The organism is Campylobacter concisus (assembly GCF_015230015.1).
Classification (GTDB): domain Bacteria; phylum Campylobacterota; class Campylobacteria; order Campylobacterales; family Campylobacteraceae; genus Campylobacter_A; species Campylobacter_A concisus_AF.
On the sequence record NZ_JAAKZC010000001.1, the window covers coordinates 171,888 to 228,473 of the forward strand.

A 56,586-nucleotide genomic window follows, 5' to 3' on the forward strand; every position below is an offset into this window, starting at 1 on the left:
AATTTACCTTTGAGTAGGCAGTTTGCTTTTTGCCTTTGCCAAGTATGCCAAATAGCTGGTGATCGCCTGTTGTCTTACGTCCAAATTCGGTCACATCGCCAGTTATGACGTATCTTGAGCCTTTTAAATTTTGAGCCTCTTTGCTTAGCTCGCTCTCTTGTTTGAGGACTGACATATTTGATCTCTCAAGCACCAAAAATCTACCGCTTTGCTGTAAATTTGTGATTAGGATGCTTTGAGCTTGGTTGCCAAGTCTATCCTCGCCGTCACTAAAAACACCATTACCGTAGTTTGATTGATTATTAAAGCGGCCAATAGAAACTGAGACCTTTTTGCCGTTATAGACTGAGCCGTAGCTTGCTACTTTTGGAGTTTCAACCACTCTTGAGCTCTCGCTTGCACATCCAGCAAAAAGCGCTGCGATCACTAGAGCTGCACTAAATTTTAAAACATTTTTCATCTTTATCCTTTGTGACAAAATCGTGTGTATATTACTACTTTTTTTTAAATGGCTCGGAATTTCATCCACGTGCCATTTGCGTATCTGCGCACAAAGAGCACCGCCTTTACCGCCCAGTCGGCAAACATCGCAAACCAAGTGCCTATCATGCCAAGATCAAACGTAAGCGCAAAGATATAAGCTAGCACGATCCTGCAGGCAAACATGCAGGCTAAATTTACTATCATCGGGTATTTTGCGTCCCCAGCAGCACGAAAAACGGTCGGATAGGTGTAGGCAAGTGGCCAGATGAGGCACATCGCGATGCCGTGATACCAGACGATCTGCCTTGTTAAATTTATGGCCTCGCTAGAGAGATTATAAACGCGAAGTAGCGGCTCAAGAAGCAGTAACACGGCAGCCGTGCTAAAAAGCTGCACGATGTAGATGCTTAGCATTGATTTTCTTACGTAAAATTTAGCCTGATTGAAGTCATTTGCGCCGATGCATCTAGCTACGACGACGCTTAGGCCTGTGCCTATCGCCATGCCGGGGAGCACCTGAAACATCACGATAGTCCCGCCCACGGCATTTGCAGCGATGCTTGCCGTGCCAAAGAGCGAAACAAGGCTCAAAACGATGATGCGACCCACGTAAAACATCGAATTTTCAAAGCCATAAGGCACGCCGATATTTAAAATTTTCTTGATGATCTCGTAGTCAAATTTATAGATAAAGCTCTTTCTTATGTGAAGTTTTAGCTTTATATCAAGTAGCAGATAGACTATGACAAAGCAAGCGATCGCTCTTGCTATGAGCGTGCTAATGGCGATGCCAAGCACCCCTGTGTGAAATGTGTAGATGCTAATGGCAGTTAGTAGCACGTTTAATAAATTTGCAGCCGCCATGATATACATAGGTAGCTTTGCGTTTGACATCGTGCGAAAGATCGCCGCAGCTGCTGCATAGAGGGCTAAAAATGGCGCTGAAATGGCGGAGAAAACGAGGTAGTGGCTAGCATCATGCCTTACTTGCTCGCCGATATCGCCAAAGACTTTGTCTAAGATGAGATCTTTTAAAATGATGATGGCAAGGGCTATAAAGATGGCAAAAATTAGGCTAAACCAAACTAGCTGATCGGCGGTATTTCTAGCGTTACCACTTTGTTTGCTGCCTAGATAATGGCTAGCGACCACCGAGCCACCAGTGGCTATGGCAGTAAATATGCTAATAAATAGCGCCATGACAAACTCCACAAGGCTCACCGCACTCACCGCACTTTCGCTAACGCTTGCTGCCATTAGTGAGTTTGCAAGGCCTAGGCTATACTCTAAAAACTGCTCTACGGCGATAGGGAAAAAGAGCCTTGCGAGGTCGGCATTTGAGAAAAATCTCTGCTCGTTTGTCAAATTTTTCAAATTTTATCCCCTTTGTAAAGTGTGGGTAAATTATAAATTTTAAAAGGTGAAAAGGCTATAAATTCTGGGTCTTATTTATTGACAAATTTGTCTTAAAGTGAGTAAAATCACGCCAGTTCTAAGTTTTAGAAAGACCTTTTTTGGATACAAAATGCACTCAATCGGTATTGATATAGGCTCAACTTCTGCAAAAGTTGCCGTCATAGAGGCAAGTAGCGGCGAGATAAAGGAGCTATTTTTACTCCCAACTGGCTGGAGCAGCGCAGATACAGCCATGCTTATAAAAGAGCGAGTTTTAGCTTTAGGTCTTGGCGAGCTATATTTTACTGCGACAGGCTATGGCAGAGTTTCGGTGCCATACGCTGACAAAACGCTTACAGAGATCACCTGTCACGCGCTTGGTGCGCACTACTTTTGTAAAAGCGACTGCACAGTTATAGACGTGGGCGGACAAGATACAAAGGCTATCAAGCTTGAAAATGGCTCAGTGGCTGACTTTACGATGAATGATAAATGTTCAGCCGGCACTGGTAAATTTCTTGAAGTGATGTCAAACCGCCTTGGAGTTAGGTTTGATGAGCTTACACGCCTTGCTAAAAATAGCGACAAAGATATATCCATAAGCTCGATGTGCACGGTCTTTGCGGAGTCTGAGATCATAAGTCTCATCGCTCAAAATATCTCACGAGAAAATATCGCAAAAGCAGTGATCGTCTCAGCTATAAATAAAATTTCAAATTTGGTCAAAAAACAGGCAAATACGAGCTACTTTTTAAGCGGCGGCTTTAGTAAGAGCGAGTATGTGAGAGAAAATTTAGAAGTGTGCTTGCAAGCTAAAGTCACCACGCACAAAGATGCGATCTACTGCGGTGCGATAGGCGCTAGCCTTGCAGGGATAAGAAATTTAAGGAGAGAAGATGGCAATAAATGAGAACATGAATCTAAGCGAAATTTTCGCTACTTATGACGGCGCTAAGAAAAATTTATCCCAAAATGTCGAGGCGGTCAAAAATAGCGGTCAAAAGATCGCAGCGATATTTTGCACCTACACGCCAAGAGAGCTCATCCACGCCGCAAATGCCTATAGCGTGAGTGTCTGCGCAACTGGCGATAACGCCGTGGTCGAGGGCGAAAAGTACCTGCCTAAAAACCTCTGCCCGCTCATCAAAGCAAGCTATGGCTTTGCTAAGGCGAACAAGTGCCCATTTGTGCGAAACTCTGATATCGTTATCGGTGAGACGACGTGTGATGGCAAGAAGAAGATGTATGAGCTAATGGGTGAGTTTAAAGACGTCCACGTCATGCACCTGCCACATTTCAAGAGCCAAAAAAGTTTAGAAATTTGGCAAGATGAGGTTAGGCAGCTAAAAGAGCGTCTGGAGGCTAAATTTGGCGTGAAAGTGAGCGATGAGGAGCTTAGAAACTCTATTAGGCTATTTAACAAAGAGCGCGAGCTGATGGGCGAAATTCAAAATTTCATGAAGCTAACGCCACCACCGATGAACGGCAAGGAGCTGCACGCACTGTTATATGGAAATGGCTTTATATTTGATAAAGCTGAGCAGATAAGCGACCTTGAGATCATCGTAAATAAGCTAAAAGAGTGCGTGAGGGACAAAATTTCACCCGTGCATAAGGACGCCAAACGCATCATCATCACAGGCTGTCCAAGTGGCGGGGTCTATGATAAGATCGTGCCAGCCATAGAAGAGGCAGGCGGCGTCGTGGTAGCTTACGAAAACTGCACTGGGACTAAAAATTTTAGCAACCTAATCGATGAAAATGATGATCCAATTAGCGCTATAGCAAAGCGCTACATGGCGATACCTTGCTCGATCATGTCGCCAAATAAGGAGAGAGAAAAGGCGCTACAAGAGATGATAAAAGAGTATAAGGCGGACGGCGTGATCGACGTTGTGCTGCAAGCCTGTCACACCTACAATGTAGAAACTGCCAATATAAAAAGGGCGTGCAACGATGTGGATACGCCTTATATGGCGCTTGAGACGGACTTTTCTACAAGCGACGCTGGACAGATCAAGACAAGGCTCGAGGCGTTTATAGAGATGCTTTAGGATAAATTTGGCGTCTGGCTTTTTGAGGCGAGCGATAAATTTAAAAGAGCAGGGGGGAGCTAAGTCTAGCTTTAAATTTAAAGTGGCTGACTTGAAAATGGAGAAATTTACAAGTCAGCTAAAGTGAAATTACAACTTAAAAATAGATATTTTTAAAAAATATGCAGGAGTTCTTCCTGCATATTTAAATAATCAATCGTCCAAAAGCCACCATCCAGAAGGGCTTCCATAAGCAAATCGCATGTGACGATAATCATAAGTGACTGAATTCCATTTTTTATCACCGTTTTTCATTTTTTCGTTATATTCTTTTGTTTTATCTCTATCGCCTAAGTTTTTATACATGTCGCGTAGATCTCTACATATATAAGCACTTTTTAATTCATTGCAGCCGTATTCAAGCATTTTTACATCTGCTTTTGACTCAGAAAGGGCTTTTGCGTAATCAGAATTTATGGCATCAGTTTTAGCTTGATCGTCACTATTTCTTGCAAAATAAACTATTTTTTCTCTAATCAAATCAAGAGCTGGTATATTGCACGCTGGAGCAAATTTTTTATCGTAGCAGTATTCTGGAATAGTCTTTTCATAAAAATTCACTACTTTTTTAAGGTCTTTATTGGCCAAAGCCTCTCGTTTTTCTAGTGCTAGGCAGCCTAGATCATTACCTTGATCTAAACACCAATATTTTGCCCTATCTGTGTCTATTTTTTTCGTGTTAGTTTCTATAAACTGTTTCTCCCCACTATAATCATAATTTGGTTTCTCTTTACTACTTCCTCCAAAGCCCCAAGCATATACGCTACTTGTGGCCAACACGCTGGCTAAGACTGAAGCTAAAATTTGCTTTTTCATCTTGATGGATCTCCTTTATGGTTTAAAAAGGCATTCTACCCCCCCCGTACTTAAAATAAATTTTAAAAGGGTGCAGGCTTGTGAAAAAGTTTAAATTTAGTGTGTAAGTGCCTACTAAAATGTGCAGAGTATGTCAAGCAGTCTGCCAAGCTTTTGCATATCGTTTAAGAAAAGCTGGTTTGATTTTTGTGTAAATTCTTTGGCTTCTTCTAGGATTTTGGGCTCTAAGATGCTATAAGCAAACTCCTTTTTTAGGATCTTTGCGCCCTTTTTATAGACAAATTTTGCATCAATTAAACTTGCAAAAAAGCTATCATCTCTTAAGTAGTAGTTGGTGGCCGCATTTACAAAAACTGGATTTTGAGCCAAAAACTCAGCGCAAACGCCGTTTGGTGATCTAAATTTAACACTCTCAACCACATCAGGCCTTATCTCGTAAAACCTTATCTCGCTAGATTTTTTAAGAGCTAAAACGTCACTAGTTTTGTTTAAATTTATAGAGGCGCTATCTGCTTCAATGACGTTTATAACGCCACTTACGAGAGAATAAGCACTTGTAGTTTTATTTTGATCAAGAAAATTTACCATGCCAAAAAATGGCACGCTGGCATTTTTATCAGCCAAATTTGGCATGCTTTTTATGAGTAGTTGCTGCTTTTTGCCATTTAGCTCAAAGTAGCTCACCATGATAGAAATTTCATCCTTTTTGCTAGGTGTCTTTTGCGAGCAGCCAGCAAAAAAGAGTGCTGCAAGCAGCAAAACTACTAAATTTCTCATTTTATGAAGTAGTCACCATCAAAGCTTACAAGCGAGTACTTTCTCTCATTGCCGATACTCTCTTTAAGCTCATCGATGCTCAAAAACTCCAAGCTATCAGCTCCGATGTACTCTCTGACCTCTTCGACGCTTTTTTTGGCGCTTATTAGCTCCTCAAAGCTTGGTGTATCTATGCCGTATCGCTCAGGATACTTTAGCTCAGGGCACGCAACTCTGAAGTGAATTTCTTTCGCCCCTGCGTGTCTTAAGAGATCGACCACCTTTTTAGAAGTAGTGCCACGAACGATGCTGTCATCGATAACGACGATGCTTTTACCAGCTAGCACGCTTGACATTGGGTTAAGTTTTAGCTTAACCTTTAAATTTCTCATCTCTTGGCTTGGCTCGATAAATGTCCTGCCAACATAGTGGTTTCTGGTGATGGCTAGCTCAAATGGAATTTTGCTCTCATTTGCATATCCAAGCGCCGCTGGCACGCCACTATCTGGCACAGGCACTACAAAATCAGCCTTTATCTTGCTCTTTTTTGCTAGCACTTCGCCCATCTTTTTTCTCACTTCATAGACGCTTTTGCCCTCTATGACGCTATCTGGGCGCGCAAAGTAGATGTATTCAAAGGCGCAAATTCTAGGCTCTGGCTCGAAGATTTGCAAGCTTTGAAACTCACTCTTGCCATGCTCAAAAACTATCATCTCGCCAGGTCTAACATCTCTTATAAATGTCGCTCCCACAAGATCAAACGCACAAGTCTCGCTAGCTACGATATATCCGCCATCTTTTAACCTGCCAAGGCTTAGTGGCCTAACGCCCCAGCGGTCTCTTATGGCAAAGGTTTTGTGGCGTGACTGCACGAGTAAGCAGTAAGCACCTTTTATCTTGTCAAGTGCTGCGATGATGCGATCTTGCAGGTGTTCGTCGTGGTTTCTTGCGATGAGGTGGATGATGTTTTCGGTGTCCATATTTGTCTGAAATATCGCGCCATCTTTGATAAGCTCGTCTCTAACCTCGTCTTTATTGACCAAATTTCCGTTGTGAACGATTGAGATTTGACCTAGGGCGTAGTTGGCGGCTATTGGCTGGGCGTCACGGCCTGAGTTTTTGCCAGCTGTTGCATAGCGGTTGTGACCGATCGCCATGTCGCCTTTTAGTGAGCTTAAGATCTCTTCGTTAAAGACCTCGGTGACTAGGCCGTTGCCCTTGTGGGTAGAGATCTCGCCGTCGTTACAGACGCTGATGCCACTTGCCTCTTGACCGCGGTGTTGCATAGAAAATAGCGCATAATACGCTGTTTTCGCCGCGTCCTTAGAATTTATGATACCAACTATCGCACACATCTTTTATCCTCTTTTCATCTTTTTAAATTTCATCTTTGCAGTTAAATTTGCTCTCACTTTTAACGCCTAAGCACTATTTTGTAAGTGGCTTGTTGCCCAAAGTGCTGGCACATTTGCCGTTATTTGCACCATTTATAATAATCCACATGCACTAAAACTAAATTCCATAATCTCAAATCAACTCACCAGCTCCTAAATTTTGACGCTTTTTGCGCTCTGGTAGGTAGAATTTATCGCCAAATTCTAACTCGTATCTCTTTATATCATCAAGCTTAAATTTAATCATCAAGCCCCAAACTATCATCTATCGAGTATAGACCACTGCTTTGATCTTTTAGCCAGATGGCAGCCTTAATGGCACCTTTTGAGAAGGTCGCTCTGCTAGTTGCCGTGTGGTTTAGCTCGATAAATTCGCCGTCATTGTAAAAGCCAACCGTGTGACGACCGACCACGTCGCCGCCACGAAGCGCCATAACTGCGATCTCGTCTTTACTTCTTGCACCCACCATGCCAGCTCTGCCTGTTACTAAAACATCTTTTAAATTTAGATCTCTGGCTTCTGCCACGCAGCCTGCTAAAGTCATCGCAGTGCCGCTTGGAGCGTCCTTTTTGTGTCTGTGGTGCTGCTCGACGATCTCGATATCAAATTCTCTTAAAACTTTCGAAGCGATCCTTGCTATGCGGTTTAACACTGCTACGCCAAGACTCATATTTGTTGCGTAGAGTATTGGCATAGCACCTGATGCTAGGTAAAGCAAGTTTTTCTCATCGTCATTTAGTCCAGTCGTGCCGATGACTAGTGGTTTTGGGTTAGTTCTAGCATAGTTTAGTAGCGCCACCGTCGCCTCTTTTTGGCTAAAGTCGATGATGACGTCGCACGCTTCAAAAAATTTAGCAAAGTCGTTTGTCAAAAGTTCGCTGCTTAAATTTTCAACCTCATTTTTTTGGCTAAAAGCGACGCTTAAAAGCGCGTTTTTCTCATCTTTTAAACAAGATATGATACTTTGAGCCATCTTGCCGCTAGCGCCGTAAAGTCCTATTTTTACCAAAATTTATCCTTTGAATTTTGGTTGAAATTTAACATAAAATTTATTATAGAGAGATTACGAAACGGCTTTTGAAAAGAGCTACTTGTGGTTAGAATTTAATTAAAAATTAGCGTCGTGGCAATTACTGCGATCAAAAAAATAGCTATTAATAGTTTATATGCCATCTCTTTATCATTTTGTGCCAAAATGTGGCTACATTATTTCTTAGAGTTATTTATTAATGCAATTTTTGAAAAATTCTGATTAGCCTAAAAATCAAGCATTTTAAAAATATAAATTTTGCTAAAAATGGTTTATTTTAAAAGAGAAATTTAGCCAAAAATTTGGCTAAATTTAAGTATTAATGTAAGCTTTCTATATAGCTCATAGCGCTAAGTGCAGCCACTGCGCCATCACCTGCTGCTACGATGACTTGCTTTGGAGCGTCCTCTCTGATGTCACCTGCTACAAAGAGCCCTTTTAGGCTAGTTTGCATCTTAAGGTTAGTCTTTACCTGTCCGCCATCAGCCATTTCGCAAATAAATTTGCCGTTTTCGTCTTTTAAAATTTCGTTATTTACATTTAGTCCGACAAATGTGAAAATGCCCGGCACATCAAGCACGCGCTCACCATTTTTAGTATCAAGCACGATCTTTGTTAGGCCCATATTATCGCCAAGCGCCTCTTTTACAGTCGCACTTGTTATAAACTCGATCTTCTCATTTTTTCTAGCTTTTTCAACGGTTGTTGGTGCCGCTCTAAACTCGTCACGTCTATGCACTAGATAAACTTTTGAGCAGATATTTGCTAGGTAAAGTGCCTCTTCAACAGCTGTGTCGCCACCGCCAAGAACGGCTACCTCTTTGTTTTTGTAAAAGAAGCCATCGCATGTTGCGCATGTGCTAACGCCTTTGCCAAAGAACTCGTCCTCGCCTTTAAAGCCAGCATGTCTCGGGGTTGAGCCAGTCGCTACGATGACAGCCTTTGCCTGCTCGCTCTTGCCGCCTTCAAGTAAAATTTCAAAGCTACCGTCACTATTTTTTCTAACGCCAACGACATTTGCCCACTTATGAACTAGTCCAAATGCACTGCACTGCTTCCACCAAGTGCTCATAAAGTCAAAGCCGCTCTCGCCAGGGGCTTTTTGACCTGGGTAGTTTTCTATCTCTGAGCTAGAGGTGATCTGACCGCCAGGCTCGCCTTTTTCAAACATTACAACATTTTTTAATCCGCCTCTAGTGGCGTAAAGTCCGGCGCTTAGTCCTGCTGGACCGCCTCCGATGATCGCTAAATCAAGCATAAATTTCCTTTATTCTAAAACTTTTATGGACGAATTTTGTTTGTAAATTTCGCCCCTTTGATGAACTATCTCAACACTGCTTGGTAGCTTTGTGATGCTCAAATTTCGCATCAGTTCTAAAACTGTATTTATATCCGAGCTTATGTATTTTAGTGTTGAGTTTGACTCATATCTTTTTTGAAAGATATCGATCGCCACAACTGTTTCATTTTTGGTTGGTAAAATTTCGTCTAATTTTGATTGATTTGAGCTGAAGATTAAAAGCGTGTATTTTGGCTCTTTTGGAGTGAAAATCTCGCTTTTTTCGTAAAAAACTAGCTTCGCAAAATCAACAAATTTATATTGTGAAAAACGATAGTTGCTATACGCAAATGCAGCTGCTATCATAGCTGCACCAAAAAATGAACCAAATATATAGGTAAGAGGAAGCAGACTTCCTCTTCTTTTTTCGCTCATTAAAGAAGCGAATTTAGTTTGTCAGTTAGGGCTTGTTTTGACTGCGCACCGACCATTTGCTCAACTAGCTCGCCATTTTTAAAAAATAGCAATGTTGGGATCGATCTGATGCCAAACTCAACTGCAAGATCTTGCACTTCATCAGTATTTACCTTGCAAATTTTTGCTTTGCCGTCAAAGTCTTCAGCAAGCTCTTCGATCACTGGAGCTAGCATACGGCAAGGTCCGCACCATGGAGCCCAGAAATCTACTAGAGCAACGCCTTCTTTTGTTACATCAAAATTTTCTTTTGTGAGTTCGATGTATTTTCCCATTTGTTCTCCTTATTTTCAAGATGTGGCAATTATACAAAATCAAATTTAAATTTTAGCTAAATAATAAATTTTATTATAAACTAATATTTTCTATCAACTGAAAATTTTCATTTTTTACAACAAGCAGATCGAGCTGAAAGTCTCTATTTGGCTCATTTTTCATCATATAAAAATTTATAGTTTTTAAAATTTTCATATATTTCGCCTTGTTTAGGCGGTACTGGGCCTCGTATTCTCCGCTAGTTGCTTTTACTTCTATAAAGTGCAAAATTTTATCATTACTTAGCGCTATGATGTCGATCTCGCCAAATTTAGAGTGGAAATTTCTCTCTAAAATGATAAAATCAAGCTTACGCAAAAATTCGCAAGCCCTATCTTCCGAGTTCTTGCCAAAGAGATACTCTTTTAGCCCCAAACTACTCCTCGATCCTCATCATAAATGGCTCTTCTTTTATATACTCTTGCTCTTTTAAAAGCTCCATCGTTCGCTTCGCATCAGCCTCTAAGCTCGTGTGCGTCGTGAAAAATAGCACGGCATACTCGCTCTCGTCTTTTGGCTTTTGTAGCAAGCTATCTATCGAGAGATTATTCTCACTCATTAAATTTGTTATCTTTGCTAGTACGCCCATTTTGTCTTCGACTTTTAGTCTAAAGTAGTACTTCGTCTTTATCCTGTCACGGTCAAGCAGCTCTAAGGTGTTTAGCTCAAATGGCGCTTTGTATCCAAGCATAGGCGACTTGCTATCTCTTGCAATGTCGATAAGATCGCTAATTACTGCGCTTGCTGTTGCGTCGCCGCCAGCTCCTGGGCCATAGTACATCGTCTCGCCAACGACTTCGCCAACAACGCTGATCGCATTTGTTACGCCACTTGCCTTCGCTATCATTTTGTTTTGTGGCACAAGCGCAGGATGCACGCGTAGTTCGACCTTGCCTTCGCTTTTTTTGGCGATAGCTAGAAGCTTGATCGAGTATTCAAAGTCCTTTGCGAAAAATATATCTTCTGGCGTGATGCATTGAATCCCTTCTATCAAGATATCCTCTGGATCGCCGTGCACGCCATAAGCGATGCTTGCTAGGATGAGAAGCTTGTGAGCTGTATCAAAGCCACCCACGTCAAAAGTAGGATCAGCCTCAGCGTATCCAAGCTCTTGCGCCTTTTTAAGTGCGTCTTTAAAATTTGAGCCCTCATTCATCATCGAGGTTAAGATGTAGTTACTTGTGCCATTTAGTATGCCATTTATGCTTAAGATGTGGTTGGCGCTAAGCCCCTCTCTTAAGGCTCTAATGATCGGTATGCCACCAGCCACGCTTGCTTCAAAGCCAAATGGCGTGTTTTTGGCTAAATTTTGTAAAGCATATCTATGATAGGCAAGAAGCGCTTTGTTTGCAGTGACGATTGCTTTTTTGCGTTTTAAAATTTCACTCACCACTCTAAAAGGCTCTTCAACACCGCCCATAAGCTCGACAAAAACGTCGATATCATCGCGGTTTATGACGCTATTTATATCGTCAGTCAAAGGGATACCAGCGTCTCTTTTTTTATTTAAATTTCTAACCACTCCGATGACTGGCACTATCTCCTCGCCACATCTTGCTGCGATTAGTTTTTTATTTTTTAGTAAAATTTTTGCGACCGACTCGCCAACGGTTCCAACGCCCAATATCGCTACATTCATTCAAATTCTTTCAAATATTTTTTTATATTTCTGGCCGCTTGTCTTATCCTATTTTCATTTTCGATAAGAGCTAGACGCACGTAGTCGTTTCCACCCTCGCCAAAACCGATACCAGGGCTAACAGCGACTGATGCCTTTGTAAGAAGCTGCTTTGAAAACTCAAGGCTGCCTAAGTGGCTAACCTTTGGCGGAAGTTTTGCCCAGATAAACATACTAGCATTTGGCTTTTTAAGCTCCCAGCCAGCCTGAGTAAAGGCCTCTATCATCACATCTCTTCTTTTTTCATAAATTTGACGTATCTCTTCAACGCAGCTTTGATCTCCGTCAAGTGCGACTGTGGCAGAGACCTGAATAGGCGTAAACATACCGTAATCAACCCATGATTTTATCTTTTTAAGTGCGGCGCAAAGCCTTTTGTTTCCGCACATAAAGCCAACTCTCCAGCCAGCCATGTTGTAGCTTTTTGAAAGTGTATAGCACTCGACTGCGACGTCTTTTGCGCCATCTACTTCAAAAATGCTTGGCGTTTTGTAGCCATCAAAGGTAAGATCAGCGTAGGCGATATCTGAGATGATGTAAAATCTCTCTTGCTTTGCGATGCTTACAAGGCGCTCGTAAAAGCTCTTTTGCACGGTCACGGTCGTTGGATTGTGAGGGAAATTTACGACTACATATTTTGGTTTTGGTGAGCTTGCATGTATCGTCTGGATCAAATTTTCAAAAAATTTATTCTCGTCTAGTTCAAATTTATCATTGTAGTGAAGTGGCATCTTTGCGACACTTCCACCAGCAAATAAAAACGCTTGCGTGTGTATCGGATATGCAGGATCAGGCACGATAGCCACGTCGCCTGGGTTTATTATGGCTTGAGCAAGATGCACAAAGCCCTCTTTGCTACCCATGGTGGCAACTGCTTCGGTCTCTGGGTCTAAATTTACGCCGTATTTGCGCTTATACCAGTTGCAAATGGCAAGGCGGAGCTTGTAAATTCCAGCGCTGGCTGAGTAGCCGTGAGTCTTGTCTTTTTGCGCGCTTTCGCATAGTTTATCGACGATGTGTTGCGGTGTTCTGCCCTCTGGGTTGCCCATAGAGAAGTCTATGATGTCCTCGCCAGCTCTGCGTGCTGCCATTTTGATCGCATTTACTTCGGCAAAAACGTAGTTTGGCAAACGCTCAATTGTATTAAATCTTATCTCATCAAACACTGTTTGCTCCTATTTTATAAGCTTGATAATTATCTCGTTTTTAATATTAGTTATGTCGTTATTGTCGCTAATTAACGCATATTTTGCGTCGTTAGCTAAATTTATGGTGTAGTTAGTTTTTATCTCGTTTTCTCTTTTTAGATCGATTTGGTTTAAGTTTTTATCATAAATTCTAACAAGCGGCACCCATTTGTTTGGCTCGTTTGAGATGATATTTAGGCTGCTTGCACCTGCTACATCTACGATATAGACACCGCCACTTTTTACAAGCGGAGTCTCTTCGTTAAAATTTACTTTTGAGGCATTTAGGCTCATATTTTTAGCGTCCAAATAAAGCGCTAAATTTCCATCAACTCTATCAAATCCCATGATCTTAAAGCCGCTTTTACTAAGAGTGAAATTTAGTAAATTTGGATCTATGCCGCCACTTTTTAGGGCTAAAATCCCATAAGAAATTTCATTGCTATTTTTTAGAGAATTTACCCTTGCCACGCTTATATTTGCATCTTCAAGAGCTAAATTTATCGATTTGACAAATAGTGCTGAGGGGACTTTTTGCGTGCTTATAAATTTTAAATTTAAGCTATTTGAGCTAAAAGAGAGAGCATCGTAGTTTGAGCTTTGCTTTAGCCTTGAGACTAGCTCGCCAACGTTTAGTGAGCCGTTAGTGTCTAAATTTTCTAAAGAAATTTGTAGATCTTTTCCGCTACTTAGTGCGTTTGCGCTGCTATTTAGATCAAAAGCGTATGAAAAAACGCTAAAAATAAGAAATATGGCTAGTTTTTTTACCAAGATTTGCCCTTATTCATCTCGACAAACTCGTCATAAGTTAAAAATTTCATATCGCCATTTTCTACTAAAAATCTAGCTGGACGGCTTGGATTATATTTTGTCACTTTATCGCCAATCTTAAGCTCGATGTTGCCATTTCCACAAACTACTAGCTGTCTTTGGTCTAAATTTATATTTACACTCTTGCTTGTGTCGCTTGACGTCTTTTGACCATTTTCAAGGTTAATGATGCCTATCCAAACGCGCTGTTTTGGTGTGATAACCGCCTCATTTAGTGGCTTTGTCACATTTTGCTCTACTTTTGGAGCTGGCTGGGCTGCCATGCTAGGTTTTGCAGCATTTTGCTCTATGTTGGCAGGACTTACAGTCACATTTTGCTCAGCTGGAGCTGAAATTTTCACGCTTGAAGCGTTTGTGTCGATCTTTGGAGTGTTTTGAGAGATTGTTACATTTGTGTCGATTATATTTTTCTTCACTTCATTTACAATGCTTGATTGCGAGTAGCTCACGCTTGTATTGTCTTCGTTTAGGCTTGCAATGAAATTTTGGACGTATTTGTAAGCGTCAAAGTAGTAAGCACCGCCGCCGATGATAGCTAAAATGATGATCCAAAAGAAAAATCCAGCCCCACCACCGCTATTTTGTCTTTGGATCGAGACATCTTCAGGTGTGTAAGAAGAAATTTTTGGACTAACTTTTGTTTTTTTGCTCTCATCAGGCATGTTTTCTTGCATAAATGCGTCGTATTCAGCGAGAAGTTCGCTAAGATCGACGCCATACTCACGCTGTAAAATTTTGGCGTAACCTTTGATATTTAAGCGTGATAATTTTTCAAAATTTTTGTCAAAAATGTATTGTAAAAATGTGGGTTCAATGTGCGTTTTACGCGAAATTTCCTTTATGCCTATCTCTTTTAAATTTTCTAGTTCATTCATCTATCATCCTATCACAAATTATCGCAAAAGCTGCACTTACATTTAGGGAGTCCCAGCCGTCTTTTAGCTTGATACCGACGCACTCATCGCACTTTGCTAGAGCTTTTTGTGGTATGCCTTCGCCCTCTGAGCCCATCACCAAAGCCCTTTTGCCAGCAAATTTCATCTCTTTTATATTTTTGCCGTTGCTTGCCGTCGCGTAGAGCCTGAAACCACACTGTTTTAGCTCATTTAGCAGGCTAAGTCCGTCTTCAAAGATCGCTATTGGTATCTCATAAGCAGCACCGCTACTTGACCTTAAAACGCCTTGCATATTTACACTTTTTGCAACAATAACCAGTCCTTCGCAGCCTAAAGCATAAGCGCTTCTAGCGATGGCGCCGATGTTTCCAACGTCACTTATGCCATAAAGCACGGCGATGAAATTTAGCTTTTTTAGCTCACTAAAGTCTGAAAACTCATACTCGCTAACGCTTGCTAAAAAGCCTTGATGGTTGCCACCATGCGCCATCGACTGCGCCTTTTGATTATCCACGCGGATGATCTTCTTGCCTGTGCCGCAAATTTTTGAGAAGAGTTTTTTATCACACTCTTTTGAGAGATATATCTCTTCTAGGATCTGCGGACGCTTGTTCAAAATATGTAAAAATAGCTGTTTTCCGTATATTATCATAGTTGCTTATGGTAGCTAAAATCAAGTAAAATTTAACTTATTTTGCTTCTAAATTTGAGTGAATTTTTGAAACTTTGTGGGTAAATTTGAGCTTTTAAATTTATGATTTTATGAGCTCGTCGTATATCTTTTTGACATCTTCGCCAGTTATTTTGCTAAGCAGTTTTGCCTTTGCTTTTGGGGCGATATCAAGAGAGATGATCTCATCTTTTGTGATATTTTGAGTGGCTATGTTGGCACTTTTTGAGATGACAACTGCCCACTCGCCGTTTAAATTTGCTTTTTCTAAAATTTGGGCTAAATTTTTGGCTGTGCCTTTAAATTTAGTCTCAAATTTTTTGGTGGCCTCTTTTATGGCAAAGATTTCTCTCTCTGGCTCTAAATTTGCGATGCTTTGCACCAAGCTTAATATACGTTTTGGGCTCTCATAGATGACGGCTGGATAGGCTAAGCTTAGAGCGTTTTGTATGGCTAGAGCTCTGTCTCTGCCGGTGTTTGGTAAAAATCCTAAGAAAACAAACTCTTTATCGCAAAGTCCGCTTGCAACCACGCTTAAAAGTGCGGCGTTTGCTCCGCTTAAAATTTCGTATTTGATATCATTTTTTTGAGCGTATCTTACTAGGCTAACGCCTGGGTCGCTTATGCCCGGCATGCCAGCGTCACTCATATAAGCTATATTTTTGCTCCAAATTTCATCACTTAAATTTGCAAAAAATTCATCTTCGTTGTGTGTGTGAAGTGGGATAAAATTTGAGATATTTATATTTGCGTCAAAGCGTTCGTTTAGTAGATTTACAAGGCTTTTGCAAACTCTTGTATCTTCGCAGATAGCTATCTCGCATTCACGCAAAATTTTGATCGTGCGAAGCGAGATATCTTCTAAATTTCCTATTGGAGTAGGAATAAAGTAGAGCAAGGCTTATTTTTGAGCGTATTTTTTCTTAAATTTCTCAACACGGCCAGCGCTATCAACTATCTTTTCGCTGCCTGTGAAAAATGGGTGGCACTTGTCGCAAATGTCAATTCTGATTTCGCTTTTGTTTGACTTTGTCTTAAAAGTGTTGCCACACGCGCAAGTTACGGTGCAATCTACATACTCTGGATGGATCTCTTTTTTCATCATCTTTCCTTTATTATTTTGGGCTATTTGTTACCTTAAAAGTTGCTGATTATATAAAAACTAATCTAAAAATCAAATAAATCAAGCAAGAAATTTTGCCGCCACAGATATGACTGCGGTCTGTGATCTTAGGATATTTTTTGTATTTAGGCCGTAGATATTTTTAAATTTAGCCGTCTCATCCTCGCTAAATCCGCCCTCTGGACCGATTATTAATATCTCATCGTCTCTTTTTTCATTTAAATTTCTGCCGCCAAAATTTATAGCTGAGACATTTTTATAAACGCTCATTAGCTCGTCTAAATTTTTATAAATTTCAAACTCCATTAGCGACGTTCTCCCGCACTGCTCACATGAAAGTGCGTTTATGTAGTTTAGCTTTTCAAGGTCGATCTTGAAATTTGCCTGAGAAAATTTAGTATAGACAAAGGCGATCTTGCCAACACCAAGCTCATTTAAAAAGGGCATCGCCTTTTCGATCGTCTTTGGATCAACGACCGCCCAAGCGATGGTAAAGTCAAATTTATGCTCGCAGTTTAGGCTGGCAAAGACAAGGCTTAAATTTGCACTTCTGCGCTCTATCTCATCGATCTCATAGATGTACTCTTTGTCGTCGAGTAAATTTCTAACACTTATGCGTTCTCCTGCTTCAACCCTTCTAGCTTTTAGGTGTAAAAATGCCTCATTTACTATTTTCAGGCGCTCTTCGCCAGCGTTTTTATCATATAAAAATTTCATCTAAATCCCTGCTATGATGATAAAAATAATGTCGCAAATGCCTTTAATAAGGGCAAATTTTTTAAATTTCTCTAGCTCGCCAGCAATGGCGTATCTTTTTAGCCTTTTATACCCAACTGCGCTAAGTGCGATCAGGGCTATCAAGACAAGAAGCATTTTTATGGCGTTAAATTTTAGCTCGTAGTTGTAGTACGCCCATAAAATGAGCCCAGTTAGCACCAAAAAGCTAAGCAGCATATGATAAATAGGCAGAAAATATCTTATACGAAGTACGTAGTTTTTAGTCCTCACTCCAAACTGAGTAAGCGCTAGATAAAGCACCGCTAAGGCAATTAGCGCATAAAAAAACGCCACGTGAAATGGCAAAGTGTAGGCAAAAAGTGAGGCTAAATGTTCGTTCATTTCTTCTCTTTAGGAGGCTCGTTTTCTTCGACGACTGGCTCAGGTGGCAGCTGCTCGTCGATAGTTACATTTGCATCAGGCTGAGCTATCGTAACATCACTAGGGACTGGCTCACTAACGTCACTTTTGGCCTCTTCTTTATCTCCACATCCCAAAAATACGCCAGCTATAAGCAAAAAAGAGGTTATAAATTTTTTCATTAAACGTCCTTTGGATTTTCTATTTTTATCTTATTTATCATCTTTTCAAGCAAATTTTTATCTTCCCACTCGTCTATAACGGCCTCTGAAAATTTGATATCACTAAGCCTTATCTCGCCCATTTGCGCATTTATCGCGTCCTCTTTAAAGCACTGCGCATAGCCAGTGTCGGTCTCGTGCACGATGACACTATGAAGCTTCACCTCGCGCTCGCCGTTGTTCATCACGCTAAGCTCAAGTATCCGCTCTATCATGACAAAAAATATGCGGCAAAACTGCTCTGCGCTGGGATTTAGCGGGATCTCGACCCACCTTGCAGAGTGCTTTTTAAGATCGTTTTTGTACTCGTCACTATCGCCTGAAAAAATGGTTGTAGCGTGGTCGAAGCTATCGATGATCGTCTTTATGTTTTGCTTCATCAGCCCAAAGTCATAGACCATGCCAGCGTTATCAAGAAAATTTGAGCTAAGTAAAATTTCTGCTACGTAGCTGTGTCCGTGGATGCTTGTCCTGCAGCGCTTTGAGCTACAAAATCTCACGATATGCGCATTTTCAAATCTAAAAAGTTTTCTAATAATCATCAAACACCCTCTTTGTCGCCCCAAAGCCTGATGTGGATACGCTCTGAGTAGTTAAATCCATGCTTTATGGCAAACTGCGCTGTTTTTAGAGCATTTTTGCTTAGCTCGTCCTCATTTGCGCCCATCGCCATGCACCAAACTGGCAAATTTGCTCTATCTTTTATATATAAAATTTCCTCCAGCTCGGTTTTATCAAAACGCGAGAGGACAAATTTTAAAAAGCTGCTTTTAGCGTTATTTTTGATAGCTAAGATGGCATCTAAATTTATGCGTTTTTGCTCGCTAACTCCGCTATTTGCTAGCTTTACGCCAAGTGCAAAATGGCAGTTTTTATAAATTTCAAATTTATCAAAATCAACCAAGATCGTGCCATTTGTCTCAAAATGCACCTCGTAGTTTATAAGCAAATTTCTTACCAAATTTATGAAATTTTCATTTTGATGCCAGATTAGTGGCTCGCCGCCTGTTAAAACGATGATTGGCTTTTGCTCCAAGCCTTTGCATAGCCCATCAACTAGGCTTAAAATTTCATCTGCGCTATATCTTTTGTGGTGAAAATGCCCCTTAAAAACGGCCCTTATGCTATCGCATCCCAAAAGCTCTTCGCCTGTTTTTAAAGACCTTGTCTTTACGCCAAAGCCAGAGCAGTTTAGGTTGCAGCCCAAAAAGCGTAAAAACACAGCGAGCCTGCCCTGATAAGCGCCCTCGCCTTGGATGCTTAAAAATGCCTCAACTAATTCTAGCTCTTTGCTCATCAACCACCAGTTTGGTAAAAGGCCCTTGAAGAGGTCTCGTTTTCAGCCCCTAGAGCCCATTTGTTCTCTTTTGGCTTGTTAGCTAGCACTTGTCTTAAGATCTCGCTTGCTGCGACGATGTCGCCATTTGCAACTGCTTTTTTGATACTTAGCGCATCTTCAAAGTAAAGGCAAGGTATCAAAAGTCCCTCAGCGCTTAGTCTGATGCGGTTGCAACTTTCGCAAAAGTCGTGTTTGTGGGGGTCTATGATGCCAAATTTATAGCCGTCATCAAGCCTATAAATAGACGCAGGTGCGTTTGGCAATTTTTCATCTTTTGTGACATTATATTTTTGCGAGATGATCTTTAAAATTTCATCGCTTTTTAGCCCTTTTAGATCCTCTTTGGCGTGCGAATTTTCCATATATTCGATAAATCTGATCTGAGAATTTCTAAATTTAGCAAACTCAAGCAAATTTACTAGTTCATCGTCGTTAAAGCCTTTTAGCGCGACTGTGTTTATCTTTACCTTTAGTCCAGCGTCAAGTGCTGCCTCAAAGCCAGCTAAAACCTCGTGTAAGACGCTCTTTTGAGCGATAAATTTAGCCTTTTGCTCATTTAGCGTATCAAGCGACATATTTATGCGCTTTAGACCAGCGTCCTTTAGTCTTTTGGCAAAGTGTGGCAGCATAAAGCCATTTGTCGTAAGCGCTAGATCGATGTCTGGCTTGTAATCGCTTATCATCTTTATAAAGACGTCCAGATCCTTGCGCACGAGTGGCTCACCGCCTGTGATCCTGATCTTTTTCACACCCTCGTCGATAGCTACTTTTACAAATAAAAATAGCTCTTCAAATGTCAGTAAATTCTCTTTTGGCGTCCAACTAAATGGTGTCGTAGGCATGCAATATCTACATCTAAAATTGCACCGCTGCGTCACGGAAATTCTCAAATAATCAACAACCCGACCATATTTATCTATTAGCATAAAGCACCTTTTTTAAGCTTGGTTAGAGCTTTTTTAATTTTCAATTATATGTTAAAAGATTTAAATTTAAATAAAAATTTAAGCTAATTTTTGTAGTTTAAGAGTAGTTTTGTCTTTTAAAATTAGCCCAAATTTAGGCTAATTTATGAAATTTAAGCACAAATTCAACTCGCCCCATACCCACGTGAAGATCTTTAGCGATCATGGCTGCGCTTTTGCCATCTTTAAACATCTTTAGGATCTGCTCTTCTTCGTTGATGACGCTTGGGGCGATTTTATTGATATCTCTTGTTCGCTCCTCAAGGTTAAACATCCTATCTTTTTGTTCGTTTGCAAAGTCATCTATCACTCGCTCGATGCTCTTTATGGCGCGGATTATTGGCACGATTTTTTCGTTTATTTGCTCATTTATCTGCTCTTTTAGCTCATCTTTTACATCTTTTAGCTGCTCGTCATCATCAGGCTTAAAGCTTGCTAGTGCGACTAGCTGCTTTTTGAGATTGTAGTTTTCTTGCATGGCGCTCTCTATGGCACGCTCATACCTTGCAAATTTCTTATTTGTCTCGCTATCTTTTATAAATATCAAAGCTATTATTATCGCTAAAACGATGCCAAAACCTAAAAAAATGTAAATTTCCATATTTTTCCTTTACGAATTCGCTCTAAGCTCTCTTATCATCACACGCTCTCTAGCCGTCACATAAGCGTTCCAGTCGGCCTCATCCTCTTCGTGCATGTTCTCTATCTTTGCTAGCCTCTCATCCTGCGCCCTTAGATAAAGGCTCAAATTTCTCTTTGGAAAGATAGGCATCGCAATCCTTGCGTAGTAAATTTCATCTTTTTTAAATTTATCTTCGCTTATTTTTATATGCGTAAAGCCGATCTCGTCGATATCTGCGCTCTCGCTTAGCGGCAAGTATTGCTTGTGCTCATTTTTTATATAATCACTTAGCGCATCGATCTTTCTATGAAGCTCGATGACAAGCGTTAGCAAGACTTGGTCGCTCTCTTTGGTCTCGCCGCGTGATTTTGCTCGCTTTAGCCACGCTCCAAGCGCATCTTCATCGCCTGGCAAGATAGAGTTAAATTCTCTTAAAAATTTCTCATCTCCACTTCTGTCGCACTCATAAACCATGCTAAGAGGCGCTTTAAAAAGCCTTACTTCGCTCATAATACACTTATCCAAACAAATATGAAAAATAAAATTCCCAAGTAGCCATTTAGCGTAAAAAACGCCCTGTCTATCTTGCTAAAGTCACGCCTTACGATCCTATGCTCAAAAAATAAGATCACGCCGCTTACCACAATGCCAAAAAACGCCATCGCTCCAAGTCCAGCCGCCCAAGCAAAAAGTAGCCAGAGTATAAAGGCTAGAGCGTGAAAAATGGCTGATAAAAATAGTGTCGCCTTGTCGCCATATATCGCTGGTATGCTAAAGAGCTTGTTTTCTTGGTCAAATTTCATATCCTGCAGCGAGTAAAGCAGGTCAAATCCAGCCACCCAAAATGTCACACCAAGGCAAAGTAGCACGCTCCAAAGCGGTATAGTAGCGCTTACTGCGACCACGCCAGCGATAGGAGCAAGTCCAAGACTAAGGCCTAGCACCAAGTGTGCTAGCTCGCTAAAGCGCTTAAACAGCGAGTATCCGCCAAGCACGGCAAGGATAGGGAAGCTTAGCCAAAATGCGAGCGAATTTACAAAATAAGCGCAGATGATAAAGATAAACGCGTTTGCTGCGATGAAAAGCTGCATATTGCCCTTGCCGATGCGTCCATCTACGCTTGGACGGCTTGCGGTTCGTGGGTTTAGCTTGTCGATGTCCTCGTCTTGGTATCTGTTAAACGCCATGGCGAAATTTCTAGCGCTAACTGCGCAAAGAGTGCCTAAAATAAGCAGTTTAAAGCCAAACCAAGCCGAGCCATTTTCTATCTTGCTCGCAACTATCATCGCCACAAAGATAAATGGCAAAGCAAAAACCGAGTGCTTAAAAACGATGAGTTCTGCGATATCTTTTAGCTTTTTGATCATATAAATTTCCATCTTTTTAAAAAGTGTCTGATTTTACACCATTTTGCTTTAAATCTAAATTTATATTATCATTGCGAGAGTAATTTAAAATGAAGGGTTATGATGAGTAAAATAGCGATTATCGGAGATAGTTTTAGTGCGTTGTTTACGGCACTTGAGCTAGCTAAAAAGAATGAAGAAATTTTAGTTATTAGTAGCCAAAAAGATGAGTTTGAGAGCGGAATTTTAACCCCATTTAACACCCCAGCTCTCGCAAGAGATGGCGCGATATCTAGCTCATTTTTGGGGCTAGTTAGTAAAAAAAGCGAGCTTGATATAGCACTTTGCCTAAATGAAAATTTTAGAGCTTGGATGGCGAATTTCACGCTTAAATCAACAAAGACTCACGATAAAAAGATGAGAATTTTGTTTAAGAAATTTGGACAAAAGAGCTTTGAAATTTTAAAAGAGCTAAGCGAAAAATATCCGCAGATAAAATTTGAAAAAAGTGGCGTTTATCTCATCTTTAGCGAGGATGAGAGCTTTAAAAAGAGGCTTGATGAGACAAGGGTCGCTGATAGCGAGCAAGAAATTTTAAGCGTGGATAGTGAGCTAGCAAATTTTGGCCTGATAAATAAAAATATAAAAGGGGCGCTAAATTTAGCTAAAAACGCGAGTATCAATGTTAAAGAGCTACGAAACGCACTTTTTAGCGAGCTAAATGAGCTTGGAGTGCAGTTTATAAATGATGAAATTTATGAGCTAAAAACGCAGGGGCAAGCCGTGCAAAAGGCTGTTGGCGCAGCTGGCGAGTACGAGGCTGATAGCTTTGTCGTGGCGAGCAGGAATTTGGAGCTTTCAAGCAAACTTGGGACAAATTTAAGCGCCATTTTGGCTAAATTTTACACCATAGATCTTGTGTTAAACGAAGATCAGATACCTAAAAAACCGATCATTTTAAATGATATGTTTGCCAAAATTTATCCAACTAAAAATGGCGTCACGATCATCACAAATTTACAAGTGGGCGCTATCGATACGCTTGTAAAAACAGAAAAGATCAACGCATTTTTAAACGAGCTAAAAAGACACCTTGGCATAAGCGAGCTAAAAGAGCCTAGTTTTAGGGCAAATTTTGTGCTTCTTAGCTCAAACGACAAGCCAGCTCTTGGACGAGATGAGACATATCAAAATTTACTCTATAACCAAGCGTACGGGCTAAATGAACTAAGTTACGCACCACACTTTGCAGGCGTTTTGGCTGATCTTATTAAAGAGGGCAAAAGCAACGAAGATAGCGATGAAATTTTACTTTTTAGCTCATTTTATGAGGGCTAAATTTGTTTAAAGAACTAGCGCTAATTGGCACCACAGCAAGCGGCAAGAGCGATCTAGCCTTTGAGCTAGCAAAGGAATTTGGGGGCGTCATCCTAAGCCTTGACTCGCTAGCACTTTATAAAGAGATAGATATCGCCAGCGCAAAGCCAAAGCCCTGGCAACTGGAGGCTGTGAGGCACTTTGGGGTGGATGAAATTTACCCTGATGAGGAATTTAGCGTTGGGGCATTTTTTGAAATTTACAAAAAGGCAAAGGAATTTGCGTGCTCACAAGGCTGCCCGCTTATCATCACAGGCGGCAGCGGCTTTTATCTAAAGGCGATGCTTAGCGGTCTTGCGCCAGACGTGCCAAAATGCGAGCTAAATTTAAGCAACGAGGAAATTTACGATCTGGCTTTACAAAATGACCCTGAGTTTGCAGGCAAATTTAGTCAAAACGACTCTTATCGTCTCGAAAAATGGTATCAAATTTATAAATTTAGCGGCCAAATTCCAAGCGTTTGGCTACAAGAAAACACCAAGCCAAGCGTCATAAAAGAGCTTGTGATATTTGAAATTTTGTGGGATAAAGAGGAGCTTAGAGCTCGCATAGCAAAGCGGACAAAAAATATGCTAGATGAGGGCTTGATAGATGAGGCGAAGTTTTTATTTGGCAAGTATAAGAGCGAGCCAAAACCCTTAAAATCGATAGGTCTAAAGGAGTGCAAGCAGTTTTTGGAGGGTGAAATTTCAAAAAGTGAGCTTGAAACTCTCATCGCTACGCACACAGCTCAGCTTGCTAAGCGTCAGCGAACCTTTAATAGGTCGCAGTTTGAGAAGAAATTTGTTGGCGACTTGGTGCAGACTAGAGGTGAAATTTTGAAATTTTTAAAAGTATAAATTTGAGTTAAATTTAAATTGTCTAGGTGGTAAATTTAATTTAGCAGGGGGGGGCGAACAGCTCCAAAAGAAGCCGTTCGATAAATTTATATAGGCATGACCCTGATTTTTGGGCTTAGGCTCTCTTGTAAGACATTTTCTATCGCATAAAGCGTGCCAGTAGAGCCACTTGAACAGCCTGAGCAAGCGCCAAGATAGCGGATATAAACATCGATATTTTCGCCGTTATCGTTTCTGATGTCTATGATCTCTAAATTTCCGCCATCCATCATAAGCATCGGGCGGATCTCTTTATCGATGATCGATTCGATCGCTTTTAGCTGACCAACCATCGTCATGCTCTCAAAGCTAACGTCGCTAAGCGTATTGTTTGCTTGAGCGTTGGCCTGAGTCTCGAGCCTTTCTTGCTCCATCTCGGCCCTAGTATCACGCAAGATATCAACAAGGTAGTAGTCCTTTTTCTCGTGTCCGCCAGGTCTAACGCATGACTTGCAAAATGCTCCAGCTTTGGTGTACTGCGTGATCTCCTCAACCGTGTGAAGGTCGTTTAGTCTTATCACCTCTTTGATCGTGCCAAGGCTCACCCTAGCGCACTCGCAAACGATGATCTCATCTTCAAAGTGCTCTGGGTCTATGCCCTTGTAGCTTGCAGCAGCTGCCTTGATGACGTCGTATGCCATAACTGAGCAGTGCATCTTTTGAGGTGGCACAGCTGGGGTGTCTGGGTTGTCACGCATAGCTCTTTCAACATCTAAATTTGTTATCTTAACCGCTTCATCGACAGTTTTGCCGATGCAAAGCTCAGCCATCGTGTCAGAGCTAGCTATCGCCGTGCCACAGCCAAAGCTTTTAAATTTAGCGTCTATTATCTTGTCAGTTTTCTCATCAACGAGCCAATAAAGCCTGACCGCGTCGCCGCAGCTTTCTGCGCCAAAGTCAGCGATGATGAGCTTTGCGTTTGCTTTTTTGGCGTCCTCTTCGGTTAGCTCGCCCATGAATTTAGGATTATTCATCCTATCTTGCACTACCTTTGAGTATTCATCCCAGATAGAGCCTCCGATTAAGTTATTTTTTGCCATGTTTTTCCTTTAAATTTTATAATCCACTCTTATGCCACTCTGGGGCGTATGCAAATGTGCTTGAGATGCCTCTTAGCCTATTTACAGCCTTTGTTATTTGCTCGATCGCATAGTCGATCTCTTCTTCGGTGTTAAACCTTGAAAGAGAGAGTCTAAGTGCAGTGTGAGCTAGCTCTTTGTCAGCCCCGATCGCCTCCATGATAGGGTTGCTCTCAAGTGTCTCGCTCGCACAAGCAGAGCCAGTAGATGCCGCTATGCCAGCTCTATTTAGATCCCAAAGCATCGCCTCGCCCTCGACGCCTTTGATAGAGGCTAGGATGGTGTTTGGCACGCGTTGCTCTTTTTTGCCAACGACGCTAACGTCAGGAATTTGCAGCAATGCGTCTTCAAGTTTGTCACGCAAACGGCGAACGTGCGAGTGCTCGTAATCCATAAATTTATTTGCCAGCTCAAGCGCTTTGCCCATACCGACGATACCTGGCACATCAAGCGTGCCGCTTCTGCGTCCGCCCATGTGCTCGCCGCCGTGAAGCAAGCTGCTTAGTGGCATGCTATTTTTTATAAATAACGCGCCAACGCCCTTTGGTCCGTGAAATTTATGCGCTGAAAAGCTTAGGAAATCAACGTCTAGGTCTTGAACATCTATCTTTATCTTGCCGACTGCTTGTACGGCGTCAGTGTGAAATAAAGCGCCGTATTCGTGGGCGACTTTGGCAAGCTCTTTTATAGGAAAGATCATGCCAGTTTCGTTGTTTGCGCTCATTATGGCGACAAGTGCAACATTTTCGTCCATGACAGCTCTTAACTGATCTGGAGTAACGATACCATCGCTATTTACGTCTAAAACCGTAAGCTCCACGCCATGCTTTTCTAGAAATTTACAAGTTGCTAAAATGGCTGGGTGCTCGACTGCGGTGGTGACGATGCGTTTTTTCTCGCCGGTTGCTATTTTGTCAAAGTAGATGCCTTTTACAACCCAGTTGTTGCTCTCGGTCGCACATGAGGTAACGACGATGTCATCGCTATCTTTTGCGTTTATGCCAGCGTAGAGCTGATCGAGCGCTGTTCTTAGTGCTGGGTGGGTCTCTGAGCCAAATTTGTGTAGTGAGTTTGGGTTGCCATATTTTTCGCAAAAAAACGGCTTCATAAGTTCAAAAGCTTCTGGATCAACCATCGTTGTGGCGTTATTATCTAAATATACTCTCAAATTTAAAACCTTAATTCGGATAAAAAATATCCCTTTTATTTTTGATGGGATATTATAACAAAAAAGTTAAAAGCAAGTTTAAAAAATAGCTTTAGTTTTTTCAATATTTGGCTCATTTTGATAGTAAAATATATTGAAATTCCTTATCAATATTTGGCAGATACGCCATTTGCGAAATTTGGTCTAAAAAAGCCTATTTTACTCTTAATATTAATTATTTTTCTTAAGGATTGATTATTATAAAGCAAAATTATTAATATGCTGGATATAAAATAAAAAAATAAAAACAAACTTTGATGGCTTTTATAAAAAGATATATATTTTAAAATTTATTTTTAGAATATTTTTGTAATGTCACACATTTTTGCTAAACTCACCCGTTTTTAAATTTACCTAAAAGGGAAGAGATGAAAAAATATTTAGCCGAGTTTTTTGGCACATTTTGGTTAGTTTTTGGAGGTTGCGGTAGTGCGATATTTGCTGCGGCTTTTCCAGAGCTTGGTATTGGCTTTGTAGGCGTTGCGTTTGCTTTTGGTCTTACAGTTCTTACGATGGCTTACGCAGTTGGTCACATCAGCGGCGGTCACTTCAACCCTGCTGTCTCAGTCGGCTTGCTAGTTGGCGGAAGATTTGACAAAAAAGACTTCGTGCCTTACGTCATCGCACAGGTTATCGGAGCGATCGCAGCTGCTGGCGTGCTATATCTTATCGCTTCAGGCAAGGCTGGATTTGACGCTACTGCGAGCGGTTTTGCTAGTAACGGATACGGCGAGCACTCACCAAATGGCTACAATCTAGTCTCAGCGCTAGTTGCAGAGATAGTTCTAACTGCGTTTTTCCTTATCATCATCCTAGGTGCTACTGACGAGCGTGCTCCAAAAGGCTTTGCACCTATCGCTATTGGTCTTGGCTTGACACTTATCCACCTTATCTCGATACCTATCACAAACACATCAGTTAACCCAGCTCGCTCAACTGGCGTTGCGATATTTCAAGGCACTTGGGCGCTAGAGCAGCTTTGGCTTTTCTGGGTTGCACCTATTGTTGGAGCTATCATCGGAGCTATCATTTATAGGATCTTAGGCTGCACATGCGGCTGCAAAAGCGCAAAATAATTAAATTTATACTTCAAGGGCGTTTCGCCCTTTCTGCTCTTTTAAATTTAAATAAGTAAAAAGAAATTTATAAGATATTTTGAGGGATCATCTAAGAAATTTAATTCTTAGATGAAAAGAGTTTTTAGGCCTTTTTTGTCATCGCCCTAATAGGTATAACAAATATCGCTGCAATAAGGTAAAAAACGATACCAAAGACAGCTGCCATCATAAATATCTCGCCGATATCATAAAAGCTTGACTCAAGCCTAATCGTATCGACGTAATTTATCGCAAACCATAATGCTACGCCAAGAGCGATAGCAAAAACAAAAAAACCCCAAGAAAATAAAAAATTTAAAATCTTAGTCATCAACTTTTCTCCTTTTTGAGTTTATTTATCTACCTTAAATCCGCCGCCAAGTGCTCTATAAACTTCAACCGCGCTATCTACCTCATCAAGCTTAGCTGAGATATCTTGAAGCTTTGCTTGAAGCAAATTCCTCTGTGCATCAAGAAGCTCTAAGTGACCGATATAGCCAGCGTTATACTGATCTTTAGCAAGCGAATAAATTTTTTGCTGCGATTGTAGCAAATTTTTTACCTGATCCAAAGAGAGCTTTGCGTTTTGCCTTGATATAAGGGCATCTCTAACCTCACCAAGGGCCGATCTGACAGTCGCTTCATAAGTGACGGCCGCGATTTGCTCGTTTGTCTCAGCAACTCGGACATTGTTTTTTGTCCTGCCATAGTCAAATATCTTTTGAGCTAAAGAGCCACCTATATTCCAAGTATTGGCATTTCCTACAAATATATTTTCAAAATCAACACTCGTAAAGCCTAAAAGTCCAGTAAGTGAGATCGTAGGAAAATAATCAGCTTTTGCCACGCCCACAAGAGCATTTGTAGCTTTTAGATCTGCTAGCGCCTTTGCCACATCGCTTCTTCTAAGCAAGACATCTGAGCTGATGCCAGCCTTTATCTCAGGCGAACTTGGTAAATTTTGCGCACTAGCAACAGCTCCTTTTAAAATTTCATCATTGCTTTTTCCAGTTAGGATGGCTAGCGAAGTAAGCGCTTGCGACTTTGAGTTTAGCACTGAAGTTAGGCTAGTCTTCGCCCTCTCTACTTCAGCCTTGCTTTGCAGATAGGTCATCTCATTTATGCCACCAAGATCAAGCTGCGTCTTGCGAAGTGCTAACGTATCTTCGTAGGTTTTTAGAGTCTCTTTTAGCACCGCTTCTTGCATGTTTAGCGATACTAGAGCAAAGTAGCTTTTTGCCACACTTGAGCTAAGGCTTAGTCTGGCGCTATCATAGTCAAATTTGCTCGCATTTAAATTTTCATTAGCTGCAAGCACGCTATTTCTTACTCTGCCCCAGAGATCTATCTCGTAGTTTAGTCCTAAATTTATGCTCGAGCTTCTATAGCGTGTTTGAGGCTGCCCAGTGTAAGTTTCACCACTGGTCTTTGCCTTGGTATAACTTACATTTAAATTTACCCCTGGCAGCAAATCAGCCTCAGCAATACCAAGGCTTGCTTTTGCTTTTTGTAAATTTAAATATGCAATGCGTAAATTTGTATTTTTCTCAAGTGCGCTTTCGACTAGAGAATTTAAATTTTCATCGTGAAATTCTTTCCACCAAAGATCTCTTATGTCGCTTGTCTCGAAAGTGTATGTTGAGGTGAAATTTGTATCCACATTTGGCATATCTGGGCGAAACGAGCAACCAGCCAAAAACGCCGCTGTTATAAGTATAAACGCCTTATTTCTCATCTTTTTTTGCTCCCTTTTTCCAGTATTTTTCATTTAAATTTTCAAGCAAATAGTAAAACAACGGCACGAAAAATATCGCTATCGTAGTAGAAGCGATCATACCGCCAACCACGCCAGTTCCTAGTGAGTGGCGAGATGCAGCGCCTGCGCCTGTGCTTATAACCATTGGGAAAACACCTAGAGTAAATGCGATCGAAGTCATTACAATTGGTCTAAAGCGAAGTTTGGCCGCGTTTATCGCTGCGTCAAATATACTCTTACCGCTCTCGCGCTCTTGCATAGCAAATTCTACGATCAAAATGGCGTTTTTGGCCGCTAGGCCGATGAGTAACAAGAGTCCGATCTCAAAGTAGATATCGTTTGTCAGCCCTCTTATCCAAACAGCTAGCAACGAGCCAAATACCGCAAACGGCACGGCAGTGATGACTGCAAGCGGGATGAGCCATCTTTCGTACTGAGCCGCAAGGATCAAAAAGACAAAGACCATACCAAAGATAAAGGCGACTGTGCCTGTTCCTTGAGAATTTACCTCTTGATATGCTGTTCCAGCCCAGCTTATAGCGTACTCATCGCTGCTTAGTGTGTCATTTACGACCTCTTGTATCGCTCTTATCGCATCGCCTGATGTGTAGCCAGGTTTTGGATCGCCCATGATCTTAGCTGCTGGAAAGAGGTTAAATCTATCAACGATATCAGGTCCGATCGATCTTGTAAGCGTTACGACCGAATTTAGTGGCACCATGCCGCCATCTTTTGAGCGGACGAAAATTTTTCTTAGATCCTCGGGGTTGTTTCTAAAGTTATCGCTTGCCCTTGCATATACGCGGTATGATTTACCCGCAAGGTTGAAGTCGTTTATGTAGTAAGAGCCAAAGCTAGCTGCTATCGTGCTAAAAATTTCGCTCTCGCTTACGCCAAATAGCCTTGCTTTTTCTTTATCAACCGTGATCTTAAACTGGCGGTAGTTTGTCTCAAGCGTCGTTCTTACGCCAGTTAGCTCAGGTCTTGCGTTTGCAGCTGCAGTTACCTTTCTAGCATCCGCTTCTATCTCGTTGTAGCTCTTGCCGCTCTTATTTTGTAGATACATCTCAAAGCCGCCAGTCATTGATAGACCCATGATAGGTGGCACATTTACGACAAAAGTCATTGAGTTTTTTGAACCCCAAAGCATGCCGTTAAACTGACCTACTAAGGCATCTGCACCGTCCGTTGCACCTTTTCTTTCGTTCCAGTCTTTTAGCTTGACAAAGCTGATGGCCGAGTTTTCTCTAAGTGAGCTAGCTAGCATATCATAGCCTGCAAATCCCATGGTAAATTCGACATTTGGGTTGCTCAAAATGGCGTTACTAATAGATTTTACCTCTTCTTTGGTCTTTAGCATATTTGTTGAAGGTGGAAGCGAGGTGATAACCATCAAAGCGCCCTTATCTTCTGAAGGCACAAGCCCTTTTGGCACTTTTTGAAAAAGGCCATACGTAGCAAATCCCATTATGCCAATGACTATAAAGCTAATGATGACGTGTTTTAAAATTTTTGCCACGCCTGCTGTGAAAATTTTAGTACTAAAATCAAAGAAGTCGTTAAATTTCTGAACTATCCAAAATGGCTTGCTCTCTTGCCTTTTAAGCATAACCGCACAAAGTGCTGGCGTAAGAGTAAGAGCGACAAAGCCTGAGATACAAACAGCAACAACAAGTGTTAGCGCAAACTGCTTTTGTATAACGCCTACAAAGCCCTCCATAAATGAAACTGGCACGAAAACCGCGCAAAGCACGAGCACGATAGAGATTACTGGGGTTTGTACCTCCTCCATCGCCTTAAACGTGGCGTCTTTTACGCTTATTTCTTTATCTTCATGCAAAATTCTCTCAACGTTTTCTATAACGATGATCGCGTCATCTACGACGATACCGATGGCTAAAATCAAGGCAAAAAGTGTGATCAAATTTATACTAAAGCCCATAACATAAAGACCGCCAAATGTGCCTATTATAGAGACTGGAACGGCAAGCATTGGTATGATGGTAGCTCTAAAGCTCTTTAAGAAGAAGTACATTACGATAAGAACTAGTACCATCGCTTCTATGAAAGTTTTTATAACTTCGTCTATTGAGACGGTGATAAATTCAGTTGGGTTGTAGGCTATGGTGTGCTCTAGTCCAACTGGATAGGTTTTCTTTAGCTCTTCAAGCTTTGCTTTGACCGCTTCAGCAGTTGCAAGTGCGTTTGCATCGTTTTGTAAAAATAGTAAAAGTGGCACTGCTGGTTTGCCATTTAGCATAGCTTCAGATGCGTAGCTAGCAGCTCCAAGCTCAACTGTGGCGACCTCTTTTAGTTTTACCACGGTGCCATCTTCACTCTTTATCAAAATTTCGTCAAACTGCTTTGGATCTTTAAAACGTCCTTCAGAAACTACTGAATAAACATAAGGATTTTCACCCTTTGATGGCTGCTCGCCGATCTTACCAGCGGCGTATTGTGAGTTTTGAATTTTTACTTGAGAGATGACGTCGCTTGGAGTTAGTTTAAATTGAGCAAGTCTGTCTGGCTTTAGCCAAATTCTCATCGAGTACTCTTTGTTGCCAATTAGTACTGTATCGCCGATACCATTTACCCTTTTGATCTCGTCAGCAATGTTTAAATTTACATAGTTATATAGCTCAACTTGGTTCATATTTGGATTTGTAAAGCCAACTACTTGAAGGATCGAACCACTTCTTTCACGCACCGTTACGCCCATATTTTGCACCTCTTGAGGTAGCCTTGAAAGGGCAGCTTGGACGCGGTTATTTACGTCTATCGTAGCTTGTTTTGCTGATGATCCGATCTTAAAATATACGCTTATATTCATCGTACCAGCAGAGCTTGACGTGCTTTGCATATAGAGCATATTTTCAACACCATTTATCTGATCTTCGATCGCACTTGCGACTGAGTCGGCGATAGTCTGCGCATCAGCACCGCTATATGTCGCAGTTACAGAGACAGTAGGCGGAGTAAGACTTGGATATTCCTCTATCGGAAGCCCTTTGATACCCATAAGACCTGCTATAACTATGATGATAGATATAACGGTTGCAAATATCGGGCGGTTTATGAAAAATCTTGAAAACATCTATCTGCCTTTACTTGCTTTTTGTAGCGTTTGCATCTTTGCCATTTATAAATTCTGCACTTAGGTCTTTATCAGTTTCAACTGGTGCGCCAACGCCTATTTTAAGGAAGTTATTTACGATGATCTTATCGCCCTCTTCAAGGCCCTCAGTCACTACGACCATATCTTTTGTTTGGTAGCTAGTTTTTACATTTTTTTGGCTTACTTTGCCATCTTTTACGACTAAAACATAAGTGTTTGTAGCGCTTTGTTGAAGGGCAACTTGTGGGATATTAAAGGCATTTTTTTGCACAAATCCGCTCATCTTTATATGGCCAAACGCACCTGGTAAAATTTTACCTTCGCTGTTATCAAAGCTGGCCTTTGCCAAAACGCTGCCAGTCGCGGTATTTACGACGTTGTCTATAAATGTCACTTTGCCAGTGAAATTTTCATTGTTTAAATTTAAGACAGCCTCGCTATTTAGTTGCTGCCAAGCGCCGTTATCTAAATTTGCTTTTCTGCTTAGATTATCAACGTCTGCTATGTAAAAGTCAGCCTCGATCGGATTTATCTTTGTTAGCCTTACAAGCTGGGTTTGGCTTGCTGTTACAAGTGAGCCAACATCTACTTTATTATCGCCAACAACGCCGTCAAATGGAGCCGTGATAGTTGTATAGCCAAGATCGATCTTGGCATTTTTTAAAGTTGCTTTTGCGCTTACTAAAGTTGCATTTGCGATGTCATAAGCTGCAACGGCTGCGTCGTAGTCTTTTTGAGAGACTGCATTTTTCTTATATAGAGCAGAAATTCTTTTAAACTCAGTCTGCGCATTTTTTAAATTTGCATTTGCCACGCCAACAGCTGCGTCAAGCGAGTCAAAGCTAGCTTGATATTTTTCTGGATCTATCAAAAATAGCTTATCTCCAGCCTTTACCTTATCGCCTGGCTTAAAAAACTGCTTTATGATCGTGCCGCCAACCTTTGGATAGATGATGACATCTTGGTTGCTAGTAACTGTGGCCGTGTAGTCAAAGCTAATAGGCACATCTGCTTTTTGTGCAACGAAAATATCAACGTGAGATGGTGGCATTTGACGGCCTGCAGCAGCCTTTTTGTCGCCACTTTCAAAGCAGCCAGAAAGCAAAAAAACGGCAGCTGAAAGCACAAAAAAACTTTTAAATTTCAACATAAAAACCTCTCTTAATTTTAAATTTTAATCCCAATTTTAGTTTTGTAATTTTCATTACAAATTTTAAAAGTCACTGACTATAACTAAATATAAATTAAAAGTCAATTTTACTTTTTAATAATGCCATTTAAAAATAGCTCAACACACAAAGCAACATGCTCTTCACGCTCTTTTTTACTTAGTTTTGGCTCTTCGTCTAATATGAGGGCGTTGTAGTAATGTGACCCCTTTACATTTTCTATAAAGCATTTTGCGGCAAATTTGGCTGGAAATTTTGGATTAAGCTGTGCTTTTATCTCATCTCTTTCAAAGAAATTTATAAGCACAAGGTCGATCCTATTTAAAATTTGATCTAAAAATACCCTGCCAAGTTTGCCACCATTTTTAGAGCTCTCGCTTATCATTATCCTACCAAGTGAGATATTTTTCTTGGTGCAGATGATAGAAAAAATAATGGTTGCAAATTTGGTTAAAAACTCCTCCAAGCTGTGAGAAATTTTGAGATCTATCCTCTCATCGACCTCTTTTATAAGCGCATCTATCTCTTGCTCGATGATCGCTTGAAAAAGCCCCTCTTTGCTCTCAAAAAATGTGTAAATGCTAGCAAGCGAGCCGCCACTTATCGCCACGATATCGCTAAGGCTAGTCTTTTCGTAGCCATTTTTTAAAAATAGCTCAAGCGCTGTTTTTACGATGAGTTCGTATCGTTTTTTGCCTTTTTCTGAGATCGCCATTTCACTTCCCGCTAAATTTTCGCCATTTTATCATCTTTTAGGATAGATAAAGGTGCTGGCTCTTTGCACGTTGATAGTTGGCTCGTCAGTGGCGTAAGCTCTTATATTTATATGTTTTAAAAGATCTTTTTCGCTCGTGTTTTCATTTTTTGATTTTAGCGTGACGATGACCTTTTGTTTTGCACCAGCTTTTAGCGTAAAGGGCTTATTTGGACGAGAAATTTCTATACTTTTATCATCTATCTCAAAGTAAAATTTATGATCCTTGCTTTGGGTATTTTGTACTAAAAAAACGTAAGAATTTTCAACCTCACCTTGATCTAAAACCTTGTAAAGCTCGCTTGTCCTATTTATATTTAAAAGCATGCTCTCTTTTTTGCCACTCATCAGCGCCGCAGCTACCAAAACTACGCACAAAATGACAAGATAAGCAACCGTTCTAAATCTAAAAATTTTCACCTTTTTATTTTCATTTTGAGAATTTATACTTCTCCACTCGATGAGCGAGCTTTCGTTAAAATGCCCCATCACTTTAGCGCACGCATCGCTACATTCAAGGCAGTTTATGCACTCAAGCTGCATGCCCTTTCTTATATCTATATGCGTCGGACATATCCTCACGCAGGCCTCGCAACCAGTGCAAAGCGCGCCATCTTCTTTTGGCTTTTTAAATTTCTCTTTGCCATCATATATGACGCCGCCTCGTTTTTGATTGTAGATAACTTGTATCGTGTCGCTGTCAAACATAACTGACTGCACCCTCGCATACGGGCAGACATAGACGCAGAAATTTTCTTTTAAAATGACCACGTCATAGACTAGCCAAGCAGCGATGCTAAGCCAAAATGCAAGTAAAATTTTATGTTCGCTTGCATCATTTAGATAAGCAAAAAAATCAAGCGGTGGCACAAAAAACCACAAGAAATTTGCAGCTATGATAAGTGCTAAAACGCACCAAATTCCAACTGCTAATGCACGCTTAAAAATTTGACCTTGCGGCTCATTTTGTTTATTTTGGATATTTTTTCGGATCTTTAAAATTTTAGTCTGCAAAAGGTCACGAAAGAGCGTTCTAAAAATGGTCTGCGGACAGCTCCAGCCACACCAGATGCGCCCTGCAAGCGTCGTTAGAAAAAATATAGTCAAAAACAAAGTGATAAACAAAAACGGCAGCAAATATAGCTCTTGCATGTCAAATTTTGTAAAAAATAGATCAACCCTGCTCTTATCAAAACTTAGCAAAAATAGTTGCGCGTCATTTATCCTGATAAATGGCAAAATAAAGACAAATAGCGTGATACAGGCAAAAAAAATGTAACGCCTCTTGGCGTAGCTAAAATTTAAATTTTTCGACATAATAAACCTTTTTTAAAATTTTGTTGATTATAGGCTTTGGGGCATTAAAAGTGCATTAAATAATTTTGCCTAAAAGCTTAAATTTATGAAAGTTAAACTATACTCACGGCTTATTTTAATCTGAAAGGTGGTGAGGACGTTGCCTGGTATTAAGGTACATCCTAACGAGTCATTTGACGAGGGTTACAGAAAGTTTAAAAAACAAACTGACCGTAACTTAGTCGTTACTGAAGCAAGAGCTAGACGCTTTTTTGAGCCTAAAACTGAGATCCGCAAGAAACAAAAAATTGCTGCTCGCAAGAAAATGCTTAAACGTCTTTATATGCTTAGACGCTACGAGTCAAGACTCTAAAACCAAGACAAAGGGAGCTTTGCTCTCTTTGTTTAACTCTTCTTTTAGCCTTATTTTTTTATAATCAAAGCAATTTTTTTATTTTATTTTAAACGGAAATCCGATGCAAAAGCTAGCTGTAAATGAAGCTGCAGAAATTTTAGGCATAACAAAAGAAGCAGTCTATAATAGAATTCGCCGAGGCTCGTTAAAAACAGTCATTGAAAATGGCACTAAATTTGTCATCCTTGACGAGGAGTCAAGCAGTGAAAAACCCACAAAAACCGCCCCAAAAAGCACAAAAACTAAATCCCAAAACGACGAGTTTGTAAGCTATTTGCTAAATGAGCTAAATGAGCTAAAGAGCTTAAATTTAAATTTGCAAGCCGATAAAGATAGGCTTTTTAAAGAAAAAGAGCAGATGCTCATCGAGCGTAAAAATGAAATTTTGCAAATTTACAAGGACAGAGACGAGAAACTCATGCAGTTTCTAAATGCTATGCAAAGACCACTTTTAGCGCCTAAAAACGAAAGTGCCGCAAGCGAAGTGGCGATAGATGCGCAGATAGAGGACGAGTCAAAATGGATAAATTTAAGCGAATATCTAAAGGAGTTAAATTTAAAACCAAAAGCGACAAAAAAGATCAGTGAAAAGATAATAAAAGCGATACATCACTCCAAATTTATCAAATTTAAACGCGGCGTGATACTTGTTAGAAGACATAAAAATTTAAAAGAGTTGATAGGAGAGATATGAAACACATCAAAAAAATAGCAACTTATGCTGCGGTTGGGGGATTTGGTGCCATTATCATGGCTGGACTTGCAGGTTGCGGAAGCGACGATGGCGGCAATGAAAACGCACTAAATGAAGTTGCGCAAAAAAACGGTGCCTTTGTCATCATCGAAGAGAGCGCACCTGGCGTTTATAAAATTTTAGAAGAGTACCCAAGCACCGAAACTAGGGTCGTGCTAAAAGATATAAACGGCACTGAGCGCGTGCTAAGCAAAGATGAGATCGACAAGCTTCTAGCGCAAGCAAACGCAAAGATCGACAATAACACTTCAAATTTGACAAGAACGAGCGACGCACAGCTAAGTAGCGGCGGACTAAGTCTTGGCGAGACGATCCTTGCCTCAGCAGCTGGCGCGATACTTGGTAGCTGGATAGGCAGTAAGCTTTTTGGTAATCAAAATTTCCAAGCAAATCGCCAAAGCACATATAAAAATCCAAGTGCTTACACAAGAAGTGTCGATAGCTTTAACAAGCAAAAAGCGGCAAATTCTGCAGCAAGAAGCAGTGGTGGAAAGAGTGGGTTTTTTGGTGGTGGCTCAAAGTCAGGCTCTAGCTCATCAAGCTTTGGAGGCTGAAAATGATAAATTTAAGAAAAATCACCCCGTTAAACAACGAATTTATGGAGAAAATAGGCTTTGCGTGGCATACAGATAACGATAATAGCTCATATATCGCTGATGAGATCGTGCAAGTAAGCGAAAAAGAGGCAAATGCCTACTATGAGGCTGCAAATGAGCTATATGATATGTATGTAAATGCCGCTCAGCACGTCATAGACAACAACCTCTTTCACGAGATAGGCATACCATTTAACCTTGTTGATATCATAAAAAATAGCTGGGAAAATGACGTTCATTGGCACCTTTACGGCAGATTTGACCTAGCGGGTGGGCTTGATGGCAAGCCTATAAAGCTCATCGAGTTTAACGCCGACACGCCAACGGCAGTCTTTGAGACCGCGATCATCCAGTGGGCGATGCTAAAGCTAAATCACATGGACGAAGCAGCCCAGTTTAACGACCTTTACGAGTCGCTAAAGCAAAATTTCAAACGCCTTATCACGCTTGGCGACGAGGATGCCGACTTTGACGAGCTTTACGAGGGCTGGGGGATACTATTTAGCAGTATCGCAGGCAGTATCGAGGACGAGCAGACCGTAAAACTACTGCAATACATCGCAAAAGAGGCTGGCTTTAAAACAGACTTTGCCTACGTTGATGAGGTCGTTTTTGACGATAATGAGGGAATTTTTAAAGGCGATGAAAATTTCGAGTACTGGTTTAAGCTCGTGCCTTGGGAGAGCATAGCGATCGATGAGGGCGAGCTAGCACTCATACTCTCAAACATCGTCAAAAATCAAAAAGCTATCATCATAAATCCAGCCTACACGCTGCTTTTCCAAAGCAAGGGGATTTTAAAAATCCTTTGGGATCTATATCCTAATCACCCGCTCTTGCTTGAAACCTCAAACGAGCCGCTAAAAGGCAAAAAATATGTGAAAAAGCCGGTATTTGGCAGAGAAGGCGCAAACGTCTCGATACACGATGAAAACGGCGCACAAATAGCAAGTAATGATGGCGAATACGACTCAAACAAAGCGATCTATCAAGAATTTTACGAGTTTAATCAAGATGAGAGAGGCGAGAGCTACCAAGCTGGCGTATTTTACGCTTATGAGGCATGCGCGCTTGGATATAGAAAGGGCGGTAAAATTTTAGATAACTACTCTAAATTTGTAGGACATTTCATTAAGGACTAAAGATGAAGATCGTTTGTTTAGACGCGGCCACGCTTGGCGAAAACGTTGATCTTAGTGTTTTTAAGAAATTTGGCGAGTTTATCAGCTATCAAAAAACCAAAAGCAATGAGGTCGTGCCACGTCTAAAGGGCGTTGATATCGTCATCACAAACAAGGTCGTCATCGACAAAGCCGTGATGGACGCGACAAATTTAAAGCTTATCTGCATAAGCGCAACTGGTATGAACAATGTAGATATTGAGCACGCGAAGGCTAAAAATATAGCTGTAAAAAATGTCGCTGGTTACTCGACCGCAAGCGTCGTTCAGCACACATTTGCCTTGCTTTTTGAGCTAACAAATCGCACCAAATTTTATGATGAATACGTAAAAAGTGGTGAGTGGGTGAAGAGTGAAATTTTCACCTATCTTGGTGCAGATATCAGCGAGATCGCTGGCAAAGAATTTGGCATCATCGGCCTTGGCGAGATAGGGCGTGGCGTGGCGGCAGTCGCACGTGCATTTGGCGCAAATGTGAGCTACTACTCGACAAGCGGAGCGAATAACAATAGTGAATTTAAGCAAAAAAGCTTAGACGAGCTACTAAGAGGCAGTGACATCATCAGCATCCACGCACCGCTAAATGAAAAAACTAGAAATTTACTAGGCGCAAACGAGATAAATTTGCTAAAAGATGATGCGATAGTGCTAAATTTAGGACGTGGCGGCATAGTGGACGAAGCGGCGATGGCAAGGGCGATAGATGAGAGAAATTTACGCTTTGGCACGGATGTTTTAGAGAGCGAGCCAATGAGCGAAAATAGCCCATTTTTAAATGTAAAAAAGAAGTCAAATCTACTCATCACGCCGCACGTAGCATGGGGCAGCTTGGAGGCTAGAAAACGGCTAATCTCGCTCATAGTTAAAAATATAGAAGAATTTATAAAAGGATAGAAAATGGCAAGCGAACACAGCTTTGATATAAGTGCTGAGGTCGATATGATGGAGGTTAAAAACGCTCTTGAAACGGCCAAAAAAGAGATCGCAGCAAGGTATGACTTTAAGGGGCTTGCGGCTGAGGTAGAGCTAAATGAAAAAGAGAAATTTATCACGCTTCTTAGCTCAAGTGACAACAAGATCGACGCGCTAAAAGACATCGTCATCTCAAAGCTCATCAAGCGCAACATCCCACCAGTTGCGATCACCGAGACAAAAAGAGAGCCAGCTAGTGGCGGAAATTTAAAAGCGACGCTAAAGTTAAACGACACGCTTGATGGCGAAAACTCAAAAAAGATCACCAAAGCGATCAAAGACTCAAAGATCAAGGTGAGCGCGCAGGTCAGGGGCGAAGAGATCAGGGTGACAAGCAAAAGCATAGACGATCTGCAAGAGTGTATAAAGCTCGTTAGGGGGTTAAATTTAGAGCTTCCGATAAGCTTTAAAAACTTAAAATAATGGCTTCTCGTGAGTGCCTTTAAATGAGCTAGAAAAACTTTCGCTCCGCAGGCTATATCGCATATTTTCGCTTTATTATGCGTCGTTGATTCAAATTTTTGCTCGGTCATTACCAACTCGGTAACTCCCGTCACAAAAATTTAAATCGCCTCGCCTAATTTTGCGAAATAACTATGTGGCTTTTGTATTTAAAATTTTACAGGATTTTGGGCTAAATTTGCGAAATTTCGCATGGTTTTCATGTTTAAATTTAGCAGGTTACTGGGGTAAATTTGGCGTATTTCTGGGCGAATTTCGCCTTATCGTTTTATTTAAATTTGATCTATCTAAATTCTAAAAAAGGGTAAAAAATGGGCTTTTTTAAGAAAATTTTTGGCAAGCAAATAGACCTTGGCGAGCAGATGCCGATCTATTTTGTAAGCAGCGACGAAGACTACATGCAGCGCGCATTTGAGCAAGCTCGTGAGAGCTTTAGATATTTTTGGCGTGAGCTTTACTGGGAGCGCCGCAGGATCGTGCCAGGGCTTGATTATGCGATGGTAAAAATTTGCTTTCTTGACACCATAAACGGCGAAGAGGTGGGCGAGCACATGTGGATAAACGACGTAGAATTTGACGGCGAAACGATCTATGGCACGCTTGTAAATGAGCCAGACACCGTGCAAAACGTAAAAGTTGGCGATCAAGTAAGCGCAAAGATAGATGAGATGAGCGACTGGCTCTTTGCCATTGGCGGGCGCGCTTACGGCGGATTTAGCGTGCAGGCGATGCGTTCACGCATGCAAAAAGATGAGCTAGCCGAGCATGACGCGGCTTGGGGACTTGATTTTGGCGATTTTAACGATATTTTGGTAGTTTTTGAGCAAAAAGAGCACCCAGAAAATTTGATAGAACATCCGATGAGTAAAAATATGACCGAGCAGTTTGAAAACTACGTAAAAGAGCACCCAAGCATAGCCACAGATGCTGATGAGTTTGGATATACGCAGCTTCACCACGAGGCTATCGCTGGAAATTTAAACCTTGTAAATCTCTTGCTAAAATACGGCGCTGATAAAAATGCCCGAACAAAAAGTGGCAAAACAGCGGCTGAATTTGCTGAGAATTTGGGCTGGGAGCACATCGCAAAGGTGCTTAGATAGTTAAATTTATAAATTTAATAGGGTGGATAAAATTTTGAGCTACAAAGACATTTTAGATGAAAAAGATGAGAGCGTTAAAAACGCTAAAAAATTTGTAAATTTCTTAAAGGCAAATTTTTCAAACTGCGAGATAAGAAGCAGCAAACAAGCGCGTTTGATCGCACTTTTAAATGAAGAAAACGACCTTTTTGATAGGCTAAATAGGACAAATTTTGCTGAAGTTTCAAAAAGGCTCGGCGAGATAAAAGAGCAGATCACTCTTGTTATTTTGGATATCAAAGATGAGATCACAAAAGACTTTGATGAAAAAAACTATGAAATTTATAAAAGGGTGCTCTCAAGAGAGCCAGAGGAGCTTGAAAATGTCAAAAATGAGCTACTTTTAAACTCCTTTTTCGAGAGCCATTTGGGTGAGCACTCGGCAAATTTAAAGGCAAATTTCATAAAAGAGTGTGTCACAAATTTCTTTAAACACTCAAATTTCATCGTGCCTATCATCAGCGTGCTTTGCTACTTTTTATATTTTGGCTTTGAGATAGGATATTTTCCAAGTTTAGATAGCTCACAGATGATATTTACGGGCATTTTGCTCTTTTGTGCGACTGCATTTGTCACCGTTTTTGAGATATTGCTCCTCGTTTTTGTCTCATTTTTGTATCAAAACGACGATAAAAAGTATAAATTTAAAAAGCCAAAATTTCTATTTTTTTATAATTCAAATTTCATCTACATTTTAACGCTCGTCTCCTTTGCTATTTTGGCCTTTGCTGCTTTCAGGCTAAACTACGGCTGGGGCGCTATTTTATCGCTATTTTTGCTATCTTACACTGGGGTAAATTTAGCAGTTTTCTTTAAAGATAGACCAAATTTAATCATCTATCTTTTATCGCTTACCATGCTTTTGCTCTTTATCATTTCAGTCGTTGTTTTAAAAAATGGCGGATTCTTAGCACTTTGGATGCTATTTTGCTCGTTGATGCTCTCTTTAATGCTGGGCGTTGCGAGCATTAAAGAGACAAGGGATTTTTCATTTGTTTTCTACGCTGCACTCTCGCTTATGATCCTTTCAAACTCGCTTTTGTTTATCAAATACACAGCAAAGTCCTTTAATATAGGCGATGTGGATTATAAATTTTTACTTGTAGATAAAAGTGCATTAAAGGCACTACCAAGCTCACTTTGTGAGGCAAAAGGCAAAGAGCAAATGCCTTGCGAGATAGATGAGAAAGCGGTTAAAATTTATGGCATAAAGTCGCTTTGCAATATCGGTAAATTTTACTATTTGCAGGCAAAAGACGGAGAGAAATTTGAGCTTGACTCAAGCAAGATCATTTCAAGGGTTAAAGAGTAAGTAGGCTAAGCTTAAATTTATAGAGTAAAAGCGAGCTAGATATGTAAAAATCGCAGGTTTGTAAAAATAGAAAATTTAAAAAATGATTGCATTTTTTACTCAAAATTTACGTTAATGCAAGGCTAAATTTATTAAAATTTGGCTATCCTAATGGATTAAATTAAAATTAACTTATTTAAGGCGATTAATTATGATTTTTAAAAATATTGTTGAGAGTTTTGCTGTAAATTACGCTCATAATTCTATACAAAAATCGCTATATAACGAATTTAACATAGACATTTTAAACACGACTTACACCAAAACTCCAAAAAAAGACAAAAAGTACATGCTCTACGCTCATGTGCCGTTTTGTCACACATTTTGCCCGTATTGCTCGTTTCATAAGTACCACTACGAGCAGGAGCTTGCGAAAATTTACTTTGAAAATTTACGCGAGGAGATGAGGCAGATAAAAGAGGCTGGATTTGACTTTACATCGCTTTACGTGGGCGGTGGCACGACGCTTATAAATGAGCCAGAGCTTGAAGAAACGCTAAAACTAGCAAAAGAGCTCTTTAGCATAGAGGACGTCTCAGCCGAGAGCGACCCAAATCACATCTCACCAGAGAGCCTGAGCCGCTTTGATGGGCTCATCGACCGTTTAAGCGTTGGCGTGCAAAGCTTTGATGATGAGACTTTAAAAAGGGTTGGCAGATATGATAAATTTGGCTCGGCTGAGGAGACAAAAAGAAAGATAGAGCAGGCTCTTGGCAAGATCCCAGTTATCAGCCTTGATCTCATCTTTAACCTGCCAAATCAAACAAAAGAGCAGCTAATAAACGACATAAATGTCGCAAAATCAATATCTCCGCAGCAAATCACATTTTATCCGCTCATGAAATCAGAGCTAACAAGAGAGAACATCGCTCGCGCACTTGGCGTCTCAAACGTTGATAATGAGCGCGAATTTTATGAGATCATCGTGAGCGAATTTGCCAAGAGTGGCTACAGGCAAAGCAATGCCTGGGCATTTTCAAATGAAAAAAGCGCAGACCTTCGCGACGAATATGTAGGCTCAAATTTAGAGTATGTGGGCGTTGGTAGTGGGGCATTTAGCTTTCTTGACGGCGAGCTAGTTATTAATGCCTTTAACCTACTTGACTACGGCAGAAAGGTCAAAGCAAGACAAAGCCCAGTCATCGCAAAATGCGCATTTAGCAAAAAAGAGAGACTAAAATATACATTTTTAACAAGGCTTTTTGACGGCGCAGTCGATATCAAAACCTACAACGAGCAAAACGACGCAAACATCAACAAAGACCTATTTGTCGAGCTTAGCTTGCTAAAACTTGTAAATGCGATCTACGAAGAAAATGGCGTTATCAAGCCAACATTTTTTGGCAAATATATCTGCGTCGTGCTCATGCGCGACTTCTACGCTGGCATGGATAAGGTGCGCGCGATATTTAAGGACGATGCGAAGATCAAACGCAGCAAGGTGCTTCACATCATGAGTGAAAATACCGAGCAAAAATTTGATCAAAACATCATTCAGCCACGCGTTGCGATGTAATGCTTGCGAATTTAATAAAAAGCAATCTTTTTTCAATAATCAAAATAGTGATCCTGACGCTTGCCTTTAGTGGGCTTGGCGTTTGGACGCTCTCTTTTATCAACAACGAACTTGTAAATTTAAAAGAATTTGACGCTTTTGTGGCGGTTAAATTTATAGCTATCTTGATCTTATTTTTCATAAGCGCCATCGCCGCAAATATCTCGCTTACAAATTTCGGACATAAATTTATCTACGAGCTTAGATATCAAAGCGTAAAGCAAATTTTAGACACGCCAAATAGCGTGATAAACGAGATCGGCAAGGCAAAGATCATAGCCAGCCTAAACAACGACATAAAGACGATTACTTTTGCCTTTATGAGTGCTACTGGCTTCATACAAAGCCTAGTTTTCATCATCTGTGCCAGCTTTTATCTAGCCTACATCGCGCCAAAGGTTTTTATATTTAGCGCCGTTTGGATCGGCGCAACACTCGTTATAAACACGTTTTTGATGAAAAAGATACACCTTTACTTTAAAGAGTCCAGAACGCAAGATGACGCGCTGCAAAAGAACTATGACGACATCGTAGAGGGGCACAGGGAGCTTAGCCTAAACAGATCAAGAGCAAGTGTCTGCTTTGATGAGCTAAATTTAACAGGTGATAAAAAGCGCCAAAGCATGGTAAAAGCAGACGTTTATCACGCACTAAGTGATAATTTCACAAATGTAATGCTTCTTGGCGCGGTCGGACTTTGCGTATTTTTGTGCGTGGCATTTGGCTGGGCAAGCCTGCAAACGGCGCTAAGTATCAGCCTTACGATACTATTTTTAAGAGGCTCATTTATGAGTATGGTTGGCTCCATACCAGCCGCACTTAGCGCAAAAGTGAGCTTAGAGAAGATAATGAACTTAAATTTAAATGATTTCAAAGAGGGCTTTAAATTTGATGATAGCCTAAGCGATGAGTGGCAAAGCATCAGGCTAAAAGATGTAAATTTTAGCTACGAGCAGGGCAAATTTAGCCTAAAAGATGTAAATTTAGAGATCAAACGCGGCGAGATAACATTTATCATCGGTAAAAATGGCAGTGGCAAAAGCACGCTTATAAATTTACTCTGCGGTCTTCTTCGCCCAAGCAGCGGCGAAATTTACCTTGATAGCATAAAGATAGATGAGGCAAATTTACAAAGCTATCAGGCAAAGATAAGCGCTATTTTTGCTGATTTTTATCTATTTTCACAGACGCTCTCTCGTGATGGTTTTGCCAGCCAAAGCGATATAGAAGAGCTTTTGGTGCTGCTTGAGATCGATAAAAAGGTAAGTATCGTGGATAATAAACTTAGCACCACGCAGCTCTCAACTGGTCAGCGAAAGCGACTAAGCTTGCTAATAGCCATTTTAGAGCGCCGCTCTATCCTTATCCTTGATGAGTGGGCGGCTGATCAAGACCCACTATTTAAGCGTAAATTTTACAAAGAAATTTTGCCATTTTTGCAAAGCAAGGGCATAAGCGTCATTGCCGTGAGCCACGATGATAGCTACTTTGACGTAGCAACTAGGATCATTTTAGTTAAAGATGGCTTTGTGCGTGAGCTTGATGAAAGTGAGCGAGCTAGCGCTGCAAAAGACGCCGTCGAAAAGATAAAATAAGAGTATTTTTTACACAAAAAGAGATTTACATCACTACTCTTGAGCTATTTCAAGCTCAAATAAATTTAAATTTAGTAGAATTTTGAAAAATTAAAAAAGGCGAAGTATGTCACACTCAGAGCTTGGCAGCACCTATCTTGGCGCTTTTATCATACTTTTGTTAGCTACTTGTTCGTTTAGCTTGATAACATTTTTATCTTCAAAGATAAGCAAAAAGCTAGCCAACCGCAACACCGAGCGCCTAAAAGTAGGCTTTTACGAGTGCGGACCGACAACAGTAAAACAGCCAAATAAAATAAATATCCACTACTTTTTTTATGGAATTTTATTTATTTTATTTGACGTTGAGGTCATCTTTATGTATCCGTGGGCGGTGGATTTTAGGCTGCTTGGGCTATTTGGGCTTATCGAGATGCTACTTTTTGTAGTGATCTTACTCATCGGCTTTGCCTACGCTTGGCAAAAAGGAGTCTTTAAATGGCAAAGCATCAGATAAACTACGCTGCAAATGGCGGCCTGCCAGTAGTTTTGACAACCGTTGATAAGCTCGTGCAGTGGGGCAGGAGCAACTCGCTATGGGCGCTTAGCTATGGGCTTGCTTGCTGTGCGATCGAGATGATGGCAAGTGGTGCTAGCAGATATGACTTTGACAGGTTTGGCACCATTTTTAGGGCTAGCCCAAGGCACTCTGAGGTGATGATCATAGCTGGCACGCTAACTAAAAAGCACGCTGAATTTACAAGGCGCCTTTACGATCAGATGCCTGAGCCAAAGTGGGTCATCTCGATGGGTAGCTGTGCAAACACTGGGGGCATGTTTAACACCTATTCAACCGTTCAAGGCGTAGACCGCATAATACCTGTTGATATCTACATCCCAGGCTGTGCGCCTCGCCCAGAAACGCTTCAGTACGCACTTATGATGCTTCAAAAAAAGATAAGAAAACAAAGTGCATTTAGGGCGCAAAAGCCAAGAAAGCTTGAGATATGAGAGAGTATAAGCCAAAAAACGACCTGCAAAAAAAGCAGTACTACAGCGAGAAATTTTATATCGCCAAGCAGACGCCAAAAGAAGCAGCAAAAGGTTCTAAATTTGACGAAGAGCTAGCCATTTTAGAGCAAAGCGGAGTGCAAATTTTATCTAGCTACGTAGAGTTTGACCAGCTTGTTTTATATGTAAATTCTAGTGAAAATTTTAAAACTCTTGAGGCGTTAAAAGGCTTTGGCTACGAGCAGCTTTGTGAGCTTGCGGCGGTTGATTTTATAGCAAAAAGGGGCGGATATGAGGTATTTTATCAGCTTCTTAGCATCACTAAAAATAGGCGCGCACGTGTAAAGTGCTTTGTCGAAAAGGACGAAATGCTAAAAAGCGTTTGCGAGCTTTATAAAAGCGCAAACTGGGCGGAGCGTGAGATGTATGATCTAAGCGGTGTTTTATTAAAAGATCATCCAAATTTAAAGCGCCTAATAATGCCTGATGACTGGCACTCACACCCACTGCTAAAGAGCTATCCGCTAGTTGGCGACGAGGCTGCTAAATGGTACGAGGTGGATAAAATTTTTGGCGCTGAGTTTAGAGAGCAGATCGGCGAAGAGAACCGTGATCCTGCCTATGTGGATGAGAAAGATACCTTTGGATTTTCACGTGTATTTGATGAAAATGAAGACTACGAATATCAAGAAGAAGGCGGCGTGAAATTTGTCAAAAAAGCTAAATTTAAAGATAGCCAGATAGTAAAGGAAAGACCTTGAGCCAAGCACCAAACCGCTTAAAACCATTTTTTGAAAATTTAGAATTTGAGCAAAATGACGGCAAGATGATACTAAATTTTGGCCCACAGCACCCAAGCGCACATGGTCAGCTAAAGCTTGTGCTTGAGCTTGACGGCGAAAAGGTCGTGCGAGCTATGCCAGAGGTTGGCTTTATGCACCGAGGTGTTGAAAAGATGGCTGAAAATATGACCTATCAGGAATTTATCCCAGTAACTGACAGGATCGATTACATCGCCTCAAGTGCGAATAACTACGCATTTTGCGCGGCTGTGGAGAAGCTTTGCGCCATAGAAGTGCCTCGCCGTGCGCAGATCATTAGAGTTATGCTTTTAGAGCTAAACCGCATCAGCTCGCACCTTTTATTTTTAGCTACGCACGCCCTTGACGTGGGCGCTATGAGCGTCTTTTTATACGCATTTAGAGAGCGTGAATACGTCCTTGATCTCATAGAAAAATACTGCGGCGCAAGGCTAACACATAGCTCGATAAGGATCGGTGGTGTGCCGCTTGATCTGCCTGATGGCTGGTGTGAGGAGCTGCTTAAATTTTGTGAGAAATTTCCAAGCGACATCACGCTTTATGAAGATCTGCTAAGTGAAAATAGAATTTGGCAAGCAAGGCTTGTAGATGTGGGCGTAGTTAGTAAAGAGCTAGCCCTTAGTAGCGGCTGTTCTGGCGTCATGCTAAGAGCTAGTGGCGTAGCACGTGATATAAGAAAAGAAGAGCCATATCTCATCTACGACGAGCTAGAATTTGACGTGCCTTACGCCACCAAGGGCGACTGCTACGCAAGATACCTGCTTTATATGAAAGAGATGCGCGAGTGCGTGAAAATTTTAAAGCAGTGCGTTAGCAAGTATCAGACCAGCAGCCCTGCCATCATCGCCGACGCACCAGAGTACGTGAGTGCTTCAAAAGAACAGATAATGAGCCAAAACTACTCACTAATGCAGCATTTTGTGCTGATAACTCAGGGGCTAAAGCCACCAAAGGGCGAAATTTACTTTGCTAGTGAGTCACCAAAGGGCGAGCTTGGAATTTATATAAACTCAGACGGTAGCGCAAGCCCGTACCGCCTAAAAATTCGCACGCCAAGCTTTTGGCACTGTGCCATTTATGAAGATCTGCTAGTTGGGCAGTATGTGGCAGACGTGGCCGCGATAATAGGCAGTACAAATATCATCTTAGGTGAGGTTGATAGATGAGAAGGGTCGATCTTAGGCATCTAAAGGGCGAGTTTTTGAGCACTCTTGGGCAGCAGATAAAGGCGAGCGAGCCAAGCGAAGTGGTGATATTTTTGTTTGAGATAGGAGATTACAGCGGTGTAACAAAGGCCGTAAATTTGGCTTATAACCTAAACTGTGAGGTGATGAACTCGCTTAAATTTAACCAAGTTGATTGGGCATTAACGATAAAAAAGGGCAAGATATGAAATTTAATGATCTAATAGCAGGCAAGAGCCTAAGTATCGCAAATTTACTAAGTTTGAGCGACAAAAATTTAGCAAAAAAGATAAAAGAGCACGAGTTTAAATACATCTCATGCTTTGAAGATAACGAGCTTGGCAGTAAAAATTTGATCCGCTGCGAGATAGGATCGATCAGCTACGTCTTAGCGCTTCTTTGCAAGTATGCAAATTTGGTGCAAAATGAGTTTTTTGACGAGCTTGATGACGGGCTGATAAGTGGTGAGTGTAACGTGGGCGAGGAGGAGTTTGAGGAGCTTGGCGAGTGGATAAAGGATGTTAAAAACATCATCATTGACGACTCACTCTTTGCTCATCCAGACAAAGAGGCGATCTTTTGGCTACTTGAAATTTTAGGCAAAAATGTCGTCTTGGCAGGTGGCGAAGTGAAAGAATTTGCAGCAGGTGCCGAAGTGGGCGAGCTAAGAGAGCTTGACAACTTTGATGGAGCCGTCATCTATCTAAACAAAAACGCAAGCGACGAGATCGTTGGTGGCGTGCAGTTTGGCATAGTGGCAAAGGCAAAGGACGGAGAAATTTTAAATTTAAGGGCAAAAGACTTTAGCGTGAGGGCTAAATTTAAGCTTGATCCAACGCTAAAAGGCACGGTTGCCGTGCTTGGCGCAAAAAATTTTGATGGATATGCATTTAAACAAGTAGTAGTTAGCAAATGAAAATCACTATAAACGATCAAATTTTAGAGACAAACGAGGGCGAGAGTATCCTAAATATCGCAAGGGCAAATGGCATCTACATCCCTGCGCTTTGCTACCTTAGCGGCTGTTCGCCAACGCTTGCTTGCAGGCTTTGCATGGTCGAGGCAAACGGCAAAGTGGTCTATAGCTGCAACGCCAAAGCCAAAGAGGATATGCAAATTTACACAAATACGCCAGAGATCGCTGCCGAGCGAAATGCGATCATGCAGACCTACTGCGTCAATCACCCCCTTCAATGCGGTGTTTGCGACAAGAGTGGCGAGTGTGAGCTACAAAATTTAACAACTATTTTAAATGTAAAAGAGCAAAATTTTGCCATCACTGACACGCACAAACCACACAAAAAATGGGGGCTAATAAACTACGACCCAGCTCTTTGCGTGGTCTGCGAGAGGTGCGTGACGGTTTGTAAAGATAAGATCGGCGAGAGTGCCTTAAAGACGGTGCCAAGGGGCGTTGAAGTGCCAAAAGAGCTAAAAGATAGCATGCCAAAAGATGCCTACGCCGTATTTAGCAAGATGCAAAAGAGCTTAATTGGCCCAAGCGCTGGCGAAAATTTAGAGTGTTCGTTTTGCGGTGAGTGCATCAGCGTCTGCCCTGTTGGAGCGCTTGTTAGCTCAAATTTTCAGTATAGCTCAAATGTCTGGGAGCTAAGCCGTGTCCCAGCGGCAAATCCGCACCAAAGCGACTGCGAGCTCATTTTTTATGACGTAAAAGAAAAAAGCACTAGCGATAGAAGCAAGCAAATTTATAGGGTCAGCAATGATTTTCATTTTGGTGAGATAAGTGGAGCTGCTAGGTTTGCCTATGACTTTCACAACGAAAATGCCCGTAAAAATGAGGTCAAATTTAACGAGCTCATCTCAAATTTTAAAAACGGCAACATAAAAAATATAAAATTTAATAGCTTCATAACAAACGAGGAGGCGCTTATTTTGGAGCGCTTGAGAGAGAAATTTGATCTAAATTTACTAAACGATGAGGCTTTTAAATTTCAAAATTTCTTAAATGTTTTTAGCGAATTTAGCGGTCTTAGCTCATATAACGCAGACTATGAGAGCCTAAAAAATAGCGACTTTGTGATCACAGTTGGTAGCTTCTTGCGCCACGAGAGCCCAGTTACAAGCTATAAGCTAAATAACGCCCTTAAGATGAATAAAGCTAGTGGAATTTACTTTCATCACATCGCTGATGAGGTGGTAAAGAAATTTTCAAAGAATTTCGCCTGTGTGAGTTATGAGGCTGGCAAATTGGAGCAAATTTTGCTATTTGTGCTTAAAAACTGGAGTGAAAATTTGCCTAGCGAGCTTAAAGAAAGAGTTGAAAAATTTGATGAAAACTTTGGCTTAGAAGTAGCCACTTTGAGTGAGGGTAAGGCTAAATTTACGCTCATTTTGGGTAGTGACTTTTACGCTCATGAAAATGCAAATTTACTAGCTGCCCTTGCTGGAGTGATCGCAAGAGCTACGCCGTTTCGTGTGATGCTCATACCACCACGCACAAACTCGCTTGGCGTTGCTAAAATTTGCACGCTTTCACGCGAGAGAAAGCCTGGCAAGACGCTAGGATACAATGAAATGGGCGAGTTTAAATTTAGCATTTTCGAGGGCGATCTTGACGCTGGTGCGCTAAATCAGCAAGAGGGCACATTTACAAGCATAAATAACGAAGTAGTGCCGACAAATGCGGCTTTGACACATGGCGGCTACTTCTTAAACGATATCGCAAATGCGCTTGGACTGGTGGCTAAAAATACGATCGACTACACAGCAGAGCTGCCAAAAGAGAAGGGCTATAAGGGCGTTAAATTTGATGATTTAGAAAATTTTTACGCAAATGACGGCACAAGCCACAGAGGCTATAAGCTTGAAATTTCAAATTTCACGCCAAATGATGATGTGGAGCCACTTTTTAAAGAGAAAAATGAGCTAAATTTAAAAGAAGACGAAGCACTTATAAGCCTTGCAAATCCTATAAATTTGCCTTCATTTTTTGCAAACTACGCTACACAAACTGCTAAATGCGCGAAACTTTACGCAAGTAGCGAGTTTATGGCTAAATTTGAAATTTCACAAAATGAAGCGGTTATTTTAGAAAAAAATGGGCAAAAGCTTGCCATTTGCGTGGAGCTTGATAGCGAGCTAGGTGGCGTGGCAGCCTATCTTGGCGACTACGATGATAAGATTGATGTAAGCGCCATTTTTGAGCGCAAGAGCTACGCAAGCGTAAAAATAATAAAGGCAGAGAATGAGTGAAATGCTATTTTTCGTGATAACAACTATTGTTAAAGCAGTCGTCATCTTGGCCGTCATGGCTAGCCTTGCAGGACTTGCGACTTATGCTGAAAGAAAGGTGCTTGCCTACATGCAGCGTCGCGTTGGGCCTGATATGGTGGGGCCTGCTGGCGTGCTTCAGATCGTGGCTGACATGATAAAGCTCTTTACAAAAGAGGATATCCTCCCAGCAAATGCAAATAAATTTATATTTCTTATCGCGCCTCTCATCTCTGCTATCGCGGCATTTGCAGCGCTTGCGCCAGTGCCATTTTTGCCTGAGTTTGAGGTTTTTGGACATACGATTAGACCGATACTTGCTGACATAAACGTGGGCGTTTTATATATCGCTGGCGTGGCAGCGGTTTGCGTCTTTTCGCCACTTGCAGCAGGCCTTGCAAGCTACAATAAATTTGCACTAATCAGCGCCGCTCGTGCAGTCGTATCGCTTCTTAGCTTCGAAGTGGTCGCTGGCATGGCGCTTTTAAGCGTTGTCATGGTGACTAGCTCACTCTCGTTAGTTGATATAAACAACTACCAAAAAGGCATCTTTAACTGGCTTATTTTCAAGCAGCCCCTTGCCTTCGTGCTTTTCGTGATGGCAAGCTTTGTGGAGTGCAACAGAACGCCATTTTGCTTAACAGAAAACGAGACCGAGATCGTAGCAGGTTACGGCACCGAGTATAGCGGCATGAGGTGGGCGATGTTTTTCATCGGCGAATACACAAACATGATCGCAGCAAGCATCATCATCACGCTTCTATTTTTAGGTGGTTTTAATGAGTTTTTATTTATCCCAGGCGCTTTGATGATCATTTTAAAATCAAGCCTAGTCTTTTTCTTTTTTCTCTGGACGAGGGCGTCGTGGCCGCATCTAAGGGTCGATCAGCTTAGCATGCTTTGCTGGAAAATTTTACTTCCGCTTGGCATCTTAAATGTCGTAATCACCGGCTTTGCACTACTTATCTAAGGCGTAAAATGAGCGAGAAAAGATATATTTTGATAGACGAAAAGATAGAGCCAAAAGGGGCATTTGATAAATTTAAGCACTTCATCGCCGCTACTTTTAAGCTTGATCTTTTAGTGGGGCTAAAGATCACGCTAAAGCAGATGCTATTTAGCAAGTCGCACACTCTAAAGTACCCTATGCAAAAGATGCAGCTAAACGCCAGATATAGGGGAATTCATAGGCTTTTAAAATTTGTTGAAAGCGAAAATGAGCGCTGCATAGGCTGTGGATTATGCGAGAAAATTTGCGTTAGCAACTGCATCTCGATGAAGACTTCTCTTGGCGAAGATGGCCGCAAAAAGGTCGCAAGCTACACGATAAATTTAAGCAGATGTGTTTATTGTGGATTTTGCGCTGATGTCTGCCCTGAGCTTGCCATAGTTTGCGGGCAAGAGTATGAGGTCGCAAGTGAAAATAAAATCCTCTTTGGTACAAAGGCTGAGTTTTTAACAGATGATAAATTTTTAAAAGATCAAACTGAGTTTGAGGGCTATGGCTCGCTACCTAAAAATGCTGATAGTTTAGTAAAAAAGACGCCAAATGCGCTTACAAATGAAGATAAGGCAGAAACGATGGATATAAATTTAAAAGGGTCAAGCGATGTATGAGAGCTTTGCATTTTATCTTTTTAGCGCCCTTATATTAGTTAGTTTTTCTTTTAGCGTGCTTTGTAAAAACGCCCTAAATGCAGTCTCTGCACTAGCTGCTGGCATGGTTTTTATCTCGGCTATATTTTTTCTTTTAGGGGCTGAGTTTTTAGGAGTGGTGCAGATCATCGTCTATACAGGTGCAGTGGTCGTTTTATACGCATTTGCGATGATGTTTTTTGACACCAGCAAGGAGTGCGAGCCAAAAAGCGGCAAAAAAGCAAAGATCATCATCTATCTTCTAAGTAGCTTCATAGCGCTTCTTTTGATATTTATCTTTTTAGCGCCGATCTATAGCGCAAAGCAAGAGGTGGTAAATTCTACCCTTGCTAGCCTTGGCAACATCGAAGCGGTTGGAATTTTGCTCTTTAGCAAGTATCTGCTAGCATTTGAGATGTGCGCTATCATGCTGCTTGTCGCGATGGTAGCTGGCATCATCTTGATACACAAAGACTTAGATACGCAAAGCAAATTTGAGGATATGCTATGATAGGACTTACTCACTACCTCATCCTGGCAAGCCTCGTCTTTGTCATAGGGCTTGTTGGCATAATGAGAAGAAGAAATTTGATAATGCTATTTTTCTCAAGCGAAATTTTACTAAACTCAGCAAACATCGCACTTGCAGCTATCTCGAAATACTACTTTGATCTAACTGGGCAGATCATCGCATTTTTTATAGTAGCCATCGCTGCTAGCGAGGTCGCTGTGGGGCTTGGGCTGCTCGTGCTTTGGTATAAAAAGACTGGCAGCATCAGTTTAGATTCGATGACAAATATGAAAGGCTAAGAGATGATTTTATTTTGTATTTCGCTATTTTTCCCGCTTCTTAGCTTCATCATAGCTGGCATCTTTTCGCATAGCAGTAAGAATTTATTTATCGGTCTTTTTTGCTCGCTTCTCATGATCGCTAGCGCCACAGCTTCGCTAATGCTAACGGCTAGCCTTAGCGTAGATGAGCCTTTAAATTTAACCCTAAAAGAGTTTATAAATTTTGGCTCGCTTGATCTTAGCTTTAGCTTCTACCTTGACGCGATTAGCCTTGTGATGCTTAGCACCGTGGGCGTAGTCGCTAGCATCGTGCATATCTACTCCATTGGCTACATGAGAGATGATGCGAGTTTTAACCGCTTTTTTAGCTACCTTGGGCTCTTTGTCTTTTGCATGAATGTCCTTGTATCAAGTGATAACTTCATAGGGCTATTTATCGGCTGGGAGGGCGTTGGGCTTTGCTCTTGGCTGCTAATTGGCTTTTGGTATAAAAGACCTAGTGCAAACATCGCTGCAAACGAAGCCTTTGTGATGAATAGAGTGGCTGACCTTGCCATGCTTGTTGGCATTTTTTATATATTTTATAGCTTTGGCTCGCTTAAATTTAGCGAGGTCTTTAACGCTAGAAGCGACCTTTCTGGGCTAAATTTAGGCATCATCGCCACACTTCTTTTTATAGGTGCCATGGGTAAAAGCGCGCAGTTTCCATTTCACACATGGCTTGCAAACGCCATGGAGGGTCCAACGCCAGTTTCTGCGCTCATCCACGCTGCGACCATGGTAACAGCTGGCGTCTATCTAGTCATACGCGCAAATTTCATCTTTGCAAACGTGCCTGAAGTATCGCACTTTATCGCCTGCCTTGGCGCATTTGTAGCGATATTTGCCGCTAGCATCGCGCTAGTGCATAACGACCTTAAAAAGATAGTCGCCTACTCGACGCTTTCACAGCTTGGATATATGTTTGTAGCGGCTGGTCTTGGTGCTTATAAGATCGCACTTTTTCACCTTGTCACGCACGCATTTTTCAAGTCTCTGCTCTTTTTGTGCGCTGGCAACGTCATGCACGCGATGAACGACGAGCTAAATATCAAAAAAATGGGCGGACTTTATAAATTTATGAAGCCAACTGCGCTACTTTCTATCATCGCAAGCTGCGCACTAGCTGGATTTTATCCATTTGCTGGCTTTTTTTCAAAAGATAAAATTTTAGAGGTCGCCTTTAGTGAAGATAAAATTTTGTGGGCCGTCTTGCTCTTTGGTGTGGTTCTTACGGCATTTTATAGCTTTAGGCTCGTTATGCTAGTCTTTTTTGCAAGGCCAAAGAGTGAGGAGCACGCACATGAAGCCAAAAACTACATGCTTGTTGGCATGAGTGTGCTTGGCGTTCTCTCAGTTATCAGCGGCTTTTTTTGGAGCAACTTTAGCGAGTTTTTAGGTGCTAGCCTTGGGGATTTTAAGCTAAATTTATCTCACAGCAGTGAAATTTTCTTACTCGTTTTAACACTTACTTTAGTGCTTGCAAGCGCTGGCTTTGCTGTATTTGCTTATAAAAAAGAAATTTTTAAAGAGAGCATTTGCGAAAGTAAAATTTACAAAATTTTGCAAAATGCCTACTTTATACCAAAATTTTATGAGAAATTTTTTATAAATGGCTACGCTTTAATCTCTAAAATTTGCAAGAAATTTGATGAGATGATAGTTGATAAAAGTGTCGATTTTGTCGCATTTGTGGTTACTAAATTTGCATATCTTGCAAACAAAATGCAAAGTGGCGATTTAAGCGTCATGCTTAGATTTATGGTTGCAGGATTTGCCTTGCTTTTAAGCTTTATATTTTTATTAAACGGAGCCAAATAATGCTAAGTGTAATCATATTTTTCCCAGCAATAAGCGCAATACTTGGCTTTTTGATAGAAAATAAAAGCATCAAATTTTATGGAGCAAGCATCGCTCTTATCGAGCTTTTGCTTGCCATTTTTATCTGCGTAAATGTTGATTTTCAGGGTTATGACTTTGTTTTAACGCATCAAGTCTCGCTCATACCAATCCTAAATATCAGCTATTTTGTGGGCATCGATACCATTTCGCTTGTGCTTATAGTCCTTAGCGCATTTATGAGTTTCATCTCT

The 56,586-nt window shown here is 41.1% G+C and carries 62 protein-coding genes (2 of these 62 running past the window's edge); 28 read left to right on the plus strand and 34 right to left on the minus strand.

Annotated elements, in window-relative coordinates:
• Window positions 1-460, minus strand: partial view of a CsgG/HfaB family protein gene (locus tag G6W42_RS00840; protein ID WP_194172573.1) — the 5' portion only. It extends 209 nt beyond the left edge of the window; 460 of the gene's 669 nt are visible here — the first part of the coding sequence; it begins with the start codon at window positions 458-460; its stop codon lies off the left edge, out of view.
• A gap of 44 nt (window positions 461-504) precedes the next feature.
• Window positions 505-1,857, minus strand: coding sequence for an MATE family efflux transporter (locus tag G6W42_RS00845; protein ID WP_194172574.1), 1,353 nt, complete (start codon window positions 1,855-1,857; stop codon window positions 505-507).
• A gap of 151 nt (window positions 1,858-2,008) precedes the next feature.
• Here G6W42_RS00845 and G6W42_RS00850 point away from each other — a divergent pair, with 151 nt between their 5' ends.
• Together G6W42_RS00850 and G6W42_RS00855 are read left to right on the plus strand one after the other, a co-directional pair.
• The gene (locus tag G6W42_RS00850) at window positions 2,009-2,788 is read left to right on the plus strand and encodes an acyl-CoA dehydratase activase (protein WP_194172575.1); all 780 of its coding nucleotides are present in this window, start codon (window positions 2,009-2,011) and stop codon (window positions 2,786-2,788) included.
• On the plus strand, window positions 2,775-3,932 hold the full coding sequence (locus tag G6W42_RS00855) for a double-cubane-cluster-containing anaerobic reductase (protein WP_194172576.1): 1,158 nt from the start codon (window positions 2,775-2,777) through the stop codon (window positions 3,930-3,932). Before G6W42_RS00850 ends, G6W42_RS00855 begins: the two co-directional genes overlap by 14 nt.
• Before the next feature lie 192 nt (window positions 3,933-4,124).
• Here G6W42_RS00855 and G6W42_RS00860 read toward each other — a convergent pair whose 3' ends face one another.
• The 24 genes from G6W42_RS00860 to mqnP all read right to left on the minus strand — a co-directional run bounded on the left by G6W42_RS00860 (window position 4,125) and on the right by mqnP (window position 22,072).
• Window positions 4,125-4,787, minus strand: coding sequence for a hypothetical protein (locus G6W42_RS00860; protein ID WP_194172577.1), 663 nt, complete (start codon window positions 4,785-4,787; stop codon window positions 4,125-4,127).
• A gap of 114 nt (window positions 4,788-4,901) precedes the next feature.
• Window positions 4,902-5,564 (minus strand): hypothetical protein, encoded by a 663-nt coding sequence (locus G6W42_RS00865; RefSeq protein ID WP_194172578.1) that lies wholly within the window; start codon window positions 5,562-5,564, stop codon window positions 4,902-4,904.
• Entirely contained in the window at window positions 5,561-6,898 is a 1,338-nt protein-coding gene (purF, locus tag G6W42_RS00870) for an amidophosphoribosyltransferase (protein ID WP_149704781.1), read from the minus strand. The genes G6W42_RS00865 and purF overlap by 4 nt, the downstream gene beginning before the upstream one ends.
• A gap of 278 nt (window positions 6,899-7,176) precedes the next feature.
• Complete coding sequence (dapB, locus tag G6W42_RS00875) at window positions 7,177-7,947, minus strand: 4-hydroxy-tetrahydrodipicolinate reductase (RefSeq protein WP_194172579.1); 771 nt, start codon at window positions 7,945-7,947, stop codon at window positions 7,177-7,179.
• Window positions 7,948-8,287: 340 nt separating this feature from the next.
• Entirely contained in the window at window positions 8,288-9,226 is a 939-nt protein-coding gene (locus G6W42_RS00880) for an NAD(P)/FAD-dependent oxidoreductase (protein ID WP_194172580.1), read from the minus strand.
• A 9-nt stretch (window positions 9,227-9,235) separates the two neighbouring features.
• A complete protein-coding gene (locus G6W42_RS00885) occupies window positions 9,236-9,682 on the minus strand; it encodes a hypothetical protein (protein WP_021089433.1) in 447 nt (148 codons plus the stop codon).
• Window positions 9,682-9,996 (minus strand): thioredoxin, encoded by a 315-nt coding sequence (gene trxA, locus G6W42_RS00890; RefSeq protein ID WP_012001054.1) that lies wholly within the window; start codon window positions 9,994-9,996, stop codon window positions 9,682-9,684. Before trxA ends, G6W42_RS00885 begins: the two co-directional genes overlap by 1 nt.
• Window positions 9,997-10,069: 73 nt before the next feature.
• A complete protein-coding gene (locus tag G6W42_RS00895; protein ID WP_194172581.1) occupies window positions 10,070-10,411 on the minus strand; it encodes a YraN family protein in 342 nt (113 codons plus the stop codon).
• 1 nt (window position 10,412) lies between these two features.
• A complete protein-coding gene (locus G6W42_RS00900) occupies window positions 10,413-11,675 on the minus strand; it encodes a homoserine dehydrogenase (protein ID WP_194172582.1) in 1,263 nt (420 codons plus the stop codon).
• Window positions 11,672-12,880, minus strand: coding sequence for an LL-diaminopimelate aminotransferase (locus G6W42_RS00905; RefSeq protein ID WP_194172583.1), 1,209 nt, complete (start codon window positions 12,878-12,880; stop codon window positions 11,672-11,674). Before G6W42_RS00905 ends, G6W42_RS00900 begins: the two co-directional genes overlap by 4 nt.
• A 9-nt stretch (window positions 12,881-12,889) precedes the next feature.
• On the minus strand, window positions 12,890-13,672 hold the full coding sequence (locus tag G6W42_RS00910) for a hypothetical protein (protein ID WP_194172584.1): 783 nt from the start codon (window positions 13,670-13,672) through the stop codon (window positions 12,890-12,892).
• On the minus strand, window positions 13,666-14,607 hold the full coding sequence (locus G6W42_RS00915; protein ID WP_194172585.1) for a phosphatidylglycerophosphate synthase: 942 nt from the start codon (window positions 14,605-14,607) through the stop codon (window positions 13,666-13,668). Before G6W42_RS00915 ends, G6W42_RS00910 begins: the two co-directional genes overlap by 7 nt.
• A complete protein-coding gene (gene rlmB, locus G6W42_RS00920; protein WP_194172586.1) occupies window positions 14,600-15,280 on the minus strand; it encodes a 23S rRNA (guanosine(2251)-2'-O)-methyltransferase RlmB in 681 nt (226 codons plus the stop codon). The genes G6W42_RS00915 and rlmB overlap by 8 nt, the downstream gene beginning before the upstream one ends.
• 100 nt (window positions 15,281-15,380) lie before the next feature.
• Window positions 15,381-16,196, minus strand: coding sequence for a 16S rRNA (cytidine(1402)-2'-O)-methyltransferase (rsmI, locus tag G6W42_RS00925; RefSeq protein WP_194172587.1), 816 nt, complete (start codon window positions 16,194-16,196; stop codon window positions 15,381-15,383).
• Window positions 16,197-16,199: 3 nt separating this feature from the next.
• Entirely contained in the window at window positions 16,200-16,400 is a 201-nt protein-coding gene (rpmE, locus tag G6W42_RS00930) for a 50S ribosomal protein L31 (protein WP_009295018.1), read from the minus strand.
• A gap of 81 nt (window positions 16,401-16,481) precedes the next feature.
• Entirely contained in the window at window positions 16,482-17,138 is a 657-nt protein-coding gene (locus tag G6W42_RS00935) for a 16S rRNA (uracil(1498)-N(3))-methyltransferase (RefSeq protein ID WP_194172588.1), read from the minus strand.
• Window positions 17,139-17,540, minus strand: coding sequence for a hypothetical protein (locus G6W42_RS00940; RefSeq protein ID WP_194172589.1), 402 nt, complete (start codon window positions 17,538-17,540; stop codon window positions 17,139-17,141). It lies immediately after the preceding gene.
• Window positions 17,537-17,740 (minus strand): hypothetical protein, encoded by a 204-nt coding sequence (locus tag G6W42_RS00945; RefSeq protein WP_009295012.1) that lies wholly within the window; start codon window positions 17,738-17,740, stop codon window positions 17,537-17,539. The genes G6W42_RS00940 and G6W42_RS00945 overlap by 4 nt, the downstream gene beginning before the upstream one ends.
• On the minus strand, window positions 17,740-18,321 hold the full coding sequence (locus tag G6W42_RS00950; protein WP_148806690.1) for a 6-pyruvoyl trahydropterin synthase family protein: 582 nt from the start codon (window positions 18,319-18,321) through the stop codon (window positions 17,740-17,742). The genes G6W42_RS00945 and G6W42_RS00950 overlap by 1 nt, the downstream gene beginning before the upstream one ends.
• The gene (locus G6W42_RS00955; protein WP_194172590.1) at window positions 18,321-19,076 is read right to left on the minus strand and encodes a 7-carboxy-7-deazaguanine synthase QueE; all 756 of its coding nucleotides are present in this window, start codon (window positions 19,074-19,076) and stop codon (window positions 18,321-18,323) included. Before G6W42_RS00955 ends, G6W42_RS00950 begins: the two co-directional genes overlap by 1 nt.
• On the minus strand, window positions 19,076-20,044 hold the full coding sequence (gene moaA, locus G6W42_RS00960; RefSeq protein ID WP_012001065.1) for a GTP 3',8-cyclase MoaA: 969 nt from the start codon (window positions 20,042-20,044) through the stop codon (window positions 19,076-19,078). The genes G6W42_RS00955 and moaA overlap by 1 nt, the downstream gene beginning before the upstream one ends.
• Before the next feature lie 133 nt (window positions 20,045-20,177).
• Window positions 20,178-20,684 (minus strand): DUF6115 domain-containing protein, encoded by a 507-nt coding sequence (locus tag G6W42_RS00965; RefSeq protein ID WP_103607326.1) that lies wholly within the window; start codon window positions 20,682-20,684, stop codon window positions 20,178-20,180.
• 9 nt (window positions 20,685-20,693) lie between these two features.
• Window positions 20,694-21,215, minus strand: a complete 522-nt coding sequence (locus tag G6W42_RS00970) for a hypothetical protein (protein ID WP_194172591.1) — start codon at window positions 21,213-21,215, stop codon at window positions 20,694-20,696.
• Window positions 21,212-22,072, minus strand: a complete 861-nt coding sequence (gene mqnP, locus G6W42_RS00975) for a menaquinone biosynthesis prenyltransferase MqnP (RefSeq protein ID WP_430640584.1) — start codon at window positions 22,070-22,072, stop codon at window positions 21,212-21,214. Before mqnP ends, G6W42_RS00970 begins: the two co-directional genes overlap by 4 nt.
• Before the next feature lie 102 nt (window positions 22,073-22,174).
• Between mqnP and G6W42_RS00980 the strand changes: the two genes are divergently transcribed.
• A complete protein-coding gene (locus G6W42_RS00980; protein WP_194172593.1) occupies window positions 22,175-23,389 on the plus strand; it encodes an FAD-dependent oxidoreductase in 1,215 nt (404 codons plus the stop codon).
• A 2-nt stretch (window positions 23,390-23,391) separates the two neighbouring features.
• Window positions 23,392-24,267, plus strand: a complete 876-nt coding sequence (miaA, locus tag G6W42_RS00985; RefSeq protein ID WP_194172594.1) for a tRNA (adenosine(37)-N6)-dimethylallyltransferase MiaA — start codon at window positions 23,392-23,394, stop codon at window positions 24,265-24,267.
• A gap of 86 nt (window positions 24,268-24,353) precedes the next feature.
• Here miaA and G6W42_RS00990 read toward each other — a convergent pair whose 3' ends face one another.
• Both G6W42_RS00990 and G6W42_RS00995 read right to left on the minus strand, forming a co-directional pair.
• Complete coding sequence (locus tag G6W42_RS00990) at window positions 24,354-25,346, minus strand: iron-sulfur cluster assembly scaffold protein (protein ID WP_194172595.1); 993 nt, start codon at window positions 25,344-25,346, stop codon at window positions 24,354-24,356.
• A gap of 16 nt (window positions 25,347-25,362) precedes the next feature.
• Window positions 25,363-26,553, minus strand: coding sequence for a NifS family cysteine desulfurase (locus G6W42_RS00995; RefSeq protein WP_194172596.1), 1,191 nt, complete (start codon window positions 26,551-26,553; stop codon window positions 25,363-25,365).
• Window positions 26,554-26,960: 407 nt separating this feature from the next.
• Here G6W42_RS00995 and aqpZ point away from each other — a divergent pair, with 407 nt between their 5' ends.
• Complete coding sequence (gene aqpZ, locus G6W42_RS01000; RefSeq protein WP_194172597.1) at window positions 26,961-27,668, plus strand: aquaporin Z; 708 nt, start codon at window positions 26,961-26,963, stop codon at window positions 27,666-27,668.
• 124 nt (window positions 27,669-27,792) lie between these two features.
• Here aqpZ and G6W42_RS01005 read toward each other — a convergent pair whose 3' ends face one another.
• From G6W42_RS01005 to ccoG, 6 genes are all read right to left on the minus strand, one after another.
• Entirely contained in the window at window positions 27,793-28,020 is a 228-nt protein-coding gene (locus G6W42_RS01005; protein ID WP_004318043.1) for a hypothetical protein, read from the minus strand.
• Between the two features lie 21 nt (window positions 28,021-28,041).
• Complete coding sequence (locus G6W42_RS01010; RefSeq protein ID WP_194172598.1) at window positions 28,042-29,424, minus strand: efflux transporter outer membrane subunit; 1,383 nt, start codon at window positions 29,422-29,424, stop codon at window positions 28,042-28,044.
• Window positions 29,414-32,539: an efflux RND transporter permease subunit gene (locus G6W42_RS01015; protein ID WP_194172599.1), complete on the minus strand. Its 3,126-nt coding sequence runs from the start codon at window positions 32,537-32,539 to the stop codon at window positions 29,414-29,416. Before G6W42_RS01015 ends, G6W42_RS01010 begins: the two co-directional genes overlap by 11 nt.
• A gap of 10 nt (window positions 32,540-32,549) precedes the next feature.
• Window positions 32,550-33,710 (minus strand): efflux RND transporter periplasmic adaptor subunit, encoded by a 1,161-nt coding sequence (locus tag G6W42_RS01020; protein ID WP_194172600.1) that lies wholly within the window; start codon window positions 33,708-33,710, stop codon window positions 32,550-32,552.
• 107 nt (window positions 33,711-33,817) lie between these two features.
• The gene (locus G6W42_RS01025; protein WP_103614160.1) at window positions 33,818-34,444 is read right to left on the minus strand and encodes a TetR/AcrR family transcriptional regulator; all 627 of its coding nucleotides are present in this window, start codon (window positions 34,442-34,444) and stop codon (window positions 33,818-33,820) included.
• Between the two features lie 30 nt (window positions 34,445-34,474).
• A complete protein-coding gene (gene ccoG, locus G6W42_RS01030; protein ID WP_194171278.1) occupies window positions 34,475-35,800 on the minus strand; it encodes a cytochrome c oxidase accessory protein CcoG in 1,326 nt (441 codons plus the stop codon).
• 139 nt (window positions 35,801-35,939) lie between these two features.
• On the opposite strand from ccoG, the gene rpsU reads away from it, so the two are divergent.
• From rpsU to G6W42_RS01145, 23 genes are all read left to right on the plus strand, one after another.
• Complete coding sequence (gene rpsU, locus G6W42_RS01035; RefSeq protein WP_009294994.1) at window positions 35,940-36,152, plus strand: 30S ribosomal protein S21; 213 nt, start codon at window positions 35,940-35,942, stop codon at window positions 36,150-36,152.
• Window positions 36,153-36,255: 103 nt separating this feature from the next.
• Entirely contained in the window at window positions 36,256-36,888 is a 633-nt protein-coding gene (locus G6W42_RS01040; protein WP_194172601.1) for a DNA-binding protein, read from the plus strand.
• Window positions 36,885-37,502, plus strand: coding sequence for a UPF0323 family lipoprotein (locus G6W42_RS01045; RefSeq protein ID WP_103607312.1), 618 nt, complete (start codon window positions 36,885-36,887; stop codon window positions 37,500-37,502). The genes G6W42_RS01040 and G6W42_RS01045 overlap by 4 nt, the downstream gene beginning before the upstream one ends.
• Before the next feature lie 2 nt (window positions 37,503-37,504).
• Window positions 37,505-38,686 carry a glutathionylspermidine synthase family protein gene (locus G6W42_RS01050; RefSeq protein WP_194172602.1) on the plus strand — a complete coding sequence of 394 codons (1,182 nt, stop codon included), beginning with the start codon at window positions 37,505-37,507 and terminating at the stop codon, window positions 38,684-38,686.
• A 2-nt stretch (window positions 38,687-38,688) separates the two neighbouring features.
• Entirely contained in the window at window positions 38,689-39,618 is a 930-nt protein-coding gene (locus G6W42_RS01055) for a D-2-hydroxyacid dehydrogenase (RefSeq protein ID WP_194172603.1), read from the plus strand.
• Between the two features lie 3 nt (window positions 39,619-39,621).
• A complete protein-coding gene (locus G6W42_RS01060) occupies window positions 39,622-40,119 on the plus strand; it encodes a YajQ family cyclic di-GMP-binding protein (protein ID WP_103558229.1) in 498 nt (165 codons plus the stop codon).
• A 350-nt stretch (window positions 40,120-40,469) separates the two neighbouring features.
• Window positions 40,470-41,261 (plus strand): DUF2314 domain-containing protein, encoded by a 792-nt coding sequence (locus G6W42_RS01065; protein ID WP_194172604.1) that lies wholly within the window; start codon window positions 40,470-40,472, stop codon window positions 41,259-41,261.
• Window positions 41,262-41,295: 34 nt separating this feature from the next.
• The gene (locus tag G6W42_RS01070; RefSeq protein WP_194172605.1) at window positions 41,296-42,612 is read left to right on the plus strand and encodes a hypothetical protein; all 1,317 of its coding nucleotides are present in this window, start codon (window positions 41,296-41,298) and stop codon (window positions 42,610-42,612) included.
• 190 nt (window positions 42,613-42,802) lie between these two features.
• On the plus strand, window positions 42,803-44,167 hold the full coding sequence (locus tag G6W42_RS01075; protein ID WP_194172606.1) for a coproporphyrinogen III oxidase family protein: 1,365 nt from the start codon (window positions 42,803-42,805) through the stop codon (window positions 44,165-44,167).
• A complete protein-coding gene (locus G6W42_RS01080; RefSeq protein ID WP_194172607.1) occupies window positions 44,167-45,801 on the plus strand; it encodes a multidrug ABC transporter permease/ATP-binding protein in 1,635 nt (544 codons plus the stop codon). The genes G6W42_RS01075 and G6W42_RS01080 overlap by 1 nt, the downstream gene beginning before the upstream one ends.
• A 106-nt stretch (window positions 45,802-45,907) precedes the next feature.
• Window positions 45,908-46,297, plus strand: coding sequence for an NAD(P)H-quinone oxidoreductase subunit 3 (locus G6W42_RS01085; RefSeq protein ID WP_194172608.1), 390 nt, complete (start codon window positions 45,908-45,910; stop codon window positions 46,295-46,297).
• Window positions 46,279-46,791 carry a NuoB/complex I 20 kDa subunit family protein gene (locus G6W42_RS01090; protein WP_012001120.1) on the plus strand — a complete coding sequence of 171 codons (513 nt, stop codon included), beginning with the start codon at window positions 46,279-46,281 and terminating at the stop codon, window positions 46,789-46,791. The genes G6W42_RS01085 and G6W42_RS01090 overlap by 19 nt, the downstream gene beginning before the upstream one ends.
• Window positions 46,788-47,552: an NADH-quinone oxidoreductase subunit C gene (locus G6W42_RS01095; protein ID WP_194172609.1), complete on the plus strand. Its 765-nt coding sequence runs from the start codon at window positions 46,788-46,790 to the stop codon at window positions 47,550-47,552. Before G6W42_RS01090 ends, G6W42_RS01095 begins: the two co-directional genes overlap by 4 nt.
• Window positions 47,549-48,778: an NADH dehydrogenase (quinone) subunit D gene (gene nuoD, locus G6W42_RS01100; RefSeq protein ID WP_194172610.1), complete on the plus strand. Its 1,230-nt coding sequence runs from the start codon at window positions 47,549-47,551 to the stop codon at window positions 48,776-48,778. The genes G6W42_RS01095 and nuoD overlap by 4 nt, the downstream gene beginning before the upstream one ends.
• On the plus strand, window positions 48,775-49,005 hold the full coding sequence (locus tag G6W42_RS01105; protein WP_194172611.1) for an NADH-ubiquinone oxidoreductase subunit E family protein: 231 nt from the start codon (window positions 48,775-48,777) through the stop codon (window positions 49,003-49,005). The genes nuoD and G6W42_RS01105 overlap by 4 nt, the downstream gene beginning before the upstream one ends.
• Window positions 49,002-49,712: a hypothetical protein gene (locus G6W42_RS01110; RefSeq protein ID WP_194172612.1), complete on the plus strand. Its 711-nt coding sequence runs from the start codon at window positions 49,002-49,004 to the stop codon at window positions 49,710-49,712. The genes G6W42_RS01105 and G6W42_RS01110 overlap by 4 nt, the downstream gene beginning before the upstream one ends.
• Window positions 49,709-52,009 carry an NADH-quinone oxidoreductase subunit G gene (locus G6W42_RS01115; protein WP_194172613.1) on the plus strand — a complete coding sequence of 767 codons (2,301 nt, stop codon included), beginning with the start codon at window positions 49,709-49,711 and terminating at the stop codon, window positions 52,007-52,009. Before G6W42_RS01110 ends, G6W42_RS01115 begins: the two co-directional genes overlap by 4 nt.
• A complete protein-coding gene (nuoH, locus tag G6W42_RS01120) occupies window positions 52,002-52,997 on the plus strand; it encodes an NADH-quinone oxidoreductase subunit NuoH (protein WP_194172614.1) in 996 nt (331 codons plus the stop codon). Before G6W42_RS01115 ends, nuoH begins: the two co-directional genes overlap by 8 nt.
• 8 nt (window positions 52,998-53,005) lie before the next feature.
• Entirely contained in the window at window positions 53,006-53,644 is a 639-nt protein-coding gene (gene nuoI / locus G6W42_RS01125; protein WP_194172615.1) for an NADH-quinone oxidoreductase subunit NuoI, read from the plus strand.
• Window positions 53,637-54,173: an NADH-quinone oxidoreductase subunit J gene (locus G6W42_RS01130; RefSeq protein ID WP_194172616.1), complete on the plus strand. Its 537-nt coding sequence runs from the start codon at window positions 53,637-53,639 to the stop codon at window positions 54,171-54,173. Before nuoI ends, G6W42_RS01130 begins: the two co-directional genes overlap by 8 nt.
• Window positions 54,170-54,472, plus strand: a complete 303-nt coding sequence (gene nuoK, locus G6W42_RS01135; RefSeq protein WP_004317991.1) for an NADH-quinone oxidoreductase subunit NuoK — start codon at window positions 54,170-54,172, stop codon at window positions 54,470-54,472. The genes G6W42_RS01130 and nuoK overlap by 4 nt, the downstream gene beginning before the upstream one ends.
• A 3-nt stretch (window positions 54,473-54,475) precedes the next feature.
• The gene (nuoL, locus tag G6W42_RS01140; RefSeq protein WP_194172617.1) at window positions 54,476-56,314 is read left to right on the plus strand and encodes an NADH-quinone oxidoreductase subunit L; all 1,839 of its coding nucleotides are present in this window, start codon (window positions 54,476-54,478) and stop codon (window positions 56,312-56,314) included.
• A protein-coding gene (locus G6W42_RS01145; protein WP_194172618.1) for an NADH-quinone oxidoreductase subunit M crosses the window boundary here: on the plus strand, window positions 56,314-56,586 show its 5' end (the start). Its footprint extends 1,239 nt past the window's final position; only the first 273 of its 1,512 coding nucleotides appear in the window; its start codon is at window positions 56,314-56,316; its stop codon lies off the right edge, out of view. The genes nuoL and G6W42_RS01145 overlap by 1 nt, the downstream gene beginning before the upstream one ends.

Excerpts from the sequence above, each read along its gene's own strand:
- G6W42_RS00900 (WP_194172582.1), bottom strand. The coding sequence starts at position 11,675 with ATGAATGTAGCGATATTGGGCGTTGGAACCGTTGGCGAGTCGGTCGCA.
- G6W42_RS00880 (WP_194172580.1), bottom strand. The coding sequence starts at position 9,226 with ATGCTTGATTTAGCGATCATCGGAGGCGGTCCAGCAGGACTAAGCGCC.
- G6W42_RS01075 (WP_194172606.1), top strand. The coding sequence starts at position 42,803 with ATGATTTTTAAAAATATTGTTGAGAGTTTTGCTGTAAATTACGCTCAT.
- G6W42_RS00940 (WP_194172589.1), bottom strand. The coding sequence starts at position 17,540 with ATGAACGAACATTTAGCCTCACTTTTTGCCTACACTTTGCCATTTCAC.
- G6W42_RS00970 (WP_194172591.1), bottom strand. The coding sequence starts at position 21,215 with ATGAGCGAAGTAAGGCTTTTTAAAGCGCCTCTTAGCATGGTTTATGAG.
- G6W42_RS01130 (WP_194172616.1), top strand. The coding sequence starts at position 53,637 with ATGTATGAGAGCTTTGCATTTTATCTTTTTAGCGCCCTTATATTAGTT.
- G6W42_RS00950 (WP_148806690.1), bottom strand. The coding sequence starts at position 18,321 with ATGATTATTAGAAAACTTTTTAGATTTGAAAATGCGCATATCGTGAGA.
- G6W42_RS01015 (WP_194172599.1), bottom strand. The coding sequence starts at position 32,539 with ATGTTTTCAAGATTTTTCATAAACCGCCCGATATTTGCAACCGTTATA.
- G6W42_RS00860 (WP_194172577.1), bottom strand. The coding sequence starts at position 4,787 with ATGAAAAAGCAAATTTTAGCTTCAGTCTTAGCCAGCGTGTTGGCCACA.
- nuoH (WP_194172614.1), top strand. The coding sequence starts at position 52,002 with ATGAGTGAAATGCTATTTTTCGTGATAACAACTATTGTTAAAGCAGTC.
- G6W42_RS00855 (WP_194172576.1), top strand. The coding sequence starts at position 2,775 with ATGGCAATAAATGAGAACATGAATCTAAGCGAAATTTTCGCTACTTAT.
- G6W42_RS00965 (WP_103607326.1), bottom strand. The coding sequence starts at position 20,684 with ATGGAAATTTACATTTTTTTAGGTTTTGGCATCGTTTTAGCGATAATA.
- nuoL (WP_194172617.1), top strand. The coding sequence starts at position 54,476 with ATGATTTTATTTTGTATTTCGCTATTTTTCCCGCTTCTTAGCTTCATC.
- G6W42_RS01090 (WP_012001120.1), top strand. The coding sequence starts at position 46,279 with ATGGCAAAGCATCAGATAAACTACGCTGCAAATGGCGGCCTGCCAGTA.
- G6W42_RS01055 (WP_194172603.1), top strand. The coding sequence starts at position 38,689 with ATGAAGATCGTTTGTTTAGACGCGGCCACGCTTGGCGAAAACGTTGAT.
- G6W42_RS01085 (WP_194172608.1), top strand. The coding sequence starts at position 45,908 with ATGTCACACTCAGAGCTTGGCAGCACCTATCTTGGCGCTTTTATCATA.
- G6W42_RS01050 (WP_194172602.1), top strand. The coding sequence starts at position 37,505 with ATGATAAATTTAAGAAAAATCACCCCGTTAAACAACGAATTTATGGAG.
- G6W42_RS01040 (WP_194172601.1), top strand. The coding sequence starts at position 36,256 with ATGCAAAAGCTAGCTGTAAATGAAGCTGCAGAAATTTTAGGCATAACA.
- purF (WP_149704781.1), bottom strand. The coding sequence starts at position 6,898 with ATGTGTGCGATAGTTGGTATCATAAATTCTAAGGACGCGGCGAAAACA.
- G6W42_RS00980 (WP_194172593.1), top strand. The coding sequence starts at position 22,175 with ATGAGTAAAATAGCGATTATCGGAGATAGTTTTAGTGCGTTGTTTACG.
- G6W42_RS00955 (WP_194172590.1), bottom strand. The coding sequence starts at position 19,076 with ATGAGCAAAGAGCTAGAATTAGTTGAGGCATTTTTAAGCATCCAAGGC.
- G6W42_RS00865 (WP_194172578.1), bottom strand. The coding sequence starts at position 5,564 with ATGAGAAATTTAGTAGTTTTGCTGCTTGCAGCACTCTTTTTTGCTGGC.
- G6W42_RS01025 (WP_103614160.1), bottom strand. The coding sequence starts at position 34,444 with ATGGCGATCTCAGAAAAAGGCAAAAAACGATACGAACTCATCGTAAAA.
- G6W42_RS01115 (WP_194172613.1), top strand. The coding sequence starts at position 49,709 with ATGAAAATCACTATAAACGATCAAATTTTAGAGACAAACGAGGGCGAG.
- rlmB (WP_194172586.1), bottom strand. The coding sequence starts at position 15,280 with ATGATAATATACGGAAAACAGCTATTTTTACATATTTTGAACAAGCGT.
- G6W42_RS01095 (WP_194172609.1), top strand. The coding sequence starts at position 46,788 with ATGAGAGAGTATAAGCCAAAAAACGACCTGCAAAAAAAGCAGTACTAC.
- G6W42_RS00945 (WP_009295012.1), bottom strand. The coding sequence starts at position 17,740 with ATGAAAAAATTTATAACCTCTTTTTTGCTTATAGCTGGCGTATTTTTG.
- G6W42_RS01065 (WP_194172604.1), top strand. The coding sequence starts at position 40,470 with ATGGGCTTTTTTAAGAAAATTTTTGGCAAGCAAATAGACCTTGGCGAG.
- G6W42_RS01005 (WP_004318043.1), bottom strand. The coding sequence starts at position 28,020 with ATGACTAAGATTTTAAATTTTTTATTTTCTTGGGGTTTTTTTGTTTTT.
- rpmE (WP_009295018.1), bottom strand. The coding sequence starts at position 16,400 with ATGAAAAAAGAGATCCATCCAGAGTATGTAGATTGCACCGTAACTTGC.
- G6W42_RS01045 (WP_103607312.1), top strand. The coding sequence starts at position 36,885 with ATGAAACACATCAAAAAAATAGCAACTTATGCTGCGGTTGGGGGATTT.
- moaA (WP_012001065.1), bottom strand. The coding sequence starts at position 20,044 with ATGCTAATAGATAAATATGGTCGGGTTGTTGATTATTTGAGAATTTCC.
- G6W42_RS00935 (WP_194172588.1), bottom strand. The coding sequence starts at position 17,138 with ATGAAATTTTTATATGATAAAAACGCTGGCGAAGAGCGCCTGAAAATA.
- aqpZ (WP_194172597.1), top strand. The coding sequence starts at position 26,961 with ATGAAAAAATATTTAGCCGAGTTTTTTGGCACATTTTGGTTAGTTTTT.
- G6W42_RS01105 (WP_194172611.1), top strand. The coding sequence starts at position 48,775 with ATGAGAAGGGTCGATCTTAGGCATCTAAAGGGCGAGTTTTTGAGCACT.
- nuoI (WP_194172615.1), top strand. The coding sequence starts at position 53,006 with ATGAGCGAGAAAAGATATATTTTGATAGACGAAAAGATAGAGCCAAAA.
- nuoK (WP_004317991.1), top strand. The coding sequence starts at position 54,170 with ATGATAGGACTTACTCACTACCTCATCCTGGCAAGCCTCGTCTTTGTC.
- G6W42_RS01080 (WP_194172607.1), top strand. The coding sequence starts at position 44,167 with ATGCTTGCGAATTTAATAAAAAGCAATCTTTTTTCAATAATCAAAATA.
- G6W42_RS00885 (WP_021089433.1), bottom strand. The coding sequence starts at position 9,682 with ATGAGCGAAAAAAGAAGAGGAAGTCTGCTTCCTCTTACCTATATATTT.
- G6W42_RS00850 (WP_194172575.1), top strand. The coding sequence starts at position 2,009 with ATGCACTCAATCGGTATTGATATAGGCTCAACTTCTGCAAAAGTTGCC.
- ccoG (WP_194171278.1), bottom strand. The coding sequence starts at position 35,800 with ATGTCGAAAAATTTAAATTTTAGCTACGCCAAGAGGCGTTACATTTTT.
- mqnP (WP_430640584.1), bottom strand. The coding sequence starts at position 22,072 with ATGATCAAAAAGCTAAAAGATATCGCAGAACTCATCGTTTTTAAGCAC.
- trxA (WP_012001054.1), bottom strand. The coding sequence starts at position 9,996 with ATGGGAAAATACATCGAACTCACAAAAGAAAATTTTGATGTAACAAAA.
- G6W42_RS01020 (WP_194172600.1), bottom strand. The coding sequence starts at position 33,710 with ATGTTGAAATTTAAAAGTTTTTTTGTGCTTTCAGCTGCCGTTTTTTTG.
- G6W42_RS01110 (WP_194172612.1), top strand. The coding sequence starts at position 49,002 with ATGAAATTTAATGATCTAATAGCAGGCAAGAGCCTAAGTATCGCAAAT.
- G6W42_RS00915 (WP_194172585.1), bottom strand. The coding sequence starts at position 14,607 with ATGAATGAACTAGAAAATTTAAAAGAGATAGGCATAAAGGAAATTTCG.
- G6W42_RS01060 (WP_103558229.1), top strand. The coding sequence starts at position 39,622 with ATGGCAAGCGAACACAGCTTTGATATAAGTGCTGAGGTCGATATGATG.
- G6W42_RS01010 (WP_194172598.1), bottom strand. The coding sequence starts at position 29,424 with ATGAGAAATAAGGCGTTTATACTTATAACAGCGGCGTTTTTGGCTGGT.
- G6W42_RS00990 (WP_194172595.1), bottom strand. The coding sequence starts at position 25,346 with ATGGCAAAAAATAACTTAATCGGAGGCTCTATCTGGGATGAATACTCA.